We start from the raw sequence: 56,518 nt of genomic DNA, 5'->3' as shown, positions 1-56,518 counted from the left end.
CCGGGCACCGTCGTCGCGATTACCCATGATCGCTACTTCCTCGACAATGCGGCCGAATGGATACTGGAGCTGGATCGCGGCCATGGCATTCCTTGGAAAGGCAACTACAGCTCGTGGCTGGAACAAAAAGGCGAACGCCTGAAGCAGGAAGAAGCATCCGAATCGTCGCGCCAGAAAACCATTGCCAAGGAATTGGAATGGGTACGCCAGAATCCGAAAGGCCGTCAGGCCAAATCGAAAGCGCGTCTGGCCCGCTTCAATGAGTTGTCCGAACACGAATACCAAAAGCGTAATGAAACACAGGAGATCTTCATTCCGGTCGCTGAACGCCTCGGTAATGAAGTGATCGAATTCAAGAATGTCTCCAAGGCATTCGGTGATCGCCTGCTAATCGATAACCTGAGCTTCCGCATTCCACCTGGTGCGATCGTCGGCATTATCGGCCCTAACGGTGCCGGTAAATCGACGCTGTTCAAAATGATCACTGGCAAGGAACAACCGGATAGCGGCGAAGTCGTGATCGGCACCACCACCAAAGTCTCTATCGTCGATCAGTCGCGCGATACGCTGAATGATGGCAAGACCGTATTTGAAGACGTTACCGGCGGTGCCGACATCCTGACCGTAGGTCGTTTTGAAATGCCGTCGCGTGCCTACCTCGGTCGTTTCAACTTCAAAGGCGGTGATCAGCAAAAAATCGTCGGCAACCTGTCCGGTGGTGAACGCGGCCGCCTGCATCTGGCCAAAACCCTGCTGATGGGCGGCAACGTATTGCTGCTGGATGAACCGTCCAACGATCTGGACGTGGAAACCCTGCGTGCACTGGAAGACGCCTTGCTGGAATTCGCCGGCAGCGTATTGGTGATCTCCCATGATCGCTGGTTCCTCGATCGTATCGCGACCCATATCCTGGCATTCGAAGGCAATTCGCAAGTCACCTTCTTTGACGGCAACTATCAGGAATACGAAGCTGACAAGCGTAAACGCCTGGGTGAAGAAGGCGCGAAACCTAAGCGTATCCGCTACAAACCCCTTACCACCTAAGCATAAAACGGACGTGATGCTGTGCCATCGCGCCCGTTGCAACATGCTCATGCACTTGACCCTCAAGCGGCAAGCGCATGGGACATGATTACTTCTTCATTTCATCCTTGGACATGGCATCCTTGCCCATGCCGTCTTTCTTCATAGCATCTTTACCCATGTGGTCTTTTTTCATCGAATCTTTCTTCATGCCGTCCTTGGCCATACCATCTTTAGCCATGTGATCCTTCTTCATCGCATCCTTGGACATGCTGTCTTTTGCCATGCCATCGTGCGCCATTCCGTCTTTCTTCATTGCATCTTGTGCAAATGCGGCACCGGACAGCATCAGGCAAGCGGACAAAACTGCAGTAGTGATGATTTTCATGATGTATTTCCTTTAAATAGTTGAAATGAACTGCGGTGGTGAAGCTTTCAGTGCAGCTGCCATCAGCTGCCACCGAACCAGTTGTATCCCTGATCTTCCCAATAGCCTCCGGGATACGTATTTGTGACGAAAATAGCCTGTATGTGTTTGGGATTCTTGTAACCCAGCTTGGTGGGCATGCGCAGCTTCATCGGAAAGCCATAGCGCGGTGGTAACTCCTGGCCGTCATAAGTGAGCGCCATCAAAGTCTGCGGGTGCAATGCGGTTGGCATATCGATGCTGGTGAAATAATCATCCGCACACTTGAAGCCAACATACTTGGCGCTGAGGTCTGCACCGACGCGACGCAGGAAATATGAAAATGGCACGCCGCCCCATTTGCCTATGGCACTCCAGCCTTCGACGCATATATGACGCGTGACCTGATCGGTCTGCGGCAATTTACGCAACTGCGCCAGACTCCATGGCTGGCGATCCGCAATCAACCCACTCAATTCCAGACGCCACGCATCGCCGTCGACTTCCCGCACTTCGTCCTCGCCGTAATAGGCATTGAACGGAAAAGGCCGCGTAATCATCGAATCCGGATAAGTGGGAGCCAGGCGGTTGGGATCAAATATCAAGGCTTGTGCCCGGTCATTGAATTGCGATACTTTCGTCAACGCCTGTTCTACCGCACTGTCGTCACTGATTGAGCAGCCGGTCAGCAAGGACAGGCCGCCCAGCGTCAATGTGCGTTGCAGAAAGGCACGACGTGACGGCTGGCTGACCTTGCGTATCGCATCTGCCAGTATGGCCTCGCCAGCAGCAGGAGTCGTTATTATTTTTTTCTTCAACATCATCTTCTCCTATCCGCTTCAGCGGCCACGCAACATCGCAAGCAATGTGCGCGGTACCAAGGCCACCATCACCAAATGCACCACAACAAAACCAAACAGCGCCGACATGGCAAAGAAATGCACGCGACGCGCTGCTTCATAACCACCCAGCAGCTCCCGCAACAAAGGAAACTGCACTGACTTCCACAAGACCAGACCTGATAGCACCAACAGCACCAGGTCCGCCACTACAAACAGGTAGGCACACTTCTGCACCGTGTTGTACTGACGAATATCGGCATGTGCCAACTTACCTTTGAGCGCAGCGGCCATGTCCCGTAAAAACGCGCGTGGCGAGATGGGAAAAAACTGCCTGCGCATTCGCCCTGAGAGAATATTGATCGTCAGATAAAGAACACCGTTAACAAACAACAACCACATTGCAAAAAAATGCCATTGCAATGCGCCCCCCAGCCAGCCGCCGAGTGTCAGCCCAGCAGGAAACGAGAAATCAAAGAACGGCGATGCGTTATAAATACGCCAGCCACTACTAATCAGCAGGAACACGGCTATCGCGTTAATCCAGTGCGTGGCACGCAGCCAGCCCGGATGTATCGTCAAGGTATTGGTCGCCATCACTATCCCCTGGTCTGATTGCATTGCGCAGTACTGACGGCCTGCAATACATTGCCGTTCGCGTCATCCTGAACAAATGCCACTGCTTGTAAATGTTGTCGCTTCCATTCAGCCGGTATCGTGATGCGCTGTTGCAAATGAGCGCCACCTTGCCGGAGCGGGATCGGGCCAAACCACGCTCTTACCGTATCGTCATGCTGAAGGGTGACGCCGCTGTTTTCACCACGCAGTACATGCGAAACCAAAGCGCTTTCACTGAGCGCGACATACAGTGCACCCGATACGGACTTTGCGTATGGCTTTACATCTGCGGTAATGACGAATTGGTTAGCATCTGTCGACATTGTTTTTAGACTGATGCCGAGCGGCGCGGCTTTGGCATTAATATCTTTGATCGTGCGCGGCAAATCGGTACGCCAGGCCCGAAGCTCGTTGCCATTGACAAAAAATTGCGGGGTGTACACGATGCGGTTTTTACGATTAGCCAGTAACTGGCTCTGGCGCTGGTCAAATGCCTTTTGTGCAAAGGGATCTTTCCAGCCTATTGCATCCCAGTAGCTGACATGTAGCGCGAGAGGAACGATCACAGCCGCTGCACCGACTTGCTGTTTTAGCTGGCTGAGTTGTTTATCCGCAGGCGGACAACTCGAGCAGCCCTCGCTGGTGTAAAGTTCCACCAGCGCCGCTGTTGCGACACCACTATTAGCTTCACAGCTGGCTCCGGCGTAGGCCGGGATAGTGACGGACGCGGAACAGGCGACAATGAGGAAAGCGATCGGTTTCATGCTCACAACCATTTCAAAGATGATGTAAAAGGTAGTTCGCAATAAAAATGAATTTGGTTACAAGAAAAACGAATTAAATTTATTCTTTGCGAAATTTATTTTGCATATCGTGTTACCGAAAGCCCTGATGCAACGAATACCTAATAGAGATGAGCCAACGCGCAATGAATTGAGCGAGTTGCGCTTGCACGCGCTGATGGTTCAGGGCCTGGCCGGGGATGCGGCCGCCTATCGCGATTTCCTGCAGGTAACAGCGCAGCATTTGCGCGCCTTCCTGCGGCGTCGCCTGAGCCGCTGGCCGGATGAAGTGGAAGACCTGGTGCAGGAATCGTTGCTGGCTATCCATAACCAGCGCATGACCTATGACGTCGATGCGCCGTTGACCGCCTGGATGTACGCGATCGCAAGGTACAAATTAATAGACTGGTTACGACGCCATGCACAGCGTGACAAGTTGAGCGATCCGCTGGATGACGAAAATGAGTTGTTTTCGACTGCCGACAGTGATGCGCGCGAAGCACAGCGCGATCTCGGCAAAGTACTTGCGCTGCTGCCGGAGCAGCAACGTGCGGCAATCATCCATACCAAACTGGATGGCTGGTCCGTACGCGAGACGGCCAGCGCATTGAATATATCGGAAGCGTCCGTCAAGGTCGCGGTCCATCGCGGGCTCAAAGCGCTGGCGATCAAATTGCAGGATGAGATATGAAAACAGATGACTTGATTAATATGCTGGCCAGCGGGCCTGATGTAGCGGCACCAAAAGTGCCGTTACAGAAATTTGCCATGGTCGTTTCGAGCGGCGTCCTGCTCAGTGTCATCCTGATGCTGGCCGTGCTCGGCCTGCGTCCCAATATGGGTGAACTGGCCATGCTGCCGGCGTTCTGGATAAAAATGGCGTTCGTCTTGGCGCTGGCGGTATGCGGCTGGGTGGCAGTCACGCACCTGGCCACGCCAGGCGCCCGCACCAGGCAACTGCCGTTGCTGATCGCCTTACCTATCGTATTGATATGGTTGCTGGCAGCGGTGTCGCTGCTCAATGCTACGCCGGAACAGCGCGCCGATTTGTTCTGGGGCGATACCTGGCATTATTGTTCGTGGCTCATTGCGATCTTGTCTGCGCCTATTTTTATTGCGATTTTGCGTGTGATGCGTCAAATGGCACCCACCCGCTTGCGTCTGGCTGGCGCAGGCGCAGGCTTTGCGGCGGGTGCCGCAGCGACGCTGATTTACTCATTCCATTGTCCGGAAATAGCCGCACCGTTTATCGGCTTTTGGTATGTGGTCGGCATCTTGATCCCCAGCATCATCGGCGCGTTGATAGGTCCGCGTGTCTTGCGCTGGTGATACTAATATCCGCTCGGGCCTAACCCTGACGGCCGAAAAAAAACCAGTCCGCGGACTGGTTTTTCATTAACGTCAAAGCACATATTTCAAAACTGCTCCCATTCATCACCATCACCCGCTGCAACGGTGGCACGCTGACGCACTATTTGCTTGTCAGTATTCGCAGTGCGGACTGCCGGTACAAGCGGCTTGCTGGCCGTCGCCCTGGTCGCAACTACTTTCTTACTGGCCGGTGACAATGCCAGTGCATTCCCATCCAGTTTGAATACGCTGACCACCTGCAACAGATTACTTGCCTGGTCTTGCAACGATTCAGCGGCCGCAGCTGCTTCCTCTACCAATGCGGCATTTTGCTGGGTAACCTGATCCATTTGCATCACGGCCTGATTGATTTGCTCGATGCCATCCGTCTGTTCCTGGCTGGCCGCGGTGATTTCGCTCATGATGTCGGTCACGCGTCGTACGCTTTCCACTACCTCGCCCATCGTCACACCCGCTTCATTCACCAGGCGCGAACCGGTACTTACCTTCTCCACCGAATCATCGATCAGGGTTTTAATCTCTTTTGCGGCACTGGCCGAGCGCTGTGCCAGGTTACGCACTTCCGATGCCACCACCGCAAAACCACGGCCCTGCTCACCAGCGCGCGCAGCCTCCACTGCCGCGTTCAGCGCCAGGATATTGGTCTGGAATGCAATCCCATCGATCACGCCGATAATGTCAACGATCTTGTTGGCTGAATCATTGATAGAGCCCATCGTCTCGACCACTTGCGACACCACAGCACCGCCACGTACCGCCACTTCCGATGCAGTCATGGCCAGCTGATTGGATTGACGTGCATTGTCGGCATTCTGCTTAACCGTAGAAGTCAGTTCTTCCATCGACGATGCTGTTTCTTCCAGCGAACTGGCCTGCTCTTCCGTACGCGACGACAAATCAAGATTGCCAGTGGCGATCTGGCCTGATGCGGTAGCGATCGTATCGGTGCCCATGCGCACTTGCGTCACGATGCGAACCAGGCCGCTGTTCATGTCCTGCAATGCCTGCAGAAGCTGACCGGTTTCGTCTTTAGACGTAACAACAATGGTTCCGGTCAAATCACCGTCCGCCACTTTGCGCGCAAGGCCAACCGCCTGGCTTAATGGGCGGGTAATGCTGCGCGTCGCGAGGAAGCCAAGGAAGGCGCTGATAATGACGGCAATCACAGACAATATGCCGACCAGCTGCTGCGCGCTGGCAGAAACATCATGTGCGTCTTCACCCGCTTTGTGCATCAAATTGCTTTGATACTCAACCAGTCTGTCCAGCCCCAGCATGTATTCCAGTTGTGCGGGACGTACTTCGGCAAACAACAATGCCTGCGCTTCTGCGCGCAAACCCTGCTCAACCAGGGAGACGAATTTGTCCTTGAGCGGCGTAAAGCGACTACGTGCATCGGTCAGCGCCTTGACGTAGGTCCGTCCTTTTTCACTTTTGATGGTCTGATCCAGCTTATCAAGCGCAGCACTGATAGTGATTGAACCTTGCGCGATGGTGTCGAGCTCGCCTTTGATTTGCTTTGCATCCATCATCAGCAAAACATTGCGCATATTGCGCGCCGTTTCATTCAGTGCATCCTTGATGATGTGGGCATTGACGGTCTTCGGGTAACGATCATTGCTGACTACGCTGATCGCTGCGTCCAGTTTGTCCAATCGGGTATAGGCAATGGCTGCCAGGATAATAAGTACCGCGACCACGGCACCGAAACTCAGTGTCAGGCGCTGACCGATTTTTAGATTTTTCATAATGAACGACTTTCGATAAATTGAGCAGGAACGCCATCCGCCTCTGCCTGATGTAGCGAGGAACGGTCTGGCCAGTAATGCATAAGGGGATTTCTTGAGTCGGGAAATGGCTAACGCGCCGCGGCGCAGCAGGAAATCGTCTGTATTAACGACTCCCGACGATTTGATGTTATATCCGTAGGGCAACATCGCCCATCCCATGAATATGGGGTGACAGCTGAAAACATCACGCCGCTATTGGGTTAGGCGCTTAGCTACTTAGTCGCTTATCATCACTGCTCTGTTGCTTCCTGCTTAACCATGTACCAGCTTGTCGCACCGGCCACTGCCGAAATAGAAATCAAGAAAAGCCGCTTCATCGGCCTGCTCTACCCGCTGACAACGCGGGCAGAGGCGCGCGTCAAACTGGCCGAGTTGCGTGCGGCCCATCCAAATGCCGTGCATTTTTGCTGGGTATTGATGTGCGATGGCGACTCCGGCCTGGATGATGATGGCGAGCCATCTGGTACCGCCGCACGTCCGATGTACAACGTGCTGGTGCACAAGGATGTCTTTAATGTACTGGCCGTGGTGGTGCGTTACTGGGGTGGCATGAAGCTGGGCGCCGGCGGTTTGACGCGTGCCTACGGACAGGCGATCTCGGAAGCGGTGAAAACTGCGGAACTGATCCCGGTCGAGCCCATATGCGAACGACGCTATGCCTTGCAGTTCGCCGATGAATCGACTTTCCGCCGTTATTGCGAACAGCAGGGAGTCAGCGTAATCGATGCGCACTATGGTGATGCGGTCACCCTGCGCCTGAAGATGAAATGCAGCCAGGCCGAAGAATTCCGGCAGGCCGCATTCGATTTATTGCGTGGTGCGCTCGAAGATTGCAGCGAGCAGCAAGCAAACTAAAAGCGCGTGGTGACACGAATAGCGTCACCACAGGACTGCAACCCTCAAATCATTTCCAGCGGTTCCGGTCCGTCCGGTGGCGGGAACATATCATCCAGTTCTTCCAGGTCTTCCGCCGTCAGCTGCAAATCCAGGGCGGCACGGTTTTCCCGCACGTGCTCTGGAGTCGATGCTTTCGGAATCGCGATCACACCTTCCTGGCGCAATACCCAGGCCAGCGCCACCTGCGCCGGAGTCACACCGTGCCGGTCGGCGATGTCCTGCACTTCCGGATATTCGGTCAGGCGGCCCTGTTCTATCGGCGAGTAAGCCATCAATGGCAAACCCCGGTCCTGCGCCTGCGGCAATAAATCATATTCAATGCCGCGGCGTGTCAGGTTGTACAGCACCTGATTGGTCGCCATCGCATCGCCGCCAGGTGCGCGCTCAATTTCACGCATGTCATCCACATCCATATTGCTGACGCCCCAGTGACGGATCTTGCCGGCGTCCTGCAGTGCTTCAAATGCAGCGATGGTTTCTGCAAACGGCGTGCGACCACGCCAGTGCAACAGATACAGATCGATGCAATCAGTGCCGAGGCGACGCAAGCTGCGTTCACAGGCGGCTATGGTGCCATTGCGCGATGCATTGCTAGGCAGGACTTTGCTGACCAGGAAGACTTCATCACGGCGTCCGGCGATCGCTTCGCCGACCAGTTTTTCCGATGCGCCATCACCATACATTTCAGCGGTATCGATCAGCGTCATGCCGAGATCCAGGCCGAGTCGCAGGCTGGCGATTTCATCCGCGCGACGATGTGCTTCATCGCCCATATACCAGGTACCTTGTCCGAGGACGGGTACGGCCAGGCCGGAAGGAAGTTTTGTTTTGCGCATATGCACCTTTCAAATAATTATTCAGATAAGCAAGCAGGCCAACCTTGTAGACCTGCTATCAGGATTCCTTGAACCATGGCTGCAGATTTTTATGCAAAGCCCGTTCATCAAAACCGTGGATGACCTTGTCATCAATCACGATGACCGGCACGCCACTACCGCCCAGCTTTTTGAAACCGTCGTAACCGGCAGTCGTCTTTTCGATGTCGAGCTCGGTATAGGTGATGCCTTTTTGTTCAAACAGTTTACGCGTGGCAGCACAATAACCGCACCATTCGGTGGCATACAATGTCACCTGCGGCTGCACTCCGGATGCAACTGCAGGCTGTGCCTGCTGCCGGGACCACAGTGGTTTGCCGAGGAATATGGCCAAACCCAGCAGCCCCAGCGCCACGCTCCATTTCAGTAAACCTGATGTTGTACTCCGACTTTCTGCAGCAGGCGTACCATAGCGGCTGGCAACCACAGGCTCACCGGATGCCTTGATATAGGCAACCTGGCAAGAAGGACATTGCCATTCCGGAGCTTCGTCACTGGACTTGCGTGCATAGGAGCACTTCGGACAGATGCGGGTCATGAGGGGACAGATTATTAAGAATTTTTCATTATACGTAGAACTCATTTATAACTATCCGTGAGATGCGTTCTAACTGCAATTGGCAAAGAATACGATGAGTAAGCAAGCAAATCAGTCGAACCCGACACCACCCACTGAAACATTGTTCACCTGCCACCCGCAGGATATGCAATGGCTGCCGTGGGCGATGCCGGGCGCGCACTTCAAACTACTGCATGCAAATGCCACCACCGGCCACTTCACGCTGCTCATCAGATTCGAAGCAGGTGCAGTTGCCCCTATCCACCGGCATGTCGGTGCGGTCGAAGGCTATATGATCGAAGGCGGCTTTTATTATCACGACGAACCCGAGCGCCCGTTCAACGCCGGTTGCTACCTGTGGGAAAACGAAGGCGCGATCCACCAGCCAGTCAGCCCGAACGGCGGTGTGATGTTTGCCGTATTCCATGGACCGGTCGAAGGCCTGGATGCAGACGGCAATGTGATTGGTCGCATCAACTGGAAGTGGCACGTAGAGAAATGGAATGCGGCAGGCAATAACTACCAGCCCAGCGTTTAGAACTCATTTCACAAATATCCGCGAGTGCGAACGCGGCTATTTGGGAGGTAGTGCAAGGCGTGTCGCGCCGCCAAGGGTGGTCCCCTTGGCAAGCGGCGCAACGCAGCAATACGCCCAAATAGCCCGTTCCCTTCGGGTTCTTACCAAAAGCGGCGCTGGCCGCGTTGTGCTCCTTGCGCATAGGCTACTATGCGACGCGTCGTACGCCTTGCCAGCACCGCTTTTGGTAAGAACGCATCTCACGGATATTGATGAAATGAGTTCTAGCCAAATTTGCAGCATTTTTGATCTACGTCATTTGCCCACCTGCAAGCTAAGCAGCAAAGCGCTACACTGCATCATCATTCACAATAAAAATGAGCAAGGAGCACATTACACCAATGGACACGGCACTTTCCACGGTACTTTCCGACCAGCAGATTGCACAATTTGAACAAGACGGTTATCTGGTTTTCCGAAAGTTGCTGGAACCGGCTGCGTGCGAGCACATGCTGGCCGTAGCCAAGGTGCAGTTGCAAGCTGCGCAACAACCATTGGAGTATGAGGCCGAGCTCGGCTATCCGGGCGCACCCGCATCACTGGATGCAGAAGGTGGCCGTACCGTGCGCCGCCTGCGTGGCGCTTACCATCGTGACCCGTGTTTTCACGATTGGGCACGCGATCCGCGCATCGTCGACAAGCTCAAACAATTATTTGGCGAAGAGGTTTACCTGACGCTGGCACATCACAATTCCGTGATGACCAAGCATCCGCAATTCGGCACGGCGACCGGCTGGCACCGCGACATCCGCTACTGGTCGTTTACCCAGCCTGACCTGATTTGCGTATGGCTGGCGTTGGGTGATGAGATCGCCGCCAACGGTGGACTCAAGTTTATCCCCGGCTCACATCGCCTCGACATCACGCGCGAGCAGCTGGATGACCTCGACTTCCTGCGTCCTGATCACGCGCCGAATGAAGCTTTGTTTGCGCAAGGTACGCCAGTCGATTTGCATCAGGGCGATGTGGTGTTTTTCCACAGCAAGCTCTTCCATGCGGCAGGTGTCAACACCACGCCGACGGTCAAGACTTCAGTCGCGTTTGCCTATCACGGCGCCAGCAACCAGGCCGTAGCGGGCAGCCGCTCGTCGATAGCAGGCAGCGTTCCGGTAAGCGACTAACTACATTATTTTTTCAGGATCACTTCTTCGGTGTGCTGGGCGGCATACGCGATGATGCCGGGATCTCTTGCTGTACAGATTGCCCGGCTCGCTTGCGCTGCACTTCCTCGACGCCAGGCATGCCCCGGCGATCCGTATCCATTTGTCCCTGCTCGATATCCTTGTACGCCTGATGCATGACATCGCGCGGTTTATGCGCAGGCTCGTCGGGTGACTCATCAGTTTCATGCGGCAACTTCAACTCGGTCTGCTCTTGTCCGGTTGTCTGCTCTTGTCCGGTTGTCTGCTCTTGTCCGGTTGTCTGCGCCGGACGCTTGGTATTGACGGAAACTTGCTTGCTCATCATTCCTCCTTGATTGCCGCGCAACAATAAATCCTGTCATGCGGGCTGGTTTTCATCTGTCACCAGGGTAGGAACCTTATGCGGCCGCTTAATTCCCCAACCATGACAAATAGGCATGCCCGGCGGCAAAAGCGAAAACAACGTTGCACAATTCTGCTATCATTGCGCCTGAACATTGGGGAGTAGCCGGCCTTTGGCAACAAAGGCATCTGCATCAACACTCTTGGCACGCATGCCATGGTGCAGATAGTCGTAAGACTTGGCGAGACCATTGATCAAGTGACGACCGCATGGGCCGGGGTCGTTGTTTGGTCTTTGGTTATTCGTCCGGCCCAGGAAAGTCATACCCCGTCATGGAAGCATTCTTCGTCTCTACCGGCATCGTTGCCCTCGCTGAAATCGGCGACAAAACCCAACTACTCGCCTTCCTGCTCGCAGCAAAATTCCGCAGACCTTTACCGATCGTGCTCGCTATTCTGGTCGCGACCATTGCCAATCACGCATTCGCTGCCGCCATCGGCACCTGGATCACTAGCCTGCTGGGGCCGGAAGTGTTGCGCTGGGTGCTCGGCGTATCCTTCCTGTTAATGGCGGGCTGGACATTGATTCCGGACAAGCTGGATGAAGAAGACACCAAGCTCGCGAAGTACGGCGTATTCATGACGACACTGATTGCCTTCTTCCTCGCAGAAATGGGCGATAAAACGCAAGTCGCCACCGTCGCACTGGCCGCGCAATTCCATTCTTTCGTGTGGGTAGTCGCCGGTACGACTTTCGGCATGATGCTGGCAAATGCACCAGCGGTTTACTTCGGCGACAAAATCGCTGACCGTATGCCGGTGAAGCTGGTACACCGGATCGCCGCTGTCATTTTTGCCTTGCTGGGTATCGCTACCTTGCTCGGTGCAGGTGCACGCTTCGGCATGTAAGCAGGTCGCTGTAAACACCAAGCCCTCATCCAGGACTATCAGCCCGGATGAGGGCTTTTTTATATGTGCAGTCGTTTCTTTGCTGCCGCGTACTCCGCGCGCATGCGTTGCACTACTTCTGCAACCGACGCCACTTCATCAATCAGGCCCACGCCTTGTCCTGCGCCCCAGATATCACGCCATGCCTTGATCTTGCTGCCACTGCCTGAACCAAAGTTCATCACGGTCTTGTCGGCCTGCGGCAGATTGTCCGGATCAAGTCCGGCGTTGATGATGGATTTCTTCAGGTAGTTACCGTGTACGCCCGTAAACAAATTGGTATAGACCACGTCGGCTGCAGCCGAGCTCACGATAGCATCGCGGTAAGCGTCGTCGACATTCGATTCTGTAGTCGCCAGCCAGCGGGAGCCGACATACGCAAAGTCAGCACCCATCGCCTGCGCTGCCAGCACTGCATCACCGGTAGCGATTGCACCGGACAAGGCGATCGGCCCCGGGAAAAATTTGCGCACTTCGCCGACCAGCACAAACGGTGACAAAGTACCGGCATGACCGCCCGCCCCCGCTGCCACCAGGATCAGGCCATCGACACCGGCTTCCAATGCTTTTTGCGCGTGGCGTATCGAGATCACATCATGCAGCACGATGCCGCCATAACTATGGATCGCATCCATCATTTCCTTAGGCGGCGCGCGCAAGGATGAAATGATGATGGGGACGCGATGTTTGACGCATACCTCGACGTCATGCGCGAGACGGTCATTCGATTGATGCACGATTTGGTTGACGGCAATCGGGCCGACGATCGCATCCGGATGGGCTGCTTTATAGTCGGCGAGCTCGGACTGGATCTCGGTCAGCCAGGTGTCCAGCAACTCCGCTGGCCGGGCATTCAATGCAGGAAACGCGCCGACGATACCGGCCTTGCATTGTGCCTTGACCAGCGCCGGGCCACTGGCAATGAACATCGGCGCACCGATGACAGGTAGTGACAGGTTTTGCAGTACTGCCGGCAGACGATCAGACATCAACATTTCTCCTCAGCAGTGATGCACGCCATGCAGACGTGCAGCAGATTATAAGAATCTGTCGAGCAATTTACGGCTGGTCTTGTCCAGTTTGTTCAAATCACGGATCAGAAATTGTATGCCGTGCGTATCCGCGATCAGCAGCGCCGAGTCGCCGATGCGACGGATATCTTCCTCTCCCTTGAGCACCAACGTCGCGTCGCCGCGATTGGTCGCCAGGGTCCAGGTGCTGGGTGATGCGAATACCGAGACACGCTTGATCTGCTTGATCTCAGGCAGAAATTCGCGGCTTGCCAATTCTTCCTCCAGCAAGAGACGCGTTGCATCCGGTAAATCGCTGAGCTTTTCTATCCACTCCAATTCATGACCGTCGGGACTGACGATGGCGATACCGATATCCGGTGCAGCGATAGGGAAAGAACGTACTGGTACAACGCCTTCCTGCGTCTCCACGCCCGGCGCCGCATAAATCAGTTTGCCGTAGGCGTTACGCGTTAGTTGAAAGTTTCTCATGCGACCTCCCCGACTTTGATTCCATCTTCCAGCATGTCTTCTGCCTGGCGTTGTTGCGCCTGATACAGCTTGTAGTACGCGCCTTCACGTTGCAACAATTCATCATGCGAACCGACTTCGACGATTTGCCCTCTATCCATCACGACGATGCGATCAGCGCGACGCAATGTGGATAAGCGGTGTGCAATCGCGATGGTGGTACGGCCACGCACCAGGTTATCCAGCGCTTTTTGAATTTCGCGTTCGGTAGTGGTATCGACCGACGAGGTTGCTTCATCGAGGATCAGGATGTGCGGATCGATCAGCAGCGCGCGCGCAATCGAGATACGTTGACGCTCACCACCGGACAAGGTTTGTCCGCGTTCACCGACCATGGAATCGTAACCGTGTGGCAGGCGCAGGATGAATTCATGCGCATGCGCGGCACGCGCAGCTGCGATGATGTCTTCGCGGCTGGCGTCCGGTTTACCGTAAGCGATGTTGTCAGCGATGGTGCCGAAGAAGAGGAAGGGCTCCTGCAAGACCAGGCCGATGTTGCGACGGTACTCAGGTATTGGTATCGAGCGCACATCCACGCCGTCAACCATGATAGCGCCGGCGGAGACGTCGTAGAAGCGACAAATCAGATTGACCAGCGTGCTCTTGCCGGAACCGCTATGACCAACCAGGCCTATCATTTCACCCGGATTGATGGTCAGGTCCAGACCACGAATCACCGCACGATTACCGTAACGGAAACCGATGTCCTTGATGGTGATTTTGCCCTGCACTTTATCGAGGTGTACCGGATTACTTGCTTCCGGCACGCTGGAAACGTGATCCAGGATATCGAAAATACGCTTGGCACCGGTTGCTGCTTTTTGCGTAACGGAAACGATACGGCTCATCGAATCGAGGCGCGTATAAAAACGACTGATGTAAGCGAGGAAGGCCGTCAGAACACCAACCGTGATCATGCCTTGCGACACTTGCCAGATACCAAGCGCCCAAACGACCAGCAAACCAATTTCGGTCAGGAAGGTGACGGTCGGTGAAAACAGCGACCAGACTTTGTTGACGCGATCATTTACAACCAGGTTGTGGTTGTTCGCTTCGCGGAAACGTGCAGCTTCACGTTTTTCCTGCGCGAAAGCTTTCACCACGCGTATGCCCGGTATCGTATCAGCCAGCACGTTGGTCACTTGTGACCAGATCCGGTCGACTTTTTCGAAGCCGTTGCGCAGCTTGTCACGCACAACGTGGATCATCCACGCGATGAAAGGCAAAGGCAGCAAGGTCACCAACGCCAGCCACGGATTGATCGAAATCAGGATCGCCGCCGTCATCATGATCATCAGGACGTCGGTGAAGAAGTCCAGCAAATGCAGCGACAGGAAAACGCAAATCCGATCGGTCTCGGAACCGATACGCGTCATCAGGTCACCGGTACGCTTACCGCCAAAGTACTCAAGCGACAGACGCAGCAAATGCTCATAGGTGGTAGTACGCAAATCTGCACCTATCCGTTCGCTGACCAGCGCCAGGATATAGGTACGAGCCCAGCCCAGGCCCCAGGCAAACAGCGCCGAACCAAATAAACCACCGAGGTAAAGCGCGACCAGACCCTTATCGATAGGTACGCCGTTTTGATATGGAATCAAGACGTTATCCATCAAAGGCATGGTCATGTAAGGCGGCACCAGGGTTGCTGCGGTTGACGCCAGCGTCAGGATGAAACCGAGCAACAATTGCCCGCGGTAAGGCCGGGCGAAACGCCACAGGCGGAACAGCGAAGCCGTCGATGGCGGTTGTTCTTCGGCGGCATTGCCATCCTCGGCATCTTCGTCATCCTGCGCGTCGTCCTCCGCCAGCCTGACTTGCGCGACGCCGGTCGCAATCGCATGGCGTTGTTGCTCAAATTCGGTAATCAGATGCAATGCCTGCGGGTTCTGTGCCAGCGTGTAACGCCAGAGCGCCAGACGCGCATGGGCATCATGCAATTCCAGGCTGCCGACACCGGCGTGATCATAGTGTTTCAGCGCCATATCGGCGCGCAAAGGCCAGGCTTGCCAGCTCGACTCGCCATGCGCGCGCGCCAAGAGTTGCAAATTTGTAAGAATCACAACGCCAGACACGAAATGTAGACTTAAATCAAGATCAAGTTCGAGGTGAGCGAGTATGATTTCATCCTTGCTCAGGCGGGCGTTAACATCCTGCCAAGCTGCCGGAACGGCGCTTTTTGCGATCAATAAAGAAGAAGAGGCGGTTTTCATCAATGCGGGAAAGGTTCTCGTAAAGTACGCATATTCGTGAACTTGCGACCAGAATATATGGTTTTGTCTCAGATTGGCGGCCAGTATATCCAAAGCAAACCAACTTGTTTGTCGTATTCCAGCGCATCAAAAATATAATCACTAAATAAGTAAACCTAAAAGCCGCGAGCGCGTTACATCCATTTTAGCCACTGGGTTTTGGCTTTCCCCTACAGACTTTCCATTACAAATGAACAACAAAACCATCGATATTATCGATGTGCTCAGTTTACGCGGACCAAATATCTGGACTTATCGTCCGGTGCTGGAGGCTTGGGTTGATATTGGTGATCTGGAAGATTTTCCTTCCAACACCATCCCCGGCTTTTACGAACGGCTGACTGCCTGGTTGCCTAGCCTGGTTGAACATCATTGCGGCGTCGGCGTACACGGCGGTTTCCTGATGCGCTTGCGCGAAGGCACCTGGCCTGGCCACATCATGGAACACGTGATGATCGAACTGCAAAACCTGGCCGGCATGCAAAGCGGCTTCGGTAAAGCACGTGAAACCTCGAAACGCGGTGTCTATAAAGTCGTGGTCCGCGCCCGCCATGAAGAAGTCAGCCGCGCCGCCCTCTTTGCCGCACGCGATCTGGTCATGGCAGCGATCCAGGACAAGCCTTTCGACGTCAAAGCTACGGTCGACAATCTGCGCGACATCCTGGAATCTGTTGCTTTGGGACCAAGCACCGGCTGCATCGTCGATGCTGCAACCGACCGCCGCATCCCGTCGATGCGCCTGAATGAAGGCAATCTGGTGCAACTTGGCTACGGTGCGCGTCAACGCCGCATCTGGACCGCCGAGACCGACCAGACCAGCGCCATCGCGGAAACCATTTCCAGCGACAAAGAATTAACCAAGACCCTGCTGCAATCCTGCGGCGTACCCGTGCCGGAAGGCCGGATCGTCAATAGCGTCGCCGATGCCTGGGATGCTGCCGAGAGCATAGGCTTGCCGGTCGTTGTCAAACCGCTGGACGGCAATCACGGCCGCGGCGTCTCGACCAACCTGAATAACCAAAAAGACATCGAAGCCGCCTTCTTGCTGGCCGAGCAAGAAAGCAGCGACGTCATCGTCGAACGCTTCGTGCGTGGCAACGAGCACCGCCTGCTCATCATCGGTGGCCGCCTGGTCGCCGCAGCGCGCGGTGAAGAAGCCTCCATCGTCTCCGACGGCGTCTCGACCATTTCCGAACTGATCAATAGCCAGCTCAACAGCGATCCGCGTCGCGGCAGCAGTGAAGACTGCCCGCTCAACCTGATCCTGATCGACGAAGCAGACGATCCACGCGTGGTCTTGCTGGAGCTGGCACGCCAGGGTTATACCACCGAATCCATCCCGCCAGCCGGCGAAACCATCCTCGTGCAACGTAACGGTAACGTCGCCTTTGACGTAACCGACCAGGTACACCCTAGCGTTGCAGCGGCCGCCTCACTGGCAGCGCGCATCGTCGGCCTCGACATCGCTGGCGTCGACCTGGTGGCAGAAGATATCTCCCGCCCGCTGGAAGAACAAGGCGGTGCCATCGTTGAAGTCAACGCCGGTCCGGGCCTGCTCATGCATTTGAAGCCAGCTGATGGTCCGGCTCGTCCGGTCGGACGCGCGATCGTCGACCATCTGTTTGCCGAGGACCAAAACGGTCGCATCCCCATCGTCGGCGTTACCGGCTCAAACGGCACAACCGTCGTTTCGCGCCTGATCGCCTGGCTGCTGCACTTGCAAGGCAAGTACGTCGGCCTGGCTTGCCGCGACGGCTTGTTCCTGCATCAGCGCCACGTAAAGCAAAAGAAAAGCGACAACTGGCAAGCAACCCGCCAGGTTCTGCTCAATCGCATGGTGGAAGCCGCCGTTTTTGAAAACAGCAGCAAAGCCATTCTGTCCGAAGGCTTGGCCTACGACTGGTGCCAGGTCGGCGTGGTAACGAATATCGACCCAGACGACAAATTGCCTGAGTTCTATATAGAAGACGCCGATCAAATGACCAAGGTGGCACGCACCCAGGTCGATATCGTATTGCCGGATGGCGTCGCCGTACTTAATGCTGCCGATGCGCGCGTCGCTGAATTTGCTGCGCTGTGCGATGGCAGCGTGATTTTCTTTGCCGTTGCGCCAAGCACACCCGTCATCGTTGCGCACCAAGCCGAAGGCGGTCGCAGTGTCTATGTACGTGACGGCAATATCGTACTGGCAACGGGCAAGGAAGAAGTTGTGGTCAGCGCAGCGCAGGAACGCGCCGATCTCAACATTGAAAATAGTCTGGCAGCAATTGCCGCAGCGTGGGCCTTGGGCGTCAGCCCTGATTTGATGCGTGCCGGGATAGAAACATTTGAATCAACAGATGCTAACGTCACGGCCTAAAAATCATGAGCTCAGTATACGCACACCACGATAATAAAGAGACCAACGCAGTCTATCTCGATGCGTTAATCGATAAAGCACCGGCTAGCGGAAAAAAAAGAACCGTCGCGCCACGAAGGAAGATGCTCATGGAAATATCACGCGTACGCGCCTTGCGCGGCCCTAACCTGTGGAGCCGGCATACGTCGATCGAAGCCATTGTCTCTTGCAATGGAATCGAACAAACCATCCTCTCCATTCCCGGCTTCGAAGATCGTTTGCGCGCCCGCTTCCCGGAAATCAAATTCCTGGAACCAGCAGAAACCACTTTCTCGATGGCGCATGTGCTGGAAAGTGCTGCCCTCTGCCTGCAAGCACAGGCGGGCTGCCCGGTCACCTTTAGCCGCACCATCCAGACCGTAGAACCTGGTATTTATCAGGTCGTGGTTGCCTACACCGAAGAAGCCGTGGGTCGTCTTGCATTCGAACTGGCGCAAAACCTGTGCCGCGCTGCAACCGAAGATACCCCGTTCGATCTGGCAACTGCACTTGCCAGCCTGCGCGAGCTGGACGAAGACATCCGCCTCGGACCCAGCACCGGCTCTATCGTTGATGCTGCCGTTGCCCGTGGCATTCCGTTCCGTCGCCTGACTGAAGGCAGCATGGTGCAATTCGGCTGGGGCAGCCGTCAGCAACGTATCCAGGCAGCAGAAACCGGCTTCACCAGCGCCATTGCGGAATCAATCGCCCAAGACAAGGAAATGACCAAAGTCTTGCTGGCAGCTGCCGGTGTACCAGTGCCTGATGGCGCCTCGGTCACCACCGCAGAAGAAGCATGGCAAGCGGCCCAGGACATCGGCGCACCGGTCGTCATCAAACCGCGCGATGGCAATCAGGGCAAAGGCGTCGCCGTCAATATGAAGACGGAAGAAGAAGTCAAAACCGCATTCGCGGTGGCTTACGATATCTGCAGCGACGTGGTGGTTGAGCGTTATCTGCCAGGCCACGATTACCGCCTGCTGGTGGTCGGCAAGCAACTGATTGCAGCGGCTCGCCGCGCACCACCGGAAGTCATCGGCGATGGCTCACAAACCATCCGTCAATTGATCGACCAGGTTAACCTCGATCCATTGCGCGGCGATGGCCATGCCAGCCCGCTGACCAAAATCAAGGTCGACAACCTGACGCTGGCGACCCTGGCCAAGATCAATTACACGCTGGAAAGCGTACCGCCTAAAGGCGTGCAGGTTGTCCTGCGCAACAACGCCAACCTCAGTACCGGCGGCACCGCAACCGACGTTACCGACGATGTCCATCCTGATCTCGCAGCACGCGCAGTAGAAGCCGCACAAATGATCGGTCTCGATATCTGCGGTATCGACCTGGTTTGCGAAAGCGTGATCAAGACTCTCGAAGAACAAGGCGGTGGCGTGGTTGAAGTCAATGCTGCACCTGGTTTGCGCATGCACATCAAGCCATCGTTCGGCAAAGGCCGTCCGGTCGGTGAAGCGATTATCTCCACCATGTTCAAGGAAGGCGACGATGGCCGTATCCCGGTCGTCGCAGTGGCTGGCACCAATGGCAAGACCACGACCGTCCGCCTGATCGCGCACATCCTGCAAGGTAATAAATACCGTGTCGGCATGACCAGCACCGATGGTGTGTATATCGAAAACCAGCGTATCGATACCGGCGACTGCAGCGGCCCACGTAGCGCACGCAATGTACTGATGCACCCGGACGTTGATGCTGCCGTGCTCGAAACCGCACGTGGCGGCGTCTTGCGTGAAGGCCTCGGCTTTGACCGCTGCAATGTGGCAGTCGTGACCAACATCGGCGTCGGCGATCACCTCGGCCTGAACTTCATCTCCACCGTGGAAGATCTCGCCGTCGTCAAACGCGTGATCGTACAGAACGTCGCACCTAACGGTACTGCCGTCCTGAATGCTGCCGATCCTATGGTCGCCAACATGGCCAGCAGCTGCCCGGGCAGCGTCACCTTCTTTGCACAAGACAGCAATCATGCGGTGCTCGCGACACATCGTGCGCAAGGCCATCGCGTCCTGTTCCAAGATGGCAATGAGATCGTCCTGTCGGAAGGCAAATTCGAACATCGCATCCGGCTCGCTGACATTCCGATCACCCATAACGGCACCGTCGGCTTCCAGATCGAAAATGCAATGGCCGCTATCGGCGCTGCATGGGGCCTCGGCCTAGACTGGAATGTCGTGCTGGAAGGCCTGCGCACGTTTGAAAACAGCGCCAGCACCACCCCAGGGCGCTTCAACATCTTCTCGCACAAAGGCGCGACCGTGATTGCTGACTACGGCCACAATCCTGACGCGATAGAAGCGCTGACCCGCGCTGTAGAAGGTATGCCGGCCAAACGCCGCATGGTTGTCATCAGCGGTGCAGGTGACCGTCGTGACGAAGACCTGCGTCGCCAGACCCAGATCCTCGGCGATGCATTCGACGACATCATCCTGTACGAAGACCAATGCCAGCGCGGTCGCGCTGACGGTGAAGTACTGGCCTTGCTGCGCGATGGCCTGAGCAACGCCAAACGCACGACATCTACGCAAGAAATCCAGGGTGAATTCGTCGCCATCGATACTGCACTGGCGAAACTGGAAGCAGGCGATCTCTGCCTGATACTGGTGGATCAGGTGGAAGAGGCACTTACCCACATTGCTGCAAACGTTAAAGCGTAAATAGAAAAAGCCAGCTGCAAGCTGGCTTTTTCTTTTGGTATGACGCGTCAGAAATGGTAATGCAAGCCGACCGAATACATGCGCGCTTTCAGGTTCGCCCCTTCCCCTTTGAGGACTTTGCCGAAATCCTCATATTCCGCCACCATCGCCCAGTTCTTGGTGAACTTATACTCAGCGCCGACGCCAATCAAAGGCTTTGTTCGGGTTTCCGAACCCCATGCACGCCATGCAACACCGTCTTCCACCCAGTTGTCCATTAACTTGACCCGATTACGCGACACTCCCAGCTTCCCGAACAACGAAAATTGTTGATTGACCGGCAAACTGCCGATGACTGCAACGTATAGCGACTTTATTTTGCTTTGCAGAGTCCCCTTTACACCGTCATCCTCATAAGAACCTCTAGCTTTCCCCATATCGACATAACCACCCTGTACGCCGAAGTATTGGTTGAATTCATACCCGCCATAAAATTTATAAGCAGTCGCGCTGTCCTTACCGGAAGAACCATCCTCATAGATATTCAGCTTCTGCTGCGCGCGGCCACCATTGAAACCAACATACGCACCTTCCGCCTGCGCCGTAAATGGCAAGATAAACGCAGCTCCCAGCACTGCCATCCCCAATTTCTTATTCATTGTCTGCCGTCCCTATAAAAGTTATACGAGCGTCAGATACTAGTTGCCGGTCAAAGGAGGAAACATAGGACGGTTCTGGATCGCATTTATTACCAGGAAGCTCTCCAAATCATTGCCCGACAATAATTGTTACAGTTTTCTTAAGATTTACGTGTGTTATCGCACCGATAGCGAGGAATCTTTCGCTTAAGATGGGAGTCAGTCTTAAGTGACCATCTTAATTTAAGGATAAGCTATGAAGACCGTACAGAAACTCGCATTAAGCGCTGTCGCTACCGTCGTCCTGCTCGGTGCAGCCGGTTGTGAAAATATGTCTCAGCGCGACAAGAGCATGGCCATCGGCGCAGGTGCCGGTGCTGTTGGTGGTGCAGTCCTGACCGGCGGTAGTGCCTTGGGTACAGTAGGCGGCGCTGCAGTTGGTGGTGTTATCGGTAATGAAGTCGGCAAGAACAAAAAGTAAGCAGGCTTAATCACCCACTCTATGGAGGCATGAATGATTCAATACAAAAACATGGCAATGACCATATTGGCGACCGGAATAATGGCTTTGTCCTTATCTGCTTGCCATAAGGAAGGGCCGGCAGAAAAAGCGGGCAAGGAAATGGATAAGACCATGGATAAAGCTGGCCAGCAAATTGAAAAAGCCGGTGAAAAAATAGAGAATGCGGCGAAGGATGCCCAGAAATAATACACGCTAAAGCGTGGCCGCCATTACAGCCACACTTTCCGCTGACGAACGTTGTACCTGACGGTATGGCGTTCGTTTTTTATTGTCAGATGACCATATCTCTATCAATCAACACCATCGCTCTGACCTCAGCTCATGAGTAAAGTGCTGCATGGGCCATGTATTCATGGTTTTCCGTATTGATATGCGAGACCCGCCATTCGACCGGCTGCTCATCATACGAGTACGCAACCCGGTGCACCTCCAGCAGCGGCGCCCCTACTTTTAAACCCAGCAGGCGGGCATAGCGCGCATCGGCGCTGACTGCACGCAGGCGTTCCTCGGTACGGATGATACTGATGCCGAAGCGCAGCTGGTACAAGTTGTACAAGGTGTTCGGACGATTACGCAACACCTCCTCCGTCAATCCGACAAAGAGCAGGTCCGGCACCATAATGTCGTCAACAATTACCGGGGTACCCTGCAGACTCAACACATTCGTAAACTCAAAGACTTTGGTGCCAGGCTGTTTCAGCTTTTGCGCAACCAGCGGGCTGGCCTTCTTCTTTGCAAATGCGATCAGTTCAAGCTGGGGATAATGTTTGGTACCGTCATGATGCACGACATTGAAGAAGCGAAACATTTGCTGTTCGCGATTGTGCATCGAAACGAAGGTCCCCCTGCCCTGATGGCGTATCAGGATATTTTCGGCAACCAGTTCGTCGATCGCCTTGCGCAACGTACCGATCGATACGGAAAACATTTCACATAATTTTTTTTCGGCCGGGATGGCTGCGCCTGGCTTCCACTCGCCGCCGGCAAGCGCCCGCAGCACGCGACGCTTGACCTCTTTGTAGAGCGTCGTTCCTACGACTGTAGAGTGGTCAAATTCCATCATGATTTTTTAGTCCTCCCGACATTAAACCGAAGCCGGATTGTTGCATCGCACACAGAGCCTGTCTTTGCCTGCAATCGATAATAGCACTCGATACGGCAAATTGATACATGTCATATAGTTGACATTGATGATTATGCGGCCTACAGTCGCAATCAACTCCAACCATACGCACAGGTGACGGCTTGATTGATATCCGCATTTGCATGCACGCGCGATGACATTGCAATTCGCCATCGTTCTGTTCGGCGCAATGTTGGCAGCGATCGTCTCAGGCAGCAGTGGCTTCGCTTTCGCATTGATCGCGTCGGCTGTCTGGATGCACGTGCTGGCACCGAGCGAGGTTGTACCGCTGGTGGTTGCCTGCTCACTGCTGGTCAATCTGGTGATGGCATGGCAGCTGCGCGGTTCGATCCGGTTTGGCTTGTTGTGGCCTTTCCTGGCTGGTGCGATGGTCGGTGTGCCGATTGGTGTCGCCGCATTACACAGCCTGGATGGAAAGATGGTGCGGCAAGGCGTAGGACTGCTACTTATCCTGTACAGCAGCTATATGCTTTTCCAACCGAAGATGCCTGTACTGCGACTGGCATCAGTAAGCGGCAAGATCGCCGATGGCGCAGTTGGCATGCTGGGCGGTTTCATGGGCGGCGCAACCAGTCTGAACGGTGTGTTTCCGACCTTGTGGTGCGGTTTGCGTGGCTGGAGCAAGTCGGAACAGCGTGGTGTTTTCCAGCCGTACATTCTGATCGTGCACGCAACAACGCTGGCCTGGATGGGAGGCGCTGGTGAACTAAGCCGGGAGACCGGCCTGAATATTTTGCTGTGTGTACCCGCCTTGCTGATAGGTAGCTGGCTGGGGCTGCGTTTGTTTCATCACGTCAGCGAAAACGGATTCCGGAAGTTGATGCTCGGTTTGTTTTTCTTGTCCGGATTGGCATTGGTACTTAGTCGATGAAAGGGTAGTTCTGCAGTTACGCGATAGTCCATTAAAAGGAAATTTAACGATTCGGTTTTGTTTCAAATAATCAAAAACGAGGAGACATCATGAAATTTCGCACATCCGGTTTACGAGCGCTAATTGGTTCATTTTTTTTAATTGGGGCGGTCGCCAATGTATCTGCAGAGGTTAACAAAATTGGGATCGCACAGCAGTATGGCATCAGCTACCTGCCTTTAATGATCATGGAAGAGAACAAGTTGCTGGAGAAGGAAGCAAAGGAAGCGGGCCTAGGCGATATCAAAGTGCAGTGGGCCAAATTTGCCGGCGGCAACGTCATGAATGATGCGCTGCTGTCAGGCGACCTGCAGTTCGCTTCCGGCGGCCTGGGACCATTCATCACGCTGTGGGCCAAAACCAAGGACAACATTGGCGTCAAAGCAGTGGCCGCGATGAACTCGATGCCGCTATTCCTGAATACCCGCAATCCGGATATCAAGACGCTGAAAGATTTCAGTAGCAAAGACAAAATCGCATTGCCAGCAGTCAAGGTATCAATCCAGGCCATCACGTTGCAAATGGCAGCAGAGAAAGCGTTCGGCCCCGGCAAGGAAAACCAGCTGGATAAATTCACCGTTACCCAATCACACCCTGATGGCATGGCCGCCCTATTGTCCGGCAGTAGCGAAATCAATAGTCATTTCACTTCACCACCATTCCAATACATAGAACTGGATAAGCCAGGCATCCATACCGTCGTCAATTCATATGAAGTGACCGGAGGACCGCATACTTTTAACGTAGTGTGGGCGAGCCAGAAATTTGTCGACGCCAATCCCAAGACCTACGCAGCCTTCCTGAAAGCATTCGATTCGTCGATTGCCATCATCAACAAGGATAAGAAAGCAGCAGCCGAGTTTTATATACGCGTGAGCAAATCAAAAGAAAGTGTGGAATCGATCGAGAAAATGCTCAACGATCCGGACATCGAATTCACCACCACACCGAAAAACACCATGAAGTACGCGGATTTCATGAACCGCATCGGCATGGTTAAGACCAAACCGATTTCATGGAAGGAAATGTTCTTCCCCAATATGCACGCCTTACCTGGTAGCTGATACATCCCTTTCATACACATGGAACTCAGATGACAAATAGTCTTAAGGTCAAGGTCTGGCGCGGCAAACAGGATGGTGCTTTTGTCAGCTATGAAGTACCACGGCGCGAGAGCCAGACCGTGCTGGATGTGGTGACCTATATCCAGCGCCATCTCGACAGCACATTGAGTTATCGCTTTTCCTGCCGCGTCGGGATGTGTGGTTCGTGTGCGATGACGGTCAATGGCGTCGCACGCTGGACTTGCCGTACACATGTGTCCAAAGTCGTCAGCAATGGCGAACTGGAAATCGCGCCCTTATCCAATCTGCCGGTGGTGAAGGACCTGGCCACCGATATGAGCGAGTTTTTCGATAAATGGGCACGTGGCAAAGGGCAGTTCAAGGGTGCCCGTACTCGTCACGAGGATTTTGCCAGCGTAGACCCGGCCTCCAAGGCACGCCAGGCGGCCAGCGCCGGTATTGAATGCATCGGGTGTGGCGTCTGCTATGCCTCATGCGACGTCGTGACATGGCGACCGGCGTTTCTCGGTCCCGCTGCGTTGAATCGGGCCTGGACCCTGGCCAACGATGTGCGTGACACCAATCAGCACGAACGATTGCAGGCAGTAGCCGGTGATGCCGGTTGCCATGCCTGCCATACACAAGGCTCATGCACCCAGCGCTGTCCGAAGCAAATCGCGCCTACTGCCGGCATCTCGGGCCTGAAGCTACTAGCAGCACGTGCGGCATTGCGAGGCAAACTATGAACCAGATCGTAACCCAGCAAGCACGTGCCTGGTACGTGCAACGCATCAGCGCAATGGTATTGGCACTGTGCGTATTGGTTCACATCGGCATCATCATGTATGCAGTGCGTGGCGGGTTGAGCGGTAGCGAAATCCTTGAACGTACACGCGGCAGCCTGGCGTTCGCTTTGTTTTACGGCGTCTTTGTACTGGCTTGTGCGGCCCATGTGCCTGTGGGACTGGCCAATATTGCGCAGGAGTGGCTGGGCTGGCATCCGCACACTGCGCGACTACTGTCGCTACTGGCAGCGCTACTGATCCTGGCGATGGGATGGGGCGCGGTATATGGAGTAACCCAGCCATGAAACGCAGCAATGACTACCGCGCCAGATCACATCCGGCTTATTGGGCCTTCCTGGTACATCGTTTGTCTGGCCTGGTACTGGCCTTGTTCCTGCCCTTGCACTTCCTGGCACTGAGCCAGTCATTGCGGGGCGAAGCATCGCTCAATGACTTTATCCGCTTTGCAGACCAGCCGCTGTTCAAGTTCGGCGAATGGTGCCTGGTCGTACTGCTATCCCTCCATATGATGGGTGGCGTACGGCTGCTGCTCATCGAGTTTCGCGACTGGAGTGGCACCCGCAACAACTGGATCGCTGCTGCACTAGGTGTTGGTATGGCGACCGGCCTCGCATTTGCACTTGCCCTGATGAATTAATACAGACAGGAATCGACATCGTGAAAATCGATCTGAAAGTAGTTGAAGAAACGGCCAAGGAGCTATACATCCGCGCCCTCAAAATCCTGCCGCCTGACATCAAGAGCGGTTTAACGGAACTGGTCAGGCAAGAATCCACGTCGAGCGCAAAGAATATCCTGGAGACCATGGTCACCAATATCAGGGTAGCTGAAGCACAGGAGAATTTGCTGTGTCAGGATACCGGCGTTCCCATTTATAAAGTCAGTATAGGAAGCGGCGTTGAAGTCGATGGTTATGCATTAAAGCAAGCCATTCGTACCGGTTGCGAACGCGCCACGCGGGAACACCCGTTGCGCTCATCCGTCGTCCATCCGCTTACCCGCAAGAACGAGCATACATCCTGCGGCATCGAGATCCCGGCGATCAGCATCGACTTTTCCGCCACGCCGGATGTAATGACAATACTCATGATCCCGAAGGGAAGCGGCTCCGAGAATAACTCCTTCCTGAAGATGGCGATTCCGGCAGAAGGTATCGATGCCATCAAAAAATTTACCGTTGATTGTGTGTTGGCTGCCGGTGGCAAAACCTGCCCGCCGACGATAGTCGGCGTCGGTATAGGCGGCACCTCCGAATTGTGTGTGGCGCTGGCTAAACGCGCATCGACTCGCGCACTCGGTACCCACTGCGCAGATCCGGCCGGTGCTGAACTGGAACAACAGCTATCTGCTGCCATCAATAAGCTCGGCGTCGGACCGCAAGGCTTGGGTGGCGATGCCACTGCCTTTGCCGTGCACATCGAACTGGCAGCCACCCACATCACGATGAATCCGGTAGCAGTCAATATGCAGTGTCATTCCGCGCGACGGGCGACGGCAACCTTCACGCCTGATGGCGTGGCCTTCGGATTTTGATCATGGCCCACTACGAACTCAGCACTCCTGTCAGCGAAGCACAGATCCGGCAGCTACGCATCAACGACACCGTGACCTTGCAACAGACCTTGTTTGGCATCCGCGATGCCACGCAGATACACATGTTTGATCGCGGCCGCACGACCCGCTTTGACCTCAACGGCCACGCTGTCATACACACCGCGCCAAACGTGAAGAAAGTTGTACCAAGCGATGCCTATCCGGCAGGCTATCAGCCTATCTGCATCGGGACCACCACTTCGGATCGCATGGAACGCTTCACTCGCCCGCTGATGACGAAGAATGGTGTACGCATCATCATCGGCAAGGGCGGCATGCGCGAAGACTCACTCGCTGCGTTCCGCGAATTAGGCGGCGTGTATCTTGCGATCGTCGGCGGTACCGCAGCACTCGAGACGACCTGGATCAAGCAGATAGAAGACGTCGATCTGGATGACCTGAATCCGGAATCCTTATGGAAATTCCGCATCGCCAACTTCGGCCCCTTGCTGGTAGCAATGGATAGTCACGGTGGCAGCCTGTACAACGAAGTCAATAAGGATATATCGGCGCGACGCGCCGACGTATTAGCCAGCCTAGGAGTGAAAAGCATATGAGCAATAGCGCGCATAGCGGTACCAATACGGCCGCGCGTGTCAGGCGCGTAGTCACCGACATCCTGGTACTGGGTTCGGGTGGTGCCGGCCTATTCGCAGCTTTACATGCGCATCAGGCCAATCCGTCGCTCTCCATCACTGTCGCAGTGAAAGGCTTGCTCGGCAAATCGGGCTGTACCCGTATGGTGCAAGGCGGCTATAACGTCGCACTGGCTGAAGGTGACTCGATAGAACGCCACTTCATGGACACTATAGAAGGTGGCAAATGGTTGTCCGATCAGGACTTGGCTTGGACGCTCGTCACCAAAGCCATCGAACGCATCCATGAACTGGAAAATGAACTCGGTTGCTTTTTTGATCGCAACCCGGACGGCACTGTGCATCAAAAGGCATTCGCCGGACAAACCTTTGATCGCACTGTACATAAAGGTGACCTGACCGGCATTGAAATCATGAACCGCCTGGCGGAACAGATCTGGAATCGTGGTATTGCGCGCCTTGAAGAACATCGCGCAGTGGAGTTGATCAAAACGAGCGATGGCAAATCGTTGGCTGGCGTCCTGATGATAGATATGCGTTGCGGCGAGTTTGTATTTGTCCAGGCCAAAGCGGTGTTGCTGGCGACCGGCGGCGGCCCGACCATGTACAAGTTCCACACGCCATCCGGCGAGAAAAGCTGTGATGGTTTGGCGATGGCTTTGCGTGCTGGCTTGCCATTGCGCGATATGGAGATGGTGCAGTTTCATCCAACCGGCTTGCTAGCCGGGCCGGACACCCGCATGACGGGTACCGTGATTGAAGAAGGCTTACGCGGTGCGGGAGGACACTTGCTGAACGGATTGAATGAGCGCTTTATGCATCACTACGATCCACGCAATGAACGGGCCACCCGCGATATCGTATCGCGCTCAATTTACTCGGAGATGCGCGCAGGGCGTACTACACCTAACGGCGGTGTCTACATCAGCATGGCGCACCTCGGGCCAGATAAAGTACGCGTACAGTTCAAAGGCATGGTCGAACGTTGTGCCGATTGCGGCTTTGACCTGGCTGGTGGCCTGGTGGAAGTCGTACCCACCGCACATTACATGATGGGCGGCGTAGTATTCCGGCCTGATTGCACCACTGCCCTGCACGGCTTGTTTGCAGCGGGTGAAGATACAGGTGGTGTGCATGGTGCCAATCGCCTCGGCGGCAATGGCGTTGCGAATTCCACGGTGTTCGGCGGCATCGCCGGCGAATCGATGGCAGCGTGGCTGGTCGATAACCAGGACTTGCGTGAGCCGGATATGAATGCGATCGAGCAAAGCATCAGCGCACATCGCGTGCCATTCGGTAATCCGGTTGGTAATTTACAGGCGTTACGTGAAGCCTTGTATGAATGCATGTGGGAAGACGTCGGTATCTTGCGCACTGCAGAAGGCTTGCAGCGCGGGATTGCCAAACTGACTGAGCTGGAACGCGAACTGGCAAGCATAGGCGTCGCTGATGATGACCCTGCCTTCAATATGACCTGGCATGACTGGCTGAACCTGCGTAGCCTGTTGGCCGTCAGCCGTGCAATTGCGACTGCTGCGCTGGCACGCGAAGACTCGCGCGGCGCCCATTTCCGGGAAGATGCCCCGCATACCAGTGCATTAGCGACCTCTGCTTATACAGTGGTGAAACAGGATGGTGATGCATTGACGGTATCCACGCAAGCGGTCAATTTTGTGCGGGTCAAACCCGGGGAGACCTTATTGGTCGAAGCTGAAACCGCCTGATGGACGTCATTAAGTAGCTGGCGCTATTGTGCCGTCGGCACTGCATATTCGTGCTTGTCGGTGTTGACGTAGGAAATGCGCCATTCGACCGGCCGGTCGTCATAAGAGAATGCCACGCGGCGCACTTCCAGTATCGGCGCTCCCGGCTTGATACCCAGCAGCTCGGCATACCTGGGAAGGGCGGTTCCGGCACGCAGACGTTCTTCGATCCGAATAATGCTGATGCCAAAATCGGTTTGATACAGGTTGTACAGCGTATTCGGGCGATTCCGTATCTGTGCTTCAGTGAGGCTGGTAAACAACGGCTCCGGCAACACGATATCGTCAACGATCACCGGCTGCTCTTCCAGATACAGCAGATTGGTAAACGCGATTGCCTTGTCACTCGCCGCCAAACGCAATTTTTCCGCTGCCACTTTATCGACACGTCGCTTCGAATATGAAATCAGCGATAGCTGCGGATACGTTTTATTCCCGGCGTGATCGGTGAAATTAAAAAAGCGAAACATCTGTTGCGCACGATTGTGTTGTGCAACATAAGTGCCACGTCCCTGATGCCGGATCAGGATGTTTTCGGCTACCAATTCGTCGATAGCCTTGCGCAAAGTACCGATCGAGACGGAAAACATCTCACACAGTTTCTTTTCTGCCGGTATCGCCGAACCTGGCTTCCACTCACCGGCCGCCAAGGCGCGCAAAACCTGGCGCTGCACCTCTTTATAGAGGGTGGTGCCGACGACTGGCATGGGGGGATTTGCTTTGATATTCATAGTCCGCAACTATAAACCATAACGCTTCTTCTACGCTCCCCTTCCGCTTTCATTACGCAGGTGCAGCAATGTCATCCTTAGCATTTTCACGGCACCAAAAATAAATATAAGTGATATAGGTCATATAGTTGACTTGATCGAAAAGTAGTCATAGTATCGACGCATTCGTTCACAGGCCAACGGGCGCCTTGCGAATATGCAAACCCATTTAAAGGAGCGACAAAATGATTCATGTTGTTTTGCACGACGCCAAGGACACCGTTGCAGTTGCGGTCGTTGAAGGCATTAAGGCCGGCACCGAATTAACCGCGTGGATCATGGACGATGACCGCACCGTCAATATCAAGGCACTCCAGGACATCCCGATGGGACACAAGATCGCGATGAAACCGATGGCCGTAGGTGACACCGTCTTCAAGTACGGCGTCGACATCGGCAAGGTGGTGGCCGCCGTCAAAGCCGGCGAACATGCCCATGTCCACAACATCAAAACCAAACGCTGGTAGCACTGATACAGGAATGCACGGCATGCTGCTTCCGGCTCAGGCCACACCATTCCTGCACCAGTCGGCATGACCCAGGTTCCATCAAAAATTAACTATCTCAACTGAGTTCCAGAGGCCCACATGATCACTAAAGACAGCACCTTCCTTGGCTATCGCCGTGAAAACGGTCGCGTCGGCGTGCGCAATCACGTCATCATCCTGCCACTCGATGACTTATCGAATGCGGCGTGCGAAGCCGTCGCCAACAACATCAAAGGGACCCTGGCGATCCCGCATCCATATGGCCGCCTGCAATTCGGTGCCGATCTGGATTTGCACTTCCGCACATTGATCGGTACCGGCTCTAACCCTAACGTCGCCGCAGTCGTCGTGATCGGGATTGAAGACAGCTGGACCAAGAAGATCGTTGATGGCATTGCTGCCACCGGCAAACCGGTAGTCGGCTTTGGTATTGAAGGTCACGGCGATCATGAAACCATCATGAATGCATCAAAGAAGGCGCGTGAATTCATGCAATGGGCATCCGAAAAACAGCGCGAGGTATGCAACATCAAGGAACTATGGGTATCAACCAAATGCGGCGAAAGCGATACGACCTCCGGCTGCGGTGCCAATCCGACGGTCGGTGCGGCATTCGACAAGCTACACGCATTGGGTTCGACGCTGGTGTTCGGTGAAACCTCTGAGATTACCGGTGGCGAAAGCATCCTGTCCGCACGCTGTGCCAACGATGAAGTGCGTAAACAGTTCATGTTCATGTTCGATCGCTATCAAGACATGATCAATCGCCACAAGACATCCGACCTGTCCGATTCGCAGCCGACCAAAGGCAACATCGCCGGTGGCCTCACCACCATCGAAGAAAAAGCGATGGGCAATATTCAAAAAATCGGCAAAAAATGTACGGTCGACGGTGTGATCGACAAGGCCGAAATGCCTAGCCATCCCGGCCTCTGGTTTATGGATTCATCCTCCGCTGCCGCCGAGATGGTGACCTTGTGCGCGGCGTCCGGCTTTGTTGTGCACTTCTTCCCGACCGGCCAGGGAAATGTAATCGGCAATCCAATCCTGCCGGTCATCAAGATCTGCGCCAATCCACGTACCGTACGCCTGATGCAGGAGCATATTGATCTCGACTGTTCCGGCTTGCTGCAGCGCGAGTTGACGCTGGAGCAGACCGGTGACAAATTGCTGGAGATGATGCTTACGACTGCAAACGGTCGCCTCACCGATGCCGAAGTGCTCGGCCATCGTGAATTCGTCCTGACGCGTTTGTACGAAAGCGCTTGATCCATCCAACGACCCGCTCAATCGCGGGTCGTTCCGTCTTGACGAAAAGGAGAGTCGTTTCCAAAGGAGAGCAACGGAGCAGTCGCAAAGACGCCCATAACAATCAGGCCATAAAAGCCACCCGTTAAGTCGACACAGAGCGGCGCGAGCGGGCCGATTACATAGAGGACAGACCATGAACGGATTGCCACAGCCCCTGCTGGACGTCAGAGGGGTGACACTGCAATACAAGACCAAGGAGCATCTCGTAACGGCCACTTACCGGGTCGATTTCAAGGTGTATCAATCGGATCGATTTGTCCTGCTCGGCCCTTCCGGCTGCGGGAAGTCGACCCTGCTCAAAGCGGTCGGCGGTTACATGATGCCGACCGAAGGCGAGATGCGACTCAACGATAAGGTCATCACCAAGCCCTGGTATGACCGCATGATGGTGTTCCAGGAGTTTGATCAACTCCCCCCCTGGAAAACCGTCAAGCAGAACGTCATGTTTCCGCTACTGGCGAGCGGCAAGCTCAAAGGCAAGGAGGCCGAAGACAAGGCGATGTATTACATCGAGAAGGTCAATCTGTCGCAGTTCGCCAACCACTATCCCCATATGTTATCGGGCGGCATGAAACAACGTGTCGCCATCGCGCGTGGCATGGCGATGGAACCGGATATCCTCTTGATGGACGAGCCCTATGCCGCACTCGACGCGCTGACACGCAAGAAGATGCAGGATGAATTACTGCAATTGTGGGACGACACCCATTTCACCGTGCTGTTCGTTACCCACTCGATTGCCGAGGCTGTGAAAATCGGCAATCGCATTCTGCTGCTATCGCCACATCCCGGCCAGGTCACCGCCGAACTCAATAGCACCGGTGAAGATACCGTTGATGCAGATGGGAACTGTCTGACTGAGAAGATTAATCAGATGCTGTTTGCCGAACCGGTCGAAACAGAAGAGGTCAACCATGTCTGAAGTGTCCAGCATCAAGCGTTCAGCGACTCCGTCCAAGCCAGCCGGTGCCGTGGTACGTCTCAATGTAGAACGTCCGGAATACTACGCAAACCGGGCTCCCAGTACCGAGTTCGGCGTTGTACAAAAGCCGCTGACCTCATGGGACAAACTGTGCAACAACGGTGGTGCCCGCAAAGTCGCCATCCTAGTGACGCTGGCGCTGATATGGGAAATCTACGCCCGCTTTTTGAATAACGCGCTGCTGTTCCCGACCTTCTCTGCCACCATCGAAGCACTGGTCGCCGGCATCCTCTCTGGCGGCTTGCTCGCCAAGTGCTGGTTCTCGATCAAGATTTTGTTGATGGGATATGGCTCCGGTCTCTTACTCGCCGCGTTGCTGACCGTCTTCGCGATCACGTCACGCATAGGCCGCGATTTCCTCGAAACACTGACGTCGATGTTCAACCCACTGCCAGCGATTGCTCTGCTACCGCTGTCGTTGCTGTGGTTTGGCCTCGGCACCGGCAGCCTGGTATTTGTGCTGATCCATTCCGTGGTGTGGGCAGTCGCCCTCAATACCCATTCCGGCTTCCAGTCGGTCAGCAATACTTTGCGCATGGTCGGCCATAACTACGGCCTGAGCGGCTTACGCTATGTGTTTCAGATCCTGATTCCTGCAGCCTTCCCCAGCATACTCACCGGACTCAAGATCGGCTGGGCTTTTGCCTGGCGCACGCTGATTGCAGCCGAACTGGTATTTGGTGTTAGTTCGGGCAGCGGCGGCCTCGGTTGGTTCATCTACGAAAACAAAAATCAGCTGGAAATCCCCAGCGTATTTGCCGGTTTGCTCACCGTCATCATGATCGGCCTGTTTGTCGAGAACTTCATTTTCCGCGTGATTGAACAATGCACAGTACAAAAGTGGGGGATGCAAAATTGAACGCACCACATACCGGCGCTACCCGTATCGTTATCACCGAGTTCATGGATGAGCCCGCCGTCGCGCAATTGGCCAATGTCTTCGACACCGTTTATAACCCTGCCCTGGTCGATGACAGACCCACCTTGCTCGCCATGCTGGGCAATGTCGATGCGCTGATCGTGCGCAACCGTACCAAGGTTGATCTCGCATTGCTGGCAGCAGCACCTAAGTTGCGTGTCGTCGGCCGCCTCGGTGTTGGTCTCGACAATATCGATGTAGCCGCATGCGCGGCACGTGGCATCGATGTGTTCCCGGCCACTGGTGCCAACGCCGGTGCAGTTGCCGAGTACGTCATAGGCACCGCCATGGCCTTGCTGCGCGAAGCCTATACCCGCAGTGCCGAAACTGCTGCCGGTGCATGGCCACGCGCCGCCTTATCGAACGGCCGTGAAATTGCCGGTAAGACCTTGGGGCTGATTGGCTTCGGCGGCATCGGCCAGCTCACCGCACGTCTGGCGCAGGCGCTGGGAGTAAATGTGATTGCCTACGATCCGATGCTGGCTTCGGACGCACCGATATGGCATCAATCCGGCGTCGCTTGCAGACAGCTGCGGGTGGTACTGGAGCAGGCCGATATTGTGTCGCTGCATGTACCGCTGACGGCCGAGACTCGCAATCTGATTGATGCCGAAGCACTATCAAAAATGAAGCCGGATGCCGTGCTGATCAACACTTCGCGCGGTGAGATTGTGGATGAGGCGGCGGTCGCCAGCGCACTGCATGCGGGCAAGCTGGGCGGTGCCGCCATCGATGTCTTTGCACAAGAGCCGCTGGCAGCTGGCAATGCATTGGCCAATGCACCACGCGTCATCCTGACGCCCCACATTGCAGGCGTCACCACAGAATCGAATACGCGTGTCAGTGCACTAATCGCACAACGGGTCGCGGCTTATCTGCAACAAAATTAAACCCGCATGCCACGTACTTTATGTTCGCTTGTTAACCTGTTCTAGGGATCACTATGGCTTTGCTTACGATTGATCAATTAACATCTGTCGTCACGCTGGCACTTGAGAAAGCGGGCGCCAGCCCTAGCGCGGCGGCAGCTACCGCACACGCGCTGGTGGCGGCAGATGCACAAGGCCTGGCATCACACGGCGTATCACGCGTGCCGCAATACACTACGTTCCTACGCAACGGTCGTACCTCGACCACAGCAGTTCCAAAAATTACCAATAGCCGGGGGGGGGCCTGCCTGATCGATGCACAATCCGGCATGGCGTATGAAGCGTGCGGCCTGGCGATCAAGACTGCCACGGCCCGCGCGCGTGAGTTCGGCATCAGCTGTGTCGGCATCACCAACAGCAATCACTTCGGCGCGGCGGCAGTACATCTGCGCCCACTGGCAGAGGCGGGCCTGGTCGGACTGGCATTCAGCAATTCACCGGCAGCGATGCCTGCGTGGGGCGGCAAGACGCCCTTGTTCGGCACCAATCCGATTGCTGCGATTTTTCCGCGCCGCGGCGGCGAGTCGCTGGTGATCGACCTCGCCTTGAGCGAAGCAGCACGCGGAAAGATCATGCTGGCCGCCAAAGACGGTAAACCGATACCGCTCGGCTGGGCCGTCGATAAGGACGGCAAACCCACCACCGATGCCAAAGCTGCTCTGGCTGGCAGCATGCTGCCGGTAGGCGGCGTCAAGGGCGCGATGATTGCGTTGACGGTGGAGTTGCTGGCGATTGCATTAACCGGCTCTGCTTTCGGTTTTGAAGCGGATTCGTTTTTCTCCGATGAAGGCAACCAACCCCGCTTGGGTCAGCTATTCCTGGCAATAGATCCCGGTGCGCTGGCTGGCTCGGATGTGTACTTCGATCGTATTGAAACCTTGTTAGGCATGATGCTGGCGGATGAAGGCGTACGTCTACCCGGGGAGCGACGCCACGGTCTGGCTACCAAAGCGGCGCAACATGGCATAGAAATTCCTGACGCCTTGCATGCCCAGATAGTCGAACTGGCCAGCCGCGCATCATGAACAAGGCCGAGCCGGCAGGCACCACGGAAGTTAAATGTACGACTTGCTATATGTGCGCCTGCCGCTGCGGGGTACGCGTACATTTGCGTGACGGCGAGGTACGCTACATAGACGGCAATCCGGATCACCCGCTTAACCAGGGCGTGATCTGCGCCAAAGGTGCATCCGGTGCGATGAAGCAGTATTCACCGGCACGCCTGACTAAACCACTGTTGCGCAAACCTGGTGCAGAGCGTGGCGCGTCAGAGTTCACCGAAATTTCATGGGAACAAGCCTATGCATTGTTGACCGAGCGACTGGCGAAGATACGCGCTACTGACCCGCGCAAGTTTGCCCTCTTCACCGGACGCGATCAGATGCAGGCATTGACCGGACTGTTCGCACGTCAGTTCGGCACGCCTAATTACGCGGCGCATGGCGGCTTCTGTTCCGTCAATATGGCGGCCGGCATGATCTATACCATCGGCGGCTCGTTCTGGGAATTCGGCGGCCCCGATCTGGATCGCGCCAAGCTGTTCATCATGCTCGGTACAGCCGAAGATCATCACTCCAACCCGATGAAGATCGCGCTGTCGAAGTTCAAACGCAATGGCGGCAAATTCATTTCCATCAATCCTATCCGCACCGGCTATTCCGCGATTGCTGATGAATGGGTGCCGATCAAGCCAGGCACCGACGGCGCACTACTACTGGCATTGATCCACGAAATTATTGCACTCGGTCTATATGACCGTGAATTTTTGGTGCGTTATACCAATGCCGGCCAGTTAATCAACCAGGATTCCGCCAGCGATGACTTTGGTTTGTTTGTCGAAGATGAAAGCACCGAAGTAGTTAACCCGATGTTCCCGCAAAACAAATTGTGGTGGGATCGTCTCAGCAAGCAAGCGGTACCGACACACACCGAGGGTGCCGATCCGCATTTACTCGGCAACTTCACCTTGCCGGATGGCACCGCCGTCGCGCCCGCATTCGAATTACTGAAAGAACGCGTTAAACGCTACACCCCGGAATGGGCGGCAGGCGTCACCGGCATTTCGGCTGCGTGCATACGGCGGCTGGCCAATGAAATGGGCGTGATTGCACGCGACCAAAAGATAGAACTGCAAATCCCCTGGACCGACAGCTGGGGGCGCGAACACAAGACCGTAACCGGTAATCCGGTTGCCTTCCATGCGATGCGCGGGCTGGCAGCACATTCCAACGGATTTCAGACCACGCGTGCGCTGGCGATCCTGATGTCGCTGCTGGGTACGATAGACAGGCCGGGCGGCTTCCGTCATAAGGCACCCTTCCCGCGCGCCATTCCTCCAAGCGCCAAACCGCCGAACAGTCCGTCTGCAGTGCAACCGGATACCCCGTTGGGCGGACTGCCGCTTGGCTGGCCGGGAGATCCGAATGATTTGTTCGTGGATGACGCTGGCGAACCAGTGCGCATCGATAAGGGATTTTCGTGGGAGCATCCACTCTCGGTTCATGGCCTGATGCACAACGTCATCACCAATGCATGGCGCGGTGATCCGTACCCGATCGATACCCTGTTGATTTTCATGGCCAATATGGCGTGGAATTCCAGCATGAATACCAGCGAAGTGCGTCAGATGCTGAACGACAAAGACGACAACGGTGAGTACAAGATTCCGTTCCTGGTGGTGTGCGATGCCTTTCAATCCGAGACGACCGCTTTTGCTGACCTGATACTGCCGGATACGACCTACTTGGAGCGGCATGATGTGATGTCGATGCTGGATCGCCCGATTTCAGAATTTGATGGTCCGGTGGATGCGGTGCGTATCCCGGTACTACCACCGACCGGAGATGCCCGGCCTTTTCAGGAAGTGCTCATCGAACTGGCCGGACGCCTCAATCTGCCGGCCTTTACCAAACCGGATGGCAGTCGCAAGTTCCGCGACTACCCGGACTTCATCGTCAATTATGAAACCGAGCCCGGATCAGGTATAGGTTTTCTGGCCGGTTGGCGCGGCCGCGGCGGCGAGAAGTCGATGAAAGGCGAACCCAACCCCAAACAATGGGAGATGTATGCAAAGAACGGCTGCGTGTTCCATCACAAGATGCCACCGTCCTATAGCTACATGCGCAACTGGAACAAAGGCTATATGGAATGGGCGCAGCGCATGCGCATCCGCCGCTTTGCCGATCCTATCCTGATTCATATCTATTCCGATGTGATGCAAAAATTCCGTCTCGCAGCGCAAGGCAAACGTGCGGGCAAACAACCGCCGGAACGTCTGCGCGCACGCATAGAAACCTACTTCGATCCGCTACCGTTTTACTACGAGCCGCTGGAAGTACAGAGCGGCGACACCAGCAAGTACCCGCTCAACGCAGTAACACAACGACCGATGGCGATGTATCACTCGTGGGATGCGCAGAACGCATGGTTACGCCAGATCCACACGCATAACTATCTGTTCGTCAATCCACTGCTGGCACAAGCCAACGGCATCTCTGACGGCGGCTGGATGTGGGTTGAATCCATGTGGGGCAAAGTACGTTGCATGTGCCGCTACAGTGAAGCGGTGGAACCCGGTACGGTCTGGACCTGGAATGCAATCGGTAAAGCGGCTGGTGCCTGGCATCTTGAACAGGGAGCCAATGAATCGCAAAAAGGCTTCTTGCTGAATCATTTGATTTCGGAAGAATTACCGCCGGCAGCCGACGGCAGCCGTTTATCCAACTCAGACCCGGTCACCGGCCAGGCCGGCTGGTACGACGTGCGGGTGCGTATCTACCCGGCCGGTGCGGATGAACCGAAACAAACCTGGCCACAGTTTGCCACCATGCCGGCGCTGCCTGGTACCAGCACCATCAAGCGTGTCTGGATGGCCTATAAGGCAGGCGGCACGCAAGGAGGAAACAAATGACGCAAATGGCGCTGGTAATAGACCTTAACGTGTGCGTTGGCTGTCAGGCTTGCGTCACCAGTTGCAAATCATGGAACACTTCCGGCGCAGCCGGGACGCTGGCCGACGACCGGCCCTATGGTGAAGACCCGACCGGGACGTTTTTTAATCGCGTGCAAACGTATGAAGTCGGGCGCTTTCCAGCCACCGACACGGTGCATTTCCCCAAATCATGTCTGCACTGCGAAGAACCGCCATGCGTACCGGTGTGCCCGACCGGCGCCAGTTACAAGCGTGCCAGCGACGGCCTGGTACTGGTCGATTACGATAAGTGCATAGGCTGCAACTACTGCGCCTGGGCTTGTCCGTATGGCGCACGCGAGCTGGATGAGCACCGCAAGGAAATGAGCAAGTGCACGCTGTGCGCGGACCGCATTGATAATCAGTCCTTGCCACCCGAAGACCGTCAGCCGGCATGCGTCATGGCATGCCCGACCAGCGCGCGCCTGTTTGGCGATATCCATGATCCGGAGTCCGTCGTCTCGGTTGCCATCCGCGAACAAGGCGGCTACCAACTCATGCCGGAATGGGGCACCAAACCATCCAACCATTACCTGCCGCGCCGCAAAGTAGAAATCAAACTGCACGAAGATGAACTGGAACGTATCGAAAATCCCCTGCGAGTCGATGGCAAGTTGCCCAAACCAGCTCTGCACGAGCCGTCGCTAGATGACGTCACCTCTTGGTAAGTACACTCAATCGCCAGACAGGATAGCTCGCCATGAATCCCGCTTTCTCCGTCATTTTTCTGACCACGCTGATCGGCGTCGGGCAAGGTTTGTTCATCGCCTTATATGCAGCACATTTACTCGCCCTGCTCGGTCTGGTGACACCCGCTGACAGTCATCAGTTCCAGACTCTGGGCAGCCTGCTGTCGCTGGCCTTCCTCGGCCTCGGACTGTTTGCTTCGTTTTTTCATCTCGGTCATCCGGAGCGAGCCTGGCGCGCAGCGACGATGTGGCGTACATCGTGGTTATCACGTGAGGTCATCGTGCTGCCATTTTTTATGCTGGCCGTATGCGCATATGGTGCGGCACATTTTTTGGGAGGAACTAAGAGCGCAACACTGCTAGGTGGTATCGCATTGATACTCTGCGTCACGCTATTCATTTGTACCGGCATGATTTATGGCTGCATCAAGTTTTTACAGGAATGGGCCACACCGCTGACGATTGTTAACTACACCTTGTTCGGCTGCGCATCCGGCTTCACGCTGGCCACCGCTTTCAGCCTGCCGACTGCACCCGCACTCGCCCCCGTTTTTGGCATTACGGCTATTGTTCTTACATTGATGTCCTTACTGACCCGGCTCGCATCGCTGGCCCGCAATGCTCGCCTAAAGCCACGCTCGACACTACAAACCGCGACCGGCATTCGTCACCCGCATATCGTGCAGAAAGCACAGGGATCGATGGGTGGTTCATTTAACACGCGTCATTATTTCCATGGCAAAAGCAGACTGTTCTTTCGCTCCGTCAAATGGATCTTCCTGGTGCTGGTATTCCCGCTACCGCTGCTATTGCTAGGCAATGGCCTGCTGCATGCGTCGCTGCTCTTGCTGGCTAGCGCATTCGTCGTACAGTACGCCGGTCTGATTGCGGAGCGCTGGTTCTTTTTTGCACAAGCCAACCACCCGCAAAATCTGTACTACCAACAGATTTCCTGATTCCATATGGACGTCAAGCTCAGGCGCTTCTTTCCTTTTCTGCACTGGGCACGTCCGACTGCCGAGTCCTTGCGGCGTGACATGTGGGCTGGCCTCAGTGTCGGGCTAGTACTGGTTCCGCAAGCGCTCGCGTACGCCACGCTGGCTGGCATGCCACCGCAAACCGGGCTGTATGCGGCCTTGTTACCCAGCGTCGTCGGCATCTTGTGGGGTTCATCCGTGTTATTAGCGGTGGGCCCGGTCGCGCTCACCAGCATACTCACGTTCGGCTCACTCTCCGCGATGACCTCGCCGCTTAGCGCCGACTGGGTCGCGCTGGCAATCTGGCTCTCGCTCTATGCGGGCGTAATCCAGTTCCTGCTGGGTGCCTGCAAGATGGGCAAGATCACTTATCTGGTATCGCAACCGGTCGTGATTGGCTTTATCAACGCCGCCGCTGTCATCATCGTACTGTCGCAACTGCCCGGTTTGCTGGGGCTGAATTTGCACACGGACTCGCTGCTGACACAGCTCGATAAACTGCTGACGGGATCAGAATCGATGCTGTGGACCAGCGCGTTCGGACTCGTTTCCCTGATCCTGCTGCTGGCATTGAAGCGCTATACGCCTAAGGTTCCAGGCATGCTGGTGGTGACGGCATTAGGTATCGCAGCCAGTTGGGCGTTTGATTATGCGGGGCATGGCGGAGCAGTGGTCGGTGCACTGCCAGTCGGCTTGCCACCATTGTCGCTACCTCCTGCCATAGGCTGGCAGGCGCATCAGGCATTGTGGCCGGCTGCAACTATATTGGCACTGGTGAGTTTTACTGAAGCCATGTCGAGCTGCCGCGTACTGGCACGCAAGACCAACGAACGCTGGGATGAGAATCAGGAGTTGATAGGCCAGGGTCTGGCCAAGATCACCAGCGGTTTCAGTGGTGCGTTCCCGGTCAGCGGCTCGTTCTCGCGTTCTGCTTTGAACATCTACGCTGGTGCCACGAGTGCATGGGCTTCGCTGATTGCAGCGGTCTGCATCCTGATAAGCCTGTACTTCCTCACGACACCGATTGCTTACCTGCCGTATTCGGTATTGGCTGCGATGATTATGGTGCCGGTATTCAAGTTACTGGATTTTGCGGCTTTCCCGCGCCTGTTTCGCATTTCACGCGATGACGGCCTGGTCGCGGCAGTCACTTTTGCGGTCACCTTATGGTCGACGCCCAGCTTGCACTATGGCGTGTTTGCGGGTGTTGCCATCACCATGGTGTCTTTTCTGTATCGGCATACGCACCCGAGGGTGGTTGAAGTCGGTGTGCATGGCGACGGCACTTTACGTGACCGCAAGCGCTTCCAGCTACCGCCCCTTGCACCGGATATTCTGGCCGTGCGGATGGATGCAACGCTGAATTTCCTGACCGCCGCTACGCTGGAACGGTTTATCGCCGAACGCCGCAGCACGAATAAAAACATTAAACGCATACTGCTGTGCGCCAGTGGCATCAACGACATAGACGCCAGTGGCATCGAGACCCTGATGTCCTTACAGCTCAGCCTGCAGGCAGATCAACGAGAACTGTACTTCACAGCTGTAAAGAAGCAGGTATGGGATGTATTGGAACGTGCCGGCCTGATTACAGTAATTGGCCAGGAGCACTTGTTTCAAACTGATAGGGAAGCGATAGAGAGCTTGGTGCGGGCACAAAAAACATGACAAAGAAGCAAGTTCTGCACTGGACGGTAAAACCGCATTGCTATTCCTGTATTCCGGTACCGGGCGCGTAGCCGCCAGCGCGTACACATACACATATAGACGATGACTTCCCTGGGATTTGGTGCGGCTGGCTGGAATCGAACCAGCGACCCTTGGCTTCGGAGGCCAATACTCTATCCACTGAGCTACAGCCGCATGAAGGACTACTGAAGAGGCCTGCAGGATACCGTTTTTCTGACTTTCCGTCCACGTAAAGCGACGTTTCCCCGTTCCCTATCATTTGCTTTACGTCTATAATCGGGCGTTTGGCGGCCATTGTATTTGTGTTATCCGCCTGGGCATGCAGGGAGCGCATGCGCCCGTATAACGATTTTTATAATTGTATTGAGGGAATAATGAGCGACGCACACCACGAAGAAGAATCCGCGATCAAAACGCCTAAGCAACTCATCATGGCAATCCTGGCGGGCTTCCTTGTCCCCATAGTCTGTATCGTTTTACTGGTGCTCTATGTCACCAATGAAAAACACATTGGTGCCGGTTCTGATGGCTTATCGCCGGAAGCAGTCGCTGCCCGTATCAAACCAGTAGCAGATGACGGTTTCATCCTCAAAGATGTGAACGCACCTAAAGTCCTGAAAACAGGCGATGAAGTCTATAAGATGGCATGTGCCGCTTGCCATGCAACAGGCGCAGCCGGTGCTCCTAAAATGGGCGACGCTGGCGCATGGAGCGCACGTATCGCTCAGGGTTATAGCACACTGGCCAAGCATGCAATCGAAGGTATCCGTGCTATGCCAGCCAAAGGTGGCAATCCTGATCTGGACGACGTCGAAGTCGAACGTGTAGTGGTCCTGATGGCCAATAGCGCAGGCGCAAAATTTGCTGAACCAGCCGTACCTGCACCGGCAGCACCAGCCGCTCCGGCAGCAGATGCACCCGCTGCTCCCGCTAAATAATTAACTCAGCGCCAAACAAAAAGCCGACTTGAAGTCGGCTTTTTTATTATCTGTTGCTTTCAGGCTGCATTACAAATGTTCGTGCAGCGCGACATGTTTGCTGCCCTTCTTTTTCTTGGACAGGAAATAAAGCGCTGTACCCGCACTTCCGACCACCAGGGCACCGCGCAAGATAGGACGCAATACCGAACGCTTGGTCAGCAAGGACACGCCACTGACGAGCAATGGCAACAAACGGCGTAGCTTTTCACCGGACAGGCTTTTCAGGTCGAACAAGTCGGCGACATTCGCAAACGCGGATTGCGCCCTGACACTGACCAGGCCTATCGCTGTTTTTGCAATCGCATCCGCACCGAGATTTTCACGTACGACATTACGTGCTTCACCGATGGCGACACGATAGGCTTTGCATTGCTCCAGCAATCTTTGCTTGCGCTGCGCCGTTGACTCTTCCGGCTCCTGATGATGTGTACTCATGCGTATCCTCTGCGATTACAACAACGCGTCATGGTCATTACGCAACTCAGCCATGGTTGCCGGCATCGACAATTTGCCTTCCCGCAGCAGGGATTGCACATACAGCAGGATGCCGACTGCGACCGCAGTAAAGATAATCGCAAGTATCAATAGAATCTTCCAGCCCAGTGCCGGCCAGCTCAGATAGACGATCAATGCACTCCAGTAAGCGAGGGCAAACCACGCGACGATCGCGCCGAGTACAAACAGCGCGACCAGCTTCAGTGCATTGGCACGGACTTCGGCCAGTTCAAGCGCTGCCAGTTCTATCCGGCTCATGAACAAGCCGAACATGTTTTTAGCGAGATTAACGGCGCCGCTGACCAAGCCGGGCCGGAAATCCGAAGAACGCGGGGTTTGCTGTTCCATATCGAATGCCGTGTGACTTACTTACGTGAGATCAGGAGTCCCACCAAGACGCCGACACCAGCCGAAATCGCAACTGCGCGCCATGGATTTTCATGCACGTAGTCATCGGTTTTTTCTGCCAATTCCTTGCCTGTTTCAATCGCGGCGGTTTGCACTTCATGTGCTTTTACCAGCGCGTTATCCAACAGTTGCAAACCGCGGTTACGCAACTCATCTGCGCGCTCACCCGTTGCGCTGGTTGCTTCACGAAATAATTCCTGGGCGTCTTTGACTAAGGTTTTCATATCGCTCCGAGTGGTTTTCAAGGTAGATGCTTTCATAATAGGGCCCCTTTTTTAATCTGGACAAAAGCAGTGTCGCGTTTCCAATATGGATTTGTCAAACGGACCTGCGTTGAGATGCAGCAGTGCGATTGCCTATGATATTGCTATTGTGATCCGGTTTTGACCGAATACTTATATCGGCAAGCAATGCTGTGACATGCACATTATTGTTTAGTTGCAATCGCGTCTGTCAGTTTTATCATACTTTGCCCGGCACGAATAAGCGTTACCGCACATTCAGGACAAATAAATCAGCCGAGCCTGCTTATTCTCAGGTGCCAGGCGTGCAATCAGTACAGTGCTCGATTGCATCCTCTTCCTTCAGCAGATTTTCCTTCAGCTCGCGCAAGGCCGTACGCAAGCCCTCTTCCACTACCGGATGGTAGAACGGCATATCCAGCATTTGCCCCACTGTCATCCCGCTTTGGCAGGCCCACGCCAGCAAATGCCCTATGTGCTCAGCGCGCGGTCCAACCATTTCAGCGCCGAGGAAACGATGCGTACCACGCTCGCCATAGACCTTCAGCAAGCCACGATTTTGGCGCATGACGCGGCTACGGCCCTGATTAGCAAAGGAAACCTGGCCGACTTCAAATTGCCGAGGCCTCAGGTCGCTCATGGTTTGTCCAATCACCGCGATCTGTGGATCAGTGAAAGCGATCATCAGGCGGGTACGCCGCAGGCCAGCCACCACCTCCGGGAAGCGCACCGCATTATCACCGGCGATACGCCCTTCATCCGCCGCTTCATGCAGTAGCGGGCGGTCATTATCGGCATCGCCCGCAATAAAGATCGCACTATTGCCGCACTGCATCGTCAATGAATCGAACAAGGGTATGCCTTGCGGATTCAACTGCAAACCCGTGTTTTCCAATCCGAGATTCTGTACGTTCGGCGTACGACCGGCCGCCGCCAGTACATATTGGAAGTGCTCGGTGCGCTCGTGGCCATCCTTGTCGCGCGATACAAACTCGACCTGTTCGCCGACCAGCCGCGCCGAAACCACGCTGGTGTTCAGACGCAAATCCAGATCCGCACCGATGCCATCAATCGCGCTTTGGTTAATCGCCGCGTCGTCCAGTTGCGCCACCCGTCCGCTACGCCCGAACAAGGCCACACGCACACCAAGGCGCTGCAAGGCTTGTCCCAGTTCCAGTCCGATGACGCCTGCGCCCACCACGGCTACCGACTCCGGCAAGTCGTCGCGCTCAAAAATATCGTCACTCGTGATCACGCGTGAACCCAGTACGCGCAATTCCGGCGGGATCTGCGGTGTGGAGCCAGTCGCAATCACGACGCGCTCAGCCATGACCTGGATATCGTCACCGACTTGCAAACAACCAGGAGAAACAAAACGGGCGTAGCCGTGCAAACGCTCGGCCGGGTCTATCGACTCCACACTTTCCACTACGAAGCCGACAAAACGATCGCGCTCGGATCTCACGCGCTGCATGACTTGCTTGCCGTCTATGCGCACAGGACCTGGATGCACCCCGAAACCCGGCGCCTCTTCTGCCGCATGCGCCGCCTCAGCTGCTGCGATCAGCAACTTGCTTGGCATACAACCGACGCGCGCGCAGGTCGTGCCATATGGCCCGCCCTCTATCAGGACAGCCGTTTTTCCATGTGCCTTGACCGCACGATAGGCAGACATCCCTGCACTACCGGCACCGATTATTGCAACGTCAAATGTAAGTGTTTTCATCGTGCTCCGTTCATGGAAATGCCGGACTTGCGCGAATGCAGGGCACTCAGTCGTTCCGGCTATGGAGTTCGGCGATATCTTCAATATTGCCGATCTGGATGACTACGGGATTGACCGAAGCCCAGCTTTGCATCGGGCGCCACGCAAAGCGCCATTCGTTTTGACCGGCGAGGTTCTTTGCCTTGGAAAAAATTTTGCCGAGCGGACTGGGTGCGCCATAGGAAATAGCCGCATCGATACCTGCCCAGTTCGGCAAGACCTTCTGCGCCGCACGGTGTACGCGCTCACCGAACTCCTCGGCGTCGTGCACCACCAGATAGGAATCTATGCTGGGCATGGCGTCGAACAAGGTGCCGTCCCAGGTTTTGGTCAGGCTCAGCACCAGGTAGCTGTCGTTAGGTAGCAGGATCTGGTCTGACGTTGGCGGGCTGAGACGAAACTCACCCAGTGATAAGGAACGCTCTAAGCCATTGCGTTCAGAAAAATAATACAGCTTGGAAGGACGCTTACTGTCAATCAAAGTCATGTTGCGGCCCCCGAAAATAATGATGATGGTGATACGCCGATAATTGGTACCAGCCCAGCCATTTTAAGCAGATTCGCGGCTATGTGCCCGAGCTATGTTTATTCCACGCAATTTATTTCGCGCGACTCAATTGGCGAGATTGCGATACCGCCAGCGATACCAGGCCAGGCCCAGCCATTCATGTAAGGCATAAGCGCTCAATTGCAAGCCCTGACTGGATGGCAGGAAGTCGGCCGGGGTCATGTTTGCGTGACTGATGTAGATGGTAGGTGCTGCCACGACTTCCAGTCCGGTTTGCATGAATATCCATTTTGCGCGCTGCATATGGATCGCATCGGTGACCAGCAAGATGCGCGTCACACCCGCTGCACGCAGCATGCGCGCTGATAACTGCGCGTTTTCGGCGGTATTGTTGGAAACAGGCTCCTGCCAACGCACCGGCACTGAGAAGTCCTCCTTCAACACGCGCGCCATCACACTGGCTTCTGATCTATAGCCACCATCCGGACGACCGCCGCTGACCAATATCGGCAGATGGGTGCTGCGATACAGATGCGCCGCATATCGCAGGCGATGCAGACTGATGGCACTAGGGATATCTTGTCCGCCGTATTCGGGTGCATTAGTAATACGGCTACCGCCCAGCACAACGATAGCTTGTGCTCCTGCAGCATCACCGGCTTGCAACGGTGGATTTTGTTTTTCCAGTGGCGCGACGAACAAGCTGGAACCAAAACATGTGCTGCAAACTGTCAAAACCAGCAAGGCCAGTACTGAGATCGCCATACCGAGACGCGGCCAGCGCAGCCGCAGCAGCAAACCCAGCACGCATAGAAGAATCAGGTTTAATGGCGGCAGCAGCAATGCGCCTGCCACCGCGTTAAACAACCAGCCGCTACTCAAGACAGTGTCGCTCCGGCCACCAGCATGAAGCGCTTACTCATCCATCTGGGGTTCGGCGATGGTGCGCAACTGGAAGCGGCCATCCTTATTGAAGAGCCAGGTCTCGATCACCTCAACGCGACCATGTCGTAATAGTGCTGGCGCGGGTTTGGGAAAAGGTGCGGTATTGCGCACACTGGTGAGTGCCGTGGTCTCTGTCACGCGGTCGCGATTTGAGCGCATGATTTCGCTGCGCAACAAGCTGCCATTCGCATCCACCACGTACTTCACCACCACGACGGAACGCAGCAAGGCTTGCGGCCGACCGATATAGACCTTGGTGGAATTAACTTGCGTAATGCGATGGGCCAATGCGAGCTGGTACTCGCTGATCGAATCAGCCGTGGAAGTGCCGTCCGGTGTGGTTTCTGCCGGCTTATCCAGCAAGCTCCGCGCACCGCAGCCCGCCAGCAATAGTGCCAATGCACATAGGGTGATACGTTTTTTAATCATCGCTTTTTATCTTCATGCCGGAATCAACTGTTCGATGCGACATGAGCCGCATCACCTTAGCGACTATCTTAACGACATCGCGCACACATCGCCATCTTGCTGTTGGTCACTACATGTTTAGGTGAAGCCTTGCTGTAGACGGAACTGCTCGGTCGCCGCCACCAATGCTGCCGCCGTACCCGGCTCCAATGCCGCATGTCCCGCATCTGCAATGATCTGCAAACGTGCTTGCGGCCAGGCTTCATGCAAGCGATATGCGGATACCGGCGGACAAACCGCATCGTAGCGGCCTTGTATGATCACCGCAGGCAAATGACGAATCCGGTCGAGGTTGCGTATCAGTTGGTCTTCTTCCATAAAGCCGTGATGCAGGAAGTAATGTGCTTCCAGGCGACCGACCCCCAAAGCCACCACATCATCTTCGAGCACTTGCTGCATTTCAGGCTGTGGCTTCAGGAACAGGCAGTGCCCCTCATAGCGACTCCAGTCACGCGCCGCCTGCAAAGACACTTGCGCGTCATCGCTGAACAAACGCCGCTTATAGGCTTGCAGCAAATCGCCACGTTCTTCCAGCGGGATAGGCGCGACAAAGGCCGCATGCGCTTCCGGGAAAAACCAGCGCATGCCATACATAAACCAATCGATCTCGGCACGCGTACACAGGAAAATCCCGCGCAGTATAAAACCGAGGCAATTCTGCGGATGCGCTTGTCCATATGCGAGCGCCAGCGTCGCGCCCCATGAACCACCAAATACCAGCCACTGCTCGATCCCCAACATCGCGCGCAAGGCTTCAATATCGGAGATCAATAACTGCGTCGTGTTGTCACGGTACTCGCCCAAAGGCGTCGATTTACCGGCACCGCGCTGATCGAATAAAACAATGCGGTAATACTCGGGATTGAAAAATTGCCGATGACGTGGCGAAATCCCGCCGCCCGGACCGCCGTGGAGGAACAGTACCGGCACACCGCGCGGATTGCCGCACTCCTCCCAATACAGGGTGTGCAGGTCATCGACCGGCAACATCCCGCTACGATTGGCTTGCAGCGGAGGAAACAAGGGCAGTTCAGAGGTCGATGCATCCATGAATATGCGCTTAATAAGTAATTGATCTTAAGCAGGAAAGCCGCGGCCCGCCTGCCTCTCCGCACTATCGCCTATCATCCGCCGGAACTCTTTGCGAACTATTCCCGCCATGCAACCTCTACCTTAATGGTTAAAAGTTGTCGCATGCACAAACCATGCAATATGTATTTGAACAAGGGGTGATGGAATGATGTTACTGCAAGACTGGTTTATGTTTGGTATTTCGCTAAAGGATTGGTTACACGCATTACTGGCAACAGTAATCAGTTTCCTCATCATGGATCTGCTGACGCGCTTTGTGATGCGCGTGATGAAGCGCCGCATGTCCGTCCTCCATCTCATCACCAAGCGCCGCCTCGATGAAGTCATTGTCGGCACACTGGCCGGCACCAAACGCTTCCTGCTCCTGCTGCTGTCTATCCTGATCGGCCTCAATACACTCAGTCTGCCTGCCATGGTTGAACTCCGCCTGTCGCAACTCGGCATCATCCTGATCGGCATACAAATCGCTATCTGGCTCAATCGCGGCATCAATACCTGGATGGAAAAAGTGGTCGATCCTGAAGTCGATCCCGAGCTGCGCAACGCTGCCACGACCACCACCATGGTGTTCCTGCTGCGCATTGCAGTGATGTTTACCGTATTGCTAGCTGTCCTGGCGAATCTGGGCGTCAACATCACGGCCTTCGTCGCCAGCCTCGGCATCGGGGGCATCGCCGTCGCCTTTGCGCTGCAAGCCATACTCAGTGATTTGTTTGCATCGCTTTCAATCGGGCTGGATAAACCCTTTGAAGTCGGCGACTTCATTGTGGTGGACGATTTGCTGGGGACAGTCGAATACGTCGGCATCCGTACCACGCGCTTGCGCAGCCTGAGCGGCGAGCAACTGGTGCGCTCGAATACCGAGTTACTGAAATCGCCGATACGCAACTACAAGCGCATGTCGGAACGCAGGGTGTTATTCAACTTCGGCATCACGCATGACACACCCGTCGACAAAATTGCCGAGCTATCGGCGACTGTACGCAAAATCATCGAAGATGCACCGTCGACGCGTTACGACCGCGCACACTTTGTGCGTATCGGCCCCAGCAGCCTGGAATTTGAAGTGGTGTATTACCTGTTGAGCCGCGAATACACCGTGTACATGGATGTGCAGCAGCACATCAACCTGGAACTCATGCGCGCCTGCGCTGAGCGCGGCATCGTATTTGCCCATCCGACAACCACCTTGCATGTGCCGTCTGAAGTACATCTGTCCACCCGTCCCAATCTGGCGGATGCAGCGCGCCGCAAATCCGCTAACGCCTGATAACACACATGCCGGGGTCGCGCACCCCGGCAAGGTGCTTACTTGCTGACGCTACGCGCCTGACCCAGGCGGTAGCGAATAATGTCGTACACCCAGTTAAAACAAAACGCGTACAGCATAAAAAAGGCCGAGAAAATCAAATCCAGCGTCAGCGCATCCCACAGGGAAATTGCCAGCCACCATGCCGTCAGCGGCAAGGCGATAGACATAAAGAAGGCTTCAAAGCCAATGGTATGGCAAACACGCATACGAACCGTGCGGCGCCAGCCATAGCGGTGCTCAAAAGCCTCGTAGATATGGTTGTAAATCATATTGCTGGCCATCGCACTGAGCGCCAGCATCACGGCCAATGCGCCGAAGTGCAGCATATCCATGCCGAAGCCATAGGACATCAGCGGCACCAGGATAATGAGGGCGAAAAATTCAAACAGGACTGCGTGAATTATGCGGCGGAATAAAGTATTGATAACAGGTACTCGGAAATAACGGGAGGAAGGTGCCCATTATAGGTTGCCCGGGGCAAACTCGCTTGGCGCCACCAGGCGCTGAAAGATGGCTTTTTTCGCAATGAAAATACGCATTTCAAAAAAAGATTCTGCAAACAGTGGTGACAAATTTTTTAATATGCTCTATACTTCGCCCCCTTCAGGTGTGTTGGTAGACGTCAACACAAGTTTGGCTGAGCATACGTACGCGGGTGCTTAGCTCAGTTGGTAGAGCGGCGCCCTTACAAGGCGTAGGTCGGCGGTTCGACCCCGTCAGCACCCACCATCAGTCAAACAAAGAGCCTGAAGCAGTTTAGTAGTTGGAGTGGTAGTTCAGTTGGTTAGAATACCGGCCTGTCACGCCGGGGGTCGCGGGTTCGAGTCCCGTCCACTCCGCCAGAAAAAGAAAATGCCCGCGCAAGCGGGCATTTTTGTTTCCTCTTCCTATTTCGGCGTAGCCGACGCATTGCGGATGGAATGAGCCCCCTGCGCGGCTCATAACGGGAGTCGAAGCGATTTGCTTGCAAGCAAATCGGCGGTCTGCGGAACGTAGGCGAGTCCCCTCCACCCCGCCGGATAAAGAAAATGCCCGCACAAGCGAGCATTTTCTTTTTTAGCTTTTACAGCGATATCAAAATATTTTTTTCACTGCCAACATGACCGCGCGCGGCTCACCATAGAAATTCTGACGTCCGAAGTTACTGACTTTTTCATAGTATTTCTTATCAAACAAATTGGTGACCGTCAGGCTGGCAGTCGTTGTACTGTCGATCTGGTAGCCCACCTGTCCGCTCACCGTCGCGTAGCCATCTCCCACTACACGCGTCGCACCAATTCCTGAAGCAAAATCACTCACTACTTTCAAACCACCTGCCAGACTCCAGCGATTGAAGGCGCCGTCACGCCAGCTATGCTTGGACCACAGATTGAAACTATGTCGCGGCGTGATCGGTGAAAATGCCTGCCCCACAGACGCTATCGGCGCTTGCAGGTATTTAGCCGAGGTATAGGCATAACCTGCGATCAATTCCCAGCCCGCTGCAAGTTGACCACTGACCTCCGCTTCCAGGCCCTGGCTCCGCACTTTGCCGCCGGCAATGGAGTCGGTCAGGCTTGGTGTGCTCGTGTCATCGATGGCCCGGTCTTTATCGATAATCCGGAACAACGCGAAGCTGGTATTGACGCGCTTGTCGAGCCATTCACTTTTTATACCAAACTCAATCTGCGAACCTGTGCGCGGATCCAGCAACTTGCCATTCTTATCTATTGCTGTCTGACCGACAAAGGTTTCTGCGTAACTGGCATACAATGAGGAATTGTCGCTCAAGGTATAGATCACACTCGTCAATGGTGTGAACTGCGTACCAGGCTTGGAAGTCGAACTGACTACACCTGTAGTCGGATTTCTCGACTCCGTTTCCCAACGTCCTAAACGCCCGCCTAACAGGAAAGTCCAGCGATCCAGGGGCTTGAGCTGCACCTGTCCGTAAAGGCCGGTCTGTGTTTGTTTGCTGCCCGCGTTGTAATCCCCAAAATTCAGCGCTGGATAGGAAATATTATTGTTCGGGTGATAGATATTCATCGTACCCGTGACACCCGCAGCTTGCCTGTTCTTTGATTCTTCCGTGCTGCGATTTACGCCCAGCAACACTTTGTGCGTACGACCACCTAATTGAAACGGCCCTGCATAGTAAGCATCAAGATTGACGTTCCGTGCTTCCTGCTGGAAACCGACCGTTTGATAAAGAACATCTCCAGTAGTAACGCTGGCCAATCCGTTCGCTCTTAGCACCTTGTATAGCATTGCGCGATCGATCTGGCGCGCTGCAAATTTGAACAAACCACCGTCGTCGAACTTATGCTCAAGTTCAGCAAACATGTCATCCGTTTGCAGATCCTGCACATTGTTCTTGCTGCCGATGAGGGTAGAGCGGGAGACATTCGGCAATGTGTAGTTTGCCAGCGCCGGTAAACCTTGATCGATCACAGCATCAACCGTTTGATGCGCCAGGCCCACCGATAAAGTGGTCCTTGAAGTCAGATCTATTTCCACCGTACCGTAGCCGAGCTTCTTTTTGCTTTCGAGGGTGTTGACGAAGCTTTCCCGGTCATCAACCAGACCGACGACCCGCGCCCTGATCCGCCCGGCTTCATCCAGCTTGCTGGTCAGGTCAAATTCTGCACGGCGCGTATCCCAGGAACCCAGCATGACACCTACGCTGCCAGCAAAGTCAGCACGGGCCCGCTTCCTCACCAGGTTAATGGTGCCACCCGGCTCGCCCGCCCCCTGCAACAAGCCTGCCGGGCCACGCAATACTTCTATCCGGTCATAAATCGCAGTATCAAGTGCGGTCGAATAGTTGGCTCCCTGGCTGATGGCCAGGCCATCCAGCTGGATAGTGCCAATATCAAAACCACGAGCCTGAATCGAGTTGAAGTTACCTGCACCATCCAGACGCGTCACATTGACACCGGTGGTTTGTTTGAGGACGTCTTCGATTTTGGTGACGTTCTGGTCATCCATGCGTTGACGCGTGACAACACTGATCGATTGCGGGGTTTCCCGCAGTGTTTGCGGGATCTTGGAGCCCACCGTCACCGCATGCACGGCATAAGAATGCGTAAGCTCACTGCTGGCGTCATCGCTGGCGGTCACCTTCACCTCGGGCAGGGTAGTCGTCACAGCAGCCGGGGCGGCGGGGTCATTTTGTTGGGCAAAAGCGAGCGTAAGCGGCGCAGCCCAAGCCAGGCTTACCGCCAAGGCGATGGTAGATTGATGCAGCACAGTTGTTCCTTTTAAAGGCACTGGCTGACGATAGGCTGGCTGGCGCAGATGAAATTAAGAAAAATCCCGGCCATTCTAAAACGTAATAATTCTCATTAATATAAATTTGCGCATTTTTTGGCGTGCTGCGTTACATATTTGCCACGCATTGCAGATCAAGGCTCCAGATTCAGATCTGGCAGCTTCTGCTACCATAGCGACCTCAACAAATTAATAGCCCGCCTTCCTTGCCTTTTGGCACCTCGGTACGACAATGTAGTAACCAATACAGTGACCGCAGCAGGGACTATGCGAGAACCAAGATGACCGATTCCACGCCTGATTTCAAACGCGAACCGATTCCCCTGCCGAGCAAACCCGGCAAGGTCCTGCTGCATTCCTGCTGCGCACCCTGCTCGGGCGAAGTGATGGAAGCGATGCTGGCGAGCGGTATCGAGTACGCGATTTTCTTTTACAACCCGAACATCCATCCGGAAAAAGAATATCTACTACGCAAGGAAGAAAACATCCGGTTTGCGGAAAAACACGGCATCGAATTCATCGACGCAGATTACGACACAGATAACTGGTTTGCACGTGCCAAGGGCATGGAAGATGCCCCTGAGCGCGGCGAGCGCTGCACGATGTGTTTCGACATGCGCTTCGAACGCACGGCGCTGTATGCGCATGAACACGGCTTTCCGGTCATCTCCAGCTCACTCGGTATCTCACGCTGGAAAGACATGAACCAAATCAATGATTGCGGTGTACGGGCTGCAGCCAAATATCCGGACATGCTGTACTGGGAATATAACTGGCGCAAAAAAGGCGGCTCGGCCCGCATGATCGAGATCTCCAAGCGCGAGGATTTTTACCAGCAGGAATACTGCGGCTGCGTCTATTCGCTGCGCGACACCAACCGCCATCGCCGTGATAACGGCCGCGACAAGATTTCATTTGGCGTGCAGTTCTACCGTTCCAATCCTGCCAAATAAGCATGCGCAGGATCACTGCGCATGTCCTATCAAGATTTATTTGGAATCCGCAGACTCGCGGAATAACTCACCCTGCATGACCACGGGCCCACCAACTGGCTCCGCGCCCTTCTTGGCCAATGTGCCGATACGCACGCCCAACAGGCGGAAAGGCTGATCCAGCGGAATGCGCTTGAGGCATTCCCCTGCCGCCTGCCGGATCGCGACAGCATCATCGGTATAGGTCGGCAGAGTCAGGTCGCGGGTGACTATCCTGAAGTCGGTAAAACGTAGCTTGATACCGACCGTGCGACCAACAAAACCCTTGCGCTGCAAGTCCCCGGCTACGCGTTCGCACAAGCGGGTAAAGATGCCACTCAATGCTTCACGATCACGCTTCGCATGCAGATTACTTTCAAAGGTGGTCTCACGACTGACCGACTTGGGTTCGGAGTAAGTAACCACCGGGCGTTCATCGATGCCCTGTGCAACCCGTCCCAGCCAGTCTGCATAAGAGCGGCCGAAATGCTCATGCAGGACGGCGGCATCTGCAGCGGCCAATTCCTCTATGGTATTCAAGCCGAGTGCCGTCAATTTTTCTGCCGCGCGTGGACCGATGCCATTGATCTTGCGCGCAGGTAGCGGCCAGATACGCGTTACGATATCCGCCTGCGTCAGTATGGTCAGGCCATTTGGTTTTTCCAGGTCTGAGCATATCTTCGCCAGCAGTTTATTCGGTGCGATGCCTATCGAACATGACAAACCGGTGGCTTGCTGGACTGCCGTCTTGATACGCGTCGCCAGTGCCAATGTTTCTTCAGCGTGTTCACTGAGGTCGATATAGATTTCATCGATGCCGCGATTTTCTATGTGCGGCGCGATGTCGGCGACTGCCTGTTTGAATAAGCGTGAGTAGTGACGGTAAGCATCAAAGTCCACTGGCAGCAGGATAGCATCGGGGGCGAGCTTGGCTGCCTTCATGATACCCATCGCGGAGAACACACCCAGCGCCCGCGCTTCATAGGTCGAAGTCGTCACGACCCCGCGTCCGACGTAGTCTCGTAACCTTGCATACTGCCGACTACCGTCTTCCTGCGTCACCGGCGCATGCACTGACATCCCGCCGATCACGACAGGCTGGCCACGCAATTCCGGATAGCGCAGCAATTCAACCGACGCATAAAAGGCATCCATATCAAGATGCGCAATGCGACGAGCGCGCGGCGACTCAACGGGTGGAGGAAGGGAGGCAGACATACTGTGGGGAATAAAACCTCGCGTAATACGCTTACGCGCGATTTCGACTGACCGGGTTCAGGTAAAACGATATTTTACCGATGCCGGTCAAGCTTGATGGGACGATTTGAATTT

At 55.0% G+C, this 56,518-nt stretch carries 57 protein-coding genes, 3 tRNA genes and 1 riboswitch (1 of these 61 cut by a window edge); of the genes, 34 read left to right on the top strand and 26 right to left on the bottom strand.

The features are described 5' to 3' along the window. On the top strand, nt 1-1,044 hold the 3' portion of the coding sequence (gene ettA, locus IXC47_RS09750) for an energy-dependent translational throttle protein EttA (RefSeq protein WP_195875512.1). 624 nt of this gene lie to the left of the window's left edge; the window shows 1,044 of its 1,668 coding nt (coding positions 625-1,668); its start codon lies off the left edge, out of view; the stop codon is at nt 1,042-1,044. Between the two features lie 88 nt (nt 1,045-1,132). On the opposite strand, the gene IXC47_RS09745 is transcribed toward ettA, so the two are convergent. From IXC47_RS09745 to IXC47_RS09730, 4 genes are all read right to left on the bottom strand, one after another. Beyond that, the gene (locus tag IXC47_RS09745) at nt 1,133-1,411 is read right to left on the bottom strand and encodes a pentapeptide MXKDX repeat protein (protein WP_195875511.1); all 279 of its coding nucleotides are present in this window, start codon (nt 1,409-1,411) and stop codon (nt 1,133-1,135) included. Between the two features lie 62 nt (nt 1,412-1,473). Next, the gene (locus IXC47_RS09740; RefSeq protein ID WP_195875555.1) at nt 1,474-2,250 is read right to left on the bottom strand and encodes a molybdopterin-dependent oxidoreductase; all 777 of its coding nucleotides are present in this window, start codon (nt 2,248-2,250) and stop codon (nt 1,474-1,476) included. A gap of 18 nt (nt 2,251-2,268) precedes the next feature. Continuing rightward, nucleotides 2,269-2,865 carry a cytochrome b/b6 domain-containing protein gene (locus IXC47_RS09735; RefSeq protein WP_195875510.1) on the bottom strand — a complete coding sequence of 199 codons (597 nt, stop codon included), beginning with the start codon at nt 2,863-2,865 and terminating at the stop codon, nt 2,269-2,271. Between the two features lie 2 nt (nt 2,866-2,867). Continuing rightward, nucleotides 2,868-3,650, bottom strand: coding sequence for a DUF1223 domain-containing protein (locus IXC47_RS09730; protein WP_230089483.1), 783 nt, complete (start codon nt 3,648-3,650; stop codon nt 2,868-2,870). 127 nt (nt 3,651-3,777) lie between these two features. Here IXC47_RS09730 and IXC47_RS09725 point away from each other — a divergent pair, with 127 nt between their 5' ends. Both IXC47_RS09725 and IXC47_RS09720 read left to right on the top strand, forming a co-directional pair. After that, the gene (locus IXC47_RS09725) at nt 3,778-4,359 is read left to right on the top strand and encodes a sigma-70 family RNA polymerase sigma factor (protein ID WP_195875509.1); all 582 of its coding nucleotides are present in this window, start codon (nt 3,778-3,780) and stop codon (nt 4,357-4,359) included. Continuing rightward, complete coding sequence (locus tag IXC47_RS09720) at nt 4,356-4,997, top strand: NrsF family protein (protein ID WP_195875508.1); 642 nt, start codon at nt 4,356-4,358, stop codon at nt 4,995-4,997. The genes IXC47_RS09725 and IXC47_RS09720 overlap by 4 nt, the downstream gene beginning before the upstream one ends. Nucleotides 4,998-5,083: 86 nt before the next feature. Here the strand turns inward: IXC47_RS09720 and IXC47_RS09715 are convergent, their stop codons facing one another. Next, entirely contained in the window at nt 5,084-6,787 is a 1,704-nt protein-coding gene (locus IXC47_RS09715) for a methyl-accepting chemotaxis protein (protein ID WP_195875507.1), read from the bottom strand. A gap of 300 nt (nt 6,788-7,087) precedes the next feature. Here IXC47_RS09715 and IXC47_RS09710 point away from each other — a divergent pair, with 300 nt between their 5' ends. Continuing rightward, nucleotides 7,088-7,684, top strand: a complete 597-nt coding sequence (locus tag IXC47_RS09710) for an IMPACT family protein (protein ID WP_195875506.1) — start codon at nt 7,088-7,090, stop codon at nt 7,682-7,684. Between the two features lie 44 nt (nt 7,685-7,728). Here IXC47_RS09710 and IXC47_RS09705 read toward each other — a convergent pair whose 3' ends face one another. Together IXC47_RS09705 and IXC47_RS09700 are read right to left on the bottom strand one after the other, a co-directional pair. Further along, nucleotides 7,729-8,562, bottom strand: coding sequence for an aldo/keto reductase (locus IXC47_RS09705; RefSeq protein ID WP_195875505.1), 834 nt, complete (start codon nt 8,560-8,562; stop codon nt 7,729-7,731). 58 nt (nt 8,563-8,620) lie between these two features. Continuing rightward, nucleotides 8,621-9,139 carry a glutaredoxin family protein gene (locus IXC47_RS09700; protein ID WP_195875504.1) on the bottom strand — a complete coding sequence of 173 codons (519 nt, stop codon included), beginning with the start codon at nt 9,137-9,139 and terminating at the stop codon, nt 8,621-8,623. A 94-nt stretch (nt 9,140-9,233) separates the two neighbouring features. On the opposite strand from IXC47_RS09700, the gene IXC47_RS09695 reads away from it, so the two are divergent. Both IXC47_RS09695 and IXC47_RS09690 read left to right on the top strand, forming a co-directional pair. Beyond that, nucleotides 9,234-9,698 carry a 2,4'-dihydroxyacetophenone dioxygenase family protein gene (locus tag IXC47_RS09695; RefSeq protein WP_195875503.1) on the top strand — a complete coding sequence of 155 codons (465 nt, stop codon included), beginning with the start codon at nt 9,234-9,236 and terminating at the stop codon, nt 9,696-9,698. Nucleotides 9,699-10,078: 380 nt separating this feature from the next. After that, nucleotides 10,079-10,858: a phytanoyl-CoA dioxygenase family protein gene (locus IXC47_RS09690; RefSeq protein WP_230089482.1), complete on the top strand. Its 780-nt coding sequence runs from the start codon at nt 10,079-10,081 to the stop codon at nt 10,856-10,858. A 19-nt stretch (nt 10,859-10,877) separates the two neighbouring features. On the opposite strand, the gene IXC47_RS09685 is transcribed toward IXC47_RS09690, so the two are convergent. Then, on the bottom strand, nt 10,878-11,201 hold the full coding sequence (locus tag IXC47_RS09685) for a hypothetical protein (RefSeq protein WP_195875501.1): 324 nt from the start codon (nt 11,199-11,201) through the stop codon (nt 10,878-10,880). A gap of 165 nt (nt 11,202-11,366) precedes the next feature. Next, nucleotides 11,367-11,535: riboswitch (yybP-ykoY riboswitch) on the top strand. Nucleotides 11,536-11,554: 19 nt separating this feature from the next. On the opposite strand from IXC47_RS09685, the gene IXC47_RS09680 reads away from it, so the two are divergent. Beyond that, nucleotides 11,555-12,130, top strand: a complete 576-nt coding sequence (locus tag IXC47_RS09680; RefSeq protein WP_195875500.1) for a TMEM165/GDT1 family protein — start codon at nt 11,555-11,557, stop codon at nt 12,128-12,130. Between the two features lie 59 nt (nt 12,131-12,189). Here the strand turns inward: IXC47_RS09680 and IXC47_RS09675 are convergent, their stop codons facing one another. From IXC47_RS09675 to IXC47_RS09665, 3 genes are read right to left on the bottom strand one after another with little or no spacing between them, the layout of a single operon-like run. Beyond that, entirely contained in the window at nt 12,190-13,158 is a 969-nt protein-coding gene (locus tag IXC47_RS09675; RefSeq protein WP_195875499.1) for an NAD(P)H-dependent flavin oxidoreductase, read from the bottom strand. A gap of 48 nt (nt 13,159-13,206) precedes the next feature. Beyond that, entirely contained in the window at nt 13,207-13,671 is a 465-nt protein-coding gene (locus IXC47_RS09670; protein ID WP_195875498.1) for a cyanophycin metabolism-associated DUF1854 family protein, read from the bottom strand. After that, nucleotides 13,668-15,923 carry a cyanophycin metabolism-associated ABC transporter gene (locus IXC47_RS09665; RefSeq protein ID WP_195875497.1) on the bottom strand — a complete coding sequence of 752 codons (2,256 nt, stop codon included), beginning with the start codon at nt 15,921-15,923 and terminating at the stop codon, nt 13,668-13,670. Before IXC47_RS09665 ends, IXC47_RS09670 begins: the two co-directional genes overlap by 4 nt. Nucleotides 15,924-16,152: 229 nt before the next feature. Between IXC47_RS09665 and IXC47_RS09660 the strand changes: the two genes are divergently transcribed. Together IXC47_RS09660 and cphA are read left to right on the top strand one after the other, a co-directional pair. Next, nucleotides 16,153-18,321: a cyanophycin synthetase gene (locus IXC47_RS09660; protein ID WP_195875496.1), complete on the top strand. Its 2,169-nt coding sequence runs from the start codon at nt 16,153-16,155 to the stop codon at nt 18,319-18,321. Nucleotides 18,322-18,449: 128 nt separating this feature from the next. After that, complete coding sequence (gene cphA, locus IXC47_RS09655; RefSeq protein WP_195875495.1) at nt 18,450-21,011, top strand: cyanophycin synthetase; 2,562 nt, start codon at nt 18,450-18,452, stop codon at nt 21,009-21,011. A gap of 47 nt (nt 21,012-21,058) precedes the next feature. On the opposite strand, the gene IXC47_RS09650 is transcribed toward cphA, so the two are convergent. Further along, on the bottom strand, nt 21,059-21,649 hold the full coding sequence (locus tag IXC47_RS09650) for an outer membrane beta-barrel protein (RefSeq protein WP_195875494.1): 591 nt from the start codon (nt 21,647-21,649) through the stop codon (nt 21,059-21,061). A 235-nt stretch (nt 21,650-21,884) separates the two neighbouring features. Between IXC47_RS09650 and IXC47_RS09645 the strand changes: the two genes are divergently transcribed. Beyond that, nucleotides 21,885-22,109: a glycine zipper 2TM domain-containing protein gene (locus IXC47_RS09645; RefSeq protein WP_195875493.1), complete on the top strand. Its 225-nt coding sequence runs from the start codon at nt 21,885-21,887 to the stop codon at nt 22,107-22,109. A gap of 33 nt (nt 22,110-22,142) precedes the next feature. After that, a complete protein-coding gene (locus IXC47_RS09640; RefSeq protein ID WP_195875492.1) occupies nt 22,143-22,337 on the top strand; it encodes a hypothetical protein in 195 nt (64 codons plus the stop codon). Between the two features lie 133 nt (nt 22,338-22,470). Here IXC47_RS09640 and IXC47_RS09635 read toward each other — a convergent pair whose 3' ends face one another. Further along, on the bottom strand, nt 22,471-23,214 hold the full coding sequence (locus tag IXC47_RS09635; protein WP_195875491.1) for a GntR family transcriptional regulator: 744 nt from the start codon (nt 23,212-23,214) through the stop codon (nt 22,471-22,473). 214 nt (nt 23,215-23,428) lie between these two features. On the opposite strand from IXC47_RS09635, the gene IXC47_RS09630 reads away from it, so the two are divergent. The 8 genes from IXC47_RS09630 to IXC47_RS09595 all read left to right on the top strand — a co-directional run bounded on the left by IXC47_RS09630 (nt 23,429) and on the right by IXC47_RS09595 (nt 29,988). Beyond that, nucleotides 23,429-24,166 carry a sulfite exporter TauE/SafE family protein gene (locus tag IXC47_RS09630; RefSeq protein ID WP_195875490.1) on the top strand — a complete coding sequence of 246 codons (738 nt, stop codon included), beginning with the start codon at nt 23,429-23,431 and terminating at the stop codon, nt 24,164-24,166. An 89-nt stretch (nt 24,167-24,255) separates the two neighbouring features. Beyond that, nucleotides 24,256-25,269, top strand: coding sequence for an ABC transporter substrate-binding protein (locus IXC47_RS09625; RefSeq protein ID WP_195875489.1), 1,014 nt, complete (start codon nt 24,256-24,258; stop codon nt 25,267-25,269). A 29-nt stretch (nt 25,270-25,298) separates the two neighbouring features. Next, nucleotides 25,299-26,015 (top strand): succinate dehydrogenase/fumarate reductase iron-sulfur subunit, encoded by a 717-nt coding sequence (locus IXC47_RS09620; protein WP_195875488.1) that lies wholly within the window; start codon nt 25,299-25,301, stop codon nt 26,013-26,015. Continuing rightward, on the top strand, nt 26,012-26,359 hold the full coding sequence (locus IXC47_RS09615; protein WP_195875487.1) for a succinate dehydrogenase: 348 nt from the start codon (nt 26,012-26,014) through the stop codon (nt 26,357-26,359). The genes IXC47_RS09620 and IXC47_RS09615 overlap by 4 nt, the downstream gene beginning before the upstream one ends. After that, entirely contained in the window at nt 26,356-26,712 is a 357-nt protein-coding gene (sdhC, locus tag IXC47_RS09610) for a succinate dehydrogenase, cytochrome b556 subunit (protein ID WP_195875486.1), read from the top strand. The genes IXC47_RS09615 and sdhC overlap by 4 nt, the downstream gene beginning before the upstream one ends. A 20-nt stretch (nt 26,713-26,732) precedes the next feature. After that, nucleotides 26,733-27,608, top strand: coding sequence for a fumarate hydratase (locus IXC47_RS09605; protein ID WP_195875485.1), 876 nt, complete (start codon nt 26,733-26,735; stop codon nt 27,606-27,608). Between the two features lie 2 nt (nt 27,609-27,610). After that, complete coding sequence (locus IXC47_RS09600; RefSeq protein ID WP_195875484.1) at nt 27,611-28,225, top strand: fumarate hydratase C-terminal domain-containing protein; 615 nt, start codon at nt 27,611-27,613, stop codon at nt 28,223-28,225. Beyond that, nucleotides 28,222-29,988, top strand: coding sequence for an L-aspartate oxidase (locus tag IXC47_RS09595; RefSeq protein WP_195875483.1), 1,767 nt, complete (start codon nt 28,222-28,224; stop codon nt 29,986-29,988). The genes IXC47_RS09600 and IXC47_RS09595 overlap by 4 nt, the downstream gene beginning before the upstream one ends. A 23-nt stretch (nt 29,989-30,011) precedes the next feature. Here the strand turns inward: IXC47_RS09595 and IXC47_RS09590 are convergent, their stop codons facing one another. After that, nucleotides 30,012-30,758, bottom strand: a complete 747-nt coding sequence (locus tag IXC47_RS09590) for a GntR family transcriptional regulator (RefSeq protein ID WP_195875482.1) — start codon at nt 30,756-30,758, stop codon at nt 30,012-30,014. 224 nt (nt 30,759-30,982) lie between these two features. On the opposite strand from IXC47_RS09590, the gene IXC47_RS09585 reads away from it, so the two are divergent. From IXC47_RS09585 to IXC47_RS09540, 10 genes are all read left to right on the top strand, one after another. Continuing rightward, on the top strand, nt 30,983-31,264 hold the full coding sequence (locus tag IXC47_RS09585) for a UxaA family hydrolase (RefSeq protein WP_195875481.1): 282 nt from the start codon (nt 30,983-30,985) through the stop codon (nt 31,262-31,264). Between the two features lie 120 nt (nt 31,265-31,384). Beyond that, the gene (locus IXC47_RS09580; RefSeq protein WP_195875480.1) at nt 31,385-32,554 is read left to right on the top strand and encodes a UxaA family hydrolase; all 1,170 of its coding nucleotides are present in this window, start codon (nt 31,385-31,387) and stop codon (nt 32,552-32,554) included. A 175-nt stretch (nt 32,555-32,729) separates the two neighbouring features. Next, a complete protein-coding gene (locus IXC47_RS09575; protein ID WP_195875479.1) occupies nt 32,730-33,518 on the top strand; it encodes an ABC transporter ATP-binding protein in 789 nt (262 codons plus the stop codon). Beyond that, a complete protein-coding gene (locus tag IXC47_RS09570; RefSeq protein WP_195875478.1) occupies nt 33,511-34,437 on the top strand; it encodes an ABC transporter permease in 927 nt (308 codons plus the stop codon). Before IXC47_RS09575 ends, IXC47_RS09570 begins: the two co-directional genes overlap by 8 nt. 44 nt (nt 34,438-34,481) lie before the next feature. Continuing rightward, the gene (locus IXC47_RS09565) at nt 34,482-35,387 is read left to right on the top strand and encodes an NAD(P)-dependent oxidoreductase (RefSeq protein ID WP_230089493.1); all 906 of its coding nucleotides are present in this window, start codon (nt 34,482-34,484) and stop codon (nt 35,385-35,387) included. 53 nt (nt 35,388-35,440) lie between these two features. After that, nucleotides 35,441-36,451, top strand: coding sequence for an Ldh family oxidoreductase (locus tag IXC47_RS09560; RefSeq protein ID WP_195875476.1), 1,011 nt, complete (start codon nt 35,441-35,443; stop codon nt 36,449-36,451). Continuing rightward, the gene (locus tag IXC47_RS09555) at nt 36,448-39,336 is read left to right on the top strand and encodes a molybdopterin oxidoreductase family protein (protein WP_195875475.1); all 2,889 of its coding nucleotides are present in this window, start codon (nt 36,448-36,450) and stop codon (nt 39,334-39,336) included. Before IXC47_RS09560 ends, IXC47_RS09555 begins: the two co-directional genes overlap by 4 nt. Beyond that, a complete protein-coding gene (locus IXC47_RS09550) occupies nt 39,333-40,064 on the top strand; it encodes a 4Fe-4S dicluster domain-containing protein (protein ID WP_195875474.1) in 732 nt (243 codons plus the stop codon). The genes IXC47_RS09555 and IXC47_RS09550 overlap by 4 nt, the downstream gene beginning before the upstream one ends. A 32-nt stretch (nt 40,065-40,096) precedes the next feature. Continuing rightward, entirely contained in the window at nt 40,097-41,041 is a 945-nt protein-coding gene (locus IXC47_RS09545; protein WP_195875473.1) for a dimethyl sulfoxide reductase anchor subunit family protein, read from the top strand. 6 nt (nt 41,042-41,047) lie between these two features. Then, nucleotides 41,048-42,730: a SulP family inorganic anion transporter gene (locus tag IXC47_RS09540; protein ID WP_195875472.1), complete on the top strand. Its 1,683-nt coding sequence runs from the start codon at nt 41,048-41,050 to the stop codon at nt 42,728-42,730. A 119-nt stretch (nt 42,731-42,849) separates the two neighbouring features. Here the strand turns inward: IXC47_RS09540 and IXC47_RS09535 are convergent. Further along, nucleotides 42,850-42,925 (bottom strand) — tRNA-Arg (locus IXC47_RS09535). A 200-nt stretch (nt 42,926-43,125) separates the two neighbouring features. Between IXC47_RS09535 and IXC47_RS09530 the strand changes: the two genes are divergently transcribed. Further along, a complete protein-coding gene (locus IXC47_RS09530) occupies nt 43,126-43,689 on the top strand; it encodes a c-type cytochrome (RefSeq protein ID WP_195875471.1) in 564 nt (187 codons plus the stop codon). A 69-nt stretch (nt 43,690-43,758) separates the two neighbouring features. On the opposite strand, the gene IXC47_RS09525 is transcribed toward IXC47_RS09530, so the two are convergent. From IXC47_RS09525 to pip, 8 genes are all read right to left on the bottom strand, one after another. Continuing rightward, nucleotides 43,759-44,166 (bottom strand): hypothetical protein, encoded by a 408-nt coding sequence (locus tag IXC47_RS09525; RefSeq protein WP_195875470.1) that lies wholly within the window; start codon nt 44,164-44,166, stop codon nt 43,759-43,761. A 15-nt stretch (nt 44,167-44,181) separates the two neighbouring features. Continuing rightward, nucleotides 44,182-44,574, bottom strand: coding sequence for a phage holin family protein (locus IXC47_RS09520; RefSeq protein WP_195875469.1), 393 nt, complete (start codon nt 44,572-44,574; stop codon nt 44,182-44,184). Nucleotides 44,575-44,591: 17 nt separating this feature from the next. Next, nucleotides 44,592-44,894 (bottom strand): DUF883 family protein, encoded by a 303-nt coding sequence (locus IXC47_RS09515; protein ID WP_175624514.1) that lies wholly within the window; start codon nt 44,892-44,894, stop codon nt 44,592-44,594. Between the two features lie 274 nt (nt 44,895-45,168). Beyond that, a complete protein-coding gene (locus tag IXC47_RS09510) occupies nt 45,169-46,602 on the bottom strand; it encodes a dihydrolipoyl dehydrogenase (RefSeq protein ID WP_195875468.1) in 1,434 nt (477 codons plus the stop codon). A gap of 46 nt (nt 46,603-46,648) precedes the next feature. Beyond that, on the bottom strand, nt 46,649-47,128 hold the full coding sequence (locus IXC47_RS09505) for a hypothetical protein (protein ID WP_195875467.1): 480 nt from the start codon (nt 47,126-47,128) through the stop codon (nt 46,649-46,651). Between the two features lie 126 nt (nt 47,129-47,254). Then, a complete protein-coding gene (locus IXC47_RS09500) occupies nt 47,255-48,031 on the bottom strand; it encodes a YdcF family protein (RefSeq protein ID WP_195875466.1) in 777 nt (258 codons plus the stop codon). A gap of 33 nt (nt 48,032-48,064) precedes the next feature. Beyond that, nucleotides 48,065-48,523: a TonB family protein gene (locus tag IXC47_RS09495; RefSeq protein ID WP_195875465.1), complete on the bottom strand. Its 459-nt coding sequence runs from the start codon at nt 48,521-48,523 to the stop codon at nt 48,065-48,067. 117 nt (nt 48,524-48,640) lie between these two features. Next, nucleotides 48,641-49,612 (bottom strand): prolyl aminopeptidase, encoded by a 972-nt coding sequence (pip, locus tag IXC47_RS09490; protein WP_195875464.1) that lies wholly within the window; start codon nt 49,610-49,612, stop codon nt 48,641-48,643. A 187-nt stretch (nt 49,613-49,799) separates the two neighbouring features. On the opposite strand from pip, the gene IXC47_RS09485 reads away from it, so the two are divergent. After that, complete coding sequence (locus IXC47_RS09485; RefSeq protein WP_195875463.1) at nt 49,800-50,924, top strand: mechanosensitive ion channel family protein; 1,125 nt, start codon at nt 49,800-49,802, stop codon at nt 50,922-50,924. A 38-nt stretch (nt 50,925-50,962) separates the two neighbouring features. Here the strand turns inward: IXC47_RS09485 and IXC47_RS09480 are convergent, their stop codons facing one another. Further along, on the bottom strand, nt 50,963-51,391 hold the full coding sequence (locus IXC47_RS09480) for a PACE efflux transporter (protein WP_195875553.1): 429 nt from the start codon (nt 51,389-51,391) through the stop codon (nt 50,963-50,965). Nucleotides 51,392-51,619: 228 nt separating this feature from the next. On the opposite strand from IXC47_RS09480, the gene IXC47_RS09475 reads away from it, so the two are divergent. Then, a tRNA-Val gene (locus IXC47_RS09475) sits at nt 51,620-51,695 on the top strand. 36 nt (nt 51,696-51,731) lie between these two features. After that, nucleotides 51,732-51,808, top strand: a tRNA-Asp gene (locus IXC47_RS09470). Nucleotides 51,809-52,040: 232 nt separating this feature from the next. Here IXC47_RS09470 and IXC47_RS09465 read toward each other — a convergent pair. Further along, nucleotides 52,041-54,194 (bottom strand): TonB-dependent siderophore receptor, encoded by a 2,154-nt coding sequence (locus IXC47_RS09465; RefSeq protein WP_195875462.1) that lies wholly within the window; start codon nt 54,192-54,194, stop codon nt 52,041-52,043. 302 nt (nt 54,195-54,496) lie between these two features. Between IXC47_RS09465 and IXC47_RS09460 the strand changes: the two genes are divergently transcribed. After that, nucleotides 54,497-55,168 (top strand): epoxyqueuosine reductase QueH, encoded by a 672-nt coding sequence (locus IXC47_RS09460; RefSeq protein WP_195875461.1) that lies wholly within the window; start codon nt 54,497-54,499, stop codon nt 55,166-55,168. 36 nt (nt 55,169-55,204) lie between these two features. On the opposite strand, the gene dinB is transcribed toward IXC47_RS09460, so the two are convergent. After that, a complete protein-coding gene (gene dinB / locus IXC47_RS09455) occupies nt 55,205-56,404 on the bottom strand; it encodes a DNA polymerase IV (protein ID WP_195875460.1) in 1,200 nt (399 codons plus the stop codon). Between the last annotated feature and the right edge of the window lie 114 nt (nt 56,405-56,518).

It is taken from the genome of Herminiimonas contaminans, assembly GCF_015645465.1.
Lineage (GTDB): Bacteria > Pseudomonadota > Gammaproteobacteria > Burkholderiales > Burkholderiaceae_D > Oxalicibacterium > Oxalicibacterium contaminans.
This window is presented reverse-complemented; position numbering and strand designations above follow the sequence as displayed.

Excerpts from the sequence above, each read along its gene's own strand:
- IXC47_RS09745 (WP_195875511.1), bottom strand. The coding sequence starts at position 1,411 with ATGAAAATCATCACTACTGCAGTTTTGTCCGCTTGCCTGATGCTGTCC.
- IXC47_RS09740 (WP_195875555.1), bottom strand. The coding sequence starts at position 2,250 with ATGTTGAAGAAAAAAATAATAACGACTCCTGCTGCTGGCGAGGCCATA.
- IXC47_RS09735 (WP_195875510.1), bottom strand. The coding sequence starts at position 2,865 with ATGGCGACCAATACCTTGACGATACATCCGGGCTGGCTGCGTGCCACG.
- IXC47_RS09730 (WP_230089483.1), bottom strand. The coding sequence starts at position 3,650 with ATGAAACCGATCGCTTTCCTCATTGTCGCCTGTTCCGCGTCCGTCACT.
- IXC47_RS09725 (WP_195875509.1), top strand. The coding sequence starts at position 3,778 with ATGCAACGAATACCTAATAGAGATGAGCCAACGCGCAATGAATTGAGC.
- IXC47_RS09720 (WP_195875508.1), top strand. The coding sequence starts at position 4,356 with ATGAAAACAGATGACTTGATTAATATGCTGGCCAGCGGGCCTGATGTA.
- IXC47_RS09715 (WP_195875507.1), bottom strand. The coding sequence starts at position 6,787 with ATGAAAAATCTAAAAATCGGTCAGCGCCTGACACTGAGTTTCGGTGCC.
- IXC47_RS09710 (WP_195875506.1), top strand. The coding sequence starts at position 7,088 with ATGTACCAGCTTGTCGCACCGGCCACTGCCGAAATAGAAATCAAGAAA.
- IXC47_RS09705 (WP_195875505.1), bottom strand. The coding sequence starts at position 8,562 with ATGCGCAAAACAAAACTTCCTTCCGGCCTGGCCGTACCCGTCCTCGGA.
- IXC47_RS09700 (WP_195875504.1), bottom strand. The coding sequence starts at position 9,139 with ATGACCCGCATCTGTCCGAAGTGCTCCTATGCACGCAAGTCCAGTGAC.
- IXC47_RS09695 (WP_195875503.1), top strand. The coding sequence starts at position 9,234 with ATGAGTAAGCAAGCAAATCAGTCGAACCCGACACCACCCACTGAAACA.
- IXC47_RS09690 (WP_230089482.1), top strand. The coding sequence starts at position 10,079 with ATGGACACGGCACTTTCCACGGTACTTTCCGACCAGCAGATTGCACAA.
- IXC47_RS09685 (WP_195875501.1), bottom strand. The coding sequence starts at position 11,201 with ATGAGCAAGCAAGTTTCCGTCAATACCAAGCGTCCGGCGCAGACAACC.
- IXC47_RS09680 (WP_195875500.1), top strand. The coding sequence starts at position 11,555 with ATGGAAGCATTCTTCGTCTCTACCGGCATCGTTGCCCTCGCTGAAATC.
- IXC47_RS09675 (WP_195875499.1), bottom strand. The coding sequence starts at position 13,158 with ATGTCTGATCGTCTGCCGGCAGTACTGCAAAACCTGTCACTACCTGTC.
- IXC47_RS09670 (WP_195875498.1), bottom strand. The coding sequence starts at position 13,671 with ATGAGAAACTTTCAACTAACGCGTAACGCCTACGGCAAACTGATTTAT.
- IXC47_RS09665 (WP_195875497.1), bottom strand. The coding sequence starts at position 15,923 with ATGAAAACCGCCTCTTCTTCTTTATTGATCGCAAAAAGCGCCGTTCCG.
- IXC47_RS09660 (WP_195875496.1), top strand. The coding sequence starts at position 16,153 with ATGAACAACAAAACCATCGATATTATCGATGTGCTCAGTTTACGCGGA.
- cphA (WP_195875495.1), top strand. The coding sequence starts at position 18,450 with ATGGAAATATCACGCGTACGCGCCTTGCGCGGCCCTAACCTGTGGAGC.
- IXC47_RS09650 (WP_195875494.1), bottom strand. The coding sequence starts at position 21,649 with ATGAATAAGAAATTGGGGATGGCAGTGCTGGGAGCTGCGTTTATCTTG.
- IXC47_RS09645 (WP_195875493.1), top strand. The coding sequence starts at position 21,885 with ATGAAGACCGTACAGAAACTCGCATTAAGCGCTGTCGCTACCGTCGTC.
- IXC47_RS09640 (WP_195875492.1), top strand. The coding sequence starts at position 22,143 with ATGATTCAATACAAAAACATGGCAATGACCATATTGGCGACCGGAATA.
- IXC47_RS09635 (WP_195875491.1), bottom strand. The coding sequence starts at position 23,214 with ATGATGGAATTTGACCACTCTACAGTCGTAGGAACGACGCTCTACAAA.
- IXC47_RS09630 (WP_195875490.1), top strand. The coding sequence starts at position 23,429 with ATGACATTGCAATTCGCCATCGTTCTGTTCGGCGCAATGTTGGCAGCG.
- IXC47_RS09625 (WP_195875489.1), top strand. The coding sequence starts at position 24,256 with ATGAAATTTCGCACATCCGGTTTACGAGCGCTAATTGGTTCATTTTTT.
- IXC47_RS09620 (WP_195875488.1), top strand. The coding sequence starts at position 25,299 with ATGACAAATAGTCTTAAGGTCAAGGTCTGGCGCGGCAAACAGGATGGT.
- IXC47_RS09615 (WP_195875487.1), top strand. The coding sequence starts at position 26,012 with ATGAACCAGATCGTAACCCAGCAAGCACGTGCCTGGTACGTGCAACGC.
- sdhC (WP_195875486.1), top strand. The coding sequence starts at position 26,356 with ATGAAACGCAGCAATGACTACCGCGCCAGATCACATCCGGCTTATTGG.
- IXC47_RS09600 (WP_195875484.1), top strand. The coding sequence starts at position 27,611 with ATGGCCCACTACGAACTCAGCACTCCTGTCAGCGAAGCACAGATCCGG.
- IXC47_RS09595 (WP_195875483.1), top strand. The coding sequence starts at position 28,222 with ATGAGCAATAGCGCGCATAGCGGTACCAATACGGCCGCGCGTGTCAGG.
- IXC47_RS09590 (WP_195875482.1), bottom strand. The coding sequence starts at position 30,758 with ATGAATATCAAAGCAAATCCCCCCATGCCAGTCGTCGGCACCACCCTC.
- IXC47_RS09585 (WP_195875481.1), top strand. The coding sequence starts at position 30,983 with ATGATTCATGTTGTTTTGCACGACGCCAAGGACACCGTTGCAGTTGCG.
- IXC47_RS09580 (WP_195875480.1), top strand. The coding sequence starts at position 31,385 with ATGATCACTAAAGACAGCACCTTCCTTGGCTATCGCCGTGAAAACGGT.
- IXC47_RS09575 (WP_195875479.1), top strand. The coding sequence starts at position 32,730 with ATGAACGGATTGCCACAGCCCCTGCTGGACGTCAGAGGGGTGACACTG.
- IXC47_RS09570 (WP_195875478.1), top strand. The coding sequence starts at position 33,511 with ATGTCTGAAGTGTCCAGCATCAAGCGTTCAGCGACTCCGTCCAAGCCA.
- IXC47_RS09565 (WP_230089493.1), top strand. The coding sequence starts at position 34,482 with ATGGATGAGCCCGCCGTCGCGCAATTGGCCAATGTCTTCGACACCGTT.
- IXC47_RS09560 (WP_195875476.1), top strand. The coding sequence starts at position 35,441 with ATGGCTTTGCTTACGATTGATCAATTAACATCTGTCGTCACGCTGGCA.
- IXC47_RS09555 (WP_195875475.1), top strand. The coding sequence starts at position 36,448 with ATGAACAAGGCCGAGCCGGCAGGCACCACGGAAGTTAAATGTACGACT.
- IXC47_RS09550 (WP_195875474.1), top strand. The coding sequence starts at position 39,333 with ATGACGCAAATGGCGCTGGTAATAGACCTTAACGTGTGCGTTGGCTGT.
- IXC47_RS09545 (WP_195875473.1), top strand. The coding sequence starts at position 40,097 with ATGAATCCCGCTTTCTCCGTCATTTTTCTGACCACGCTGATCGGCGTC.
- IXC47_RS09540 (WP_195875472.1), top strand. The coding sequence starts at position 41,048 with ATGGACGTCAAGCTCAGGCGCTTCTTTCCTTTTCTGCACTGGGCACGT.
- IXC47_RS09530 (WP_195875471.1), top strand. The coding sequence starts at position 43,126 with ATGAGCGACGCACACCACGAAGAAGAATCCGCGATCAAAACGCCTAAG.
- IXC47_RS09525 (WP_195875470.1), bottom strand. The coding sequence starts at position 44,166 with ATGAGTACACATCATCAGGAGCCGGAAGAGTCAACGGCGCAGCGCAAG.
- IXC47_RS09520 (WP_195875469.1), bottom strand. The coding sequence starts at position 44,574 with ATGGAACAGCAAACCCCGCGTTCTTCGGATTTCCGGCCCGGCTTGGTC.
- IXC47_RS09515 (WP_175624514.1), bottom strand. The coding sequence starts at position 44,894 with ATGAAAGCATCTACCTTGAAAACCACTCGGAGCGATATGAAAACCTTA.
- IXC47_RS09510 (WP_195875468.1), bottom strand. The coding sequence starts at position 46,602 with ATGAAAACACTTACATTTGACGTTGCAATAATCGGTGCCGGTAGTGCA.
- IXC47_RS09505 (WP_195875467.1), bottom strand. The coding sequence starts at position 47,128 with ATGACTTTGATTGACAGTAAGCGTCCTTCCAAGCTGTATTATTTTTCT.
- IXC47_RS09495 (WP_195875465.1), bottom strand. The coding sequence starts at position 48,523 with ATGATTAAAAAACGTATCACCCTATGTGCATTGGCACTATTGCTGGCG.
- pip (WP_195875464.1), bottom strand. The coding sequence starts at position 49,612 with ATGGATGCATCGACCTCTGAACTGCCCTTGTTTCCTCCGCTGCAAGCC.
- IXC47_RS09485 (WP_195875463.1), top strand. The coding sequence starts at position 49,800 with ATGATGTTACTGCAAGACTGGTTTATGTTTGGTATTTCGCTAAAGGAT.
- IXC47_RS09460 (WP_195875461.1), top strand. The coding sequence starts at position 54,497 with ATGACCGATTCCACGCCTGATTTCAAACGCGAACCGATTCCCCTGCCG.
- dinB (WP_195875460.1), bottom strand. The coding sequence starts at position 56,404 with ATGTCTGCCTCCCTTCCTCCACCCGTTGAGTCGCCGCGCGCTCGTCGC.